This is a genomic window from Bacillus manliponensis (genome assembly GCF_000712595.1).
Lineage (GTDB): Bacteria > Bacillota > Bacilli > Bacillales > Bacillaceae_G > Bacillus_A > Bacillus_A manliponensis.
Genome location: NZ_JOTN01000025.1, coordinates 1 through 50,043, shown reverse-complemented (window position 1 = coordinate 50,043; position 50,043 = coordinate 1). Strand labels below are relative to the sequence as shown.

Below are 50,043 nucleotides of genomic sequence, written 5' to 3'. Positions count from 1 at the left end.
GTTGTTTGTTTCGTTCAGTTTTCAAAGAACTCATTCGCCGCCGAAGCGACTTTATCAATATAACATTTCGTTATATTTTCGTCAACAACTTTTTTATTTAAAAGTTGTTTTCATTTCTTTCGTCCGCTGCCTCTTGCGGCAACGAATATAAATATACCAGTTCACTTATTAAAATGCAATAGCTTTTTTAAAAAAACTTTACTACCTATAAAACATTAGAAAAACACCTTCATTATCCCTTTTATTCCTTCACATAAACATTACACTACAATAATAATATCTAACCAGAATTAAAAAAGCTTTGGAGAAATCTCCAAAGCTTAGTCTTGCTTATGTCGCATTGCAGGGAATAATAACACATCACGAATAGACGGCGCATTCGTTAATAACATAACAAGACGATCAATACCAATTCCAAGTCCACCTGTAGGAGGCATACCGTACTCAAGAGCTTCAATATAATCGTCATCCATCATATGTGCTTCGTCATTACCTTGCTCACGTTCTTTCAATTGCGCTTCAAAACGCTCTTTTTGATCAATTGGATCATTTAACTCTGTAAATGCATTCGCATGTTCACGAGCAACAATGAATAATTCGAAACGATCTGTAAAACGTGGGTCTTCTTCATTCTTTTTCGCAAGAGGAGAGATTTCCACTGGGTGACCGTAAATGAATGTAGGCTGAATTAAATGTTCTTCTACTTTTTGTTCAAAGAATTCATTAATGATATGACCAACTTCCATTGTATCCTTCACTTCTACACCGTGCTCTTTCGCTAATGCACGAGCTTCTTCAACACTCATTGGGCTCCAGAAGTCTGCTCCTGAATATTGTTTAATTGCATCCACCATATGAAGTCTTGTCCACTTCGGAGCTAAGTTAATTTCATGTTCACCATATTGGATTGTTGTTGCACCTAATACTTCCTGTGCAATATGAGCGATCATATTTTCTGTTAGTTCCATAATATCATTATAATCTGCGTACGCTTCGTATAACTCAATCATCGTAAACTCTGGGTTATGACGAGTTGATACACCTTCATTACGGAATACACGGCCAATTTCATACACTTTCTCTAGTCCACCAACAATAAGGCGCTTTAAGTGTAATTCAATCGCGATACGCATATATAATTCCATATCTAATGCATTGTGATGCGTAATGAACGGGCGAGCAGATGCTCCACCTGCAATTGCATGCATCATTGGTGTTTCAACTTCAAGATAGCCATTGTTATCTAAGTATCTTCTCATTTCACGAATTACTTTACTACGAGCGACGAACGTTTCACGACTTTCCATACTCGTAATTAAATCTAAGTAACGTTGGCGATAACGTTGTTCTACATCTTTTAATCCGTGATATTTATCAGGAAGTGGACGAAGAGATTTCGTTAATAATGTAAAGCTTGTCGCTTTAATAGAAAGCTCGCCTACTTTTGTTTTAAAAATTGTTCCTTCAATCCCAATTAAGTCACCTAAGTCTGCTGTTGTGAATAATTCATATTGCTCATCACCAACAGCGTCTTTACGTACATAAATTTGAATTTGCCCATGTAAATCTTGAATATGTGCAAATCCCGCTTTTCCTTTACCGCGCTTTGTCATCATACGACCAGCAAATGAAACAGCAATTTCTTTTCCTTCTAGCTCTTCTTTAGAAAGCTCGCTATATAAATCTGTTAATTCTTTCGTTGAGTGTGTACGCTCAAAACGTTTACCGAACGGGTCAATTCCTTGTTCACGTAAGTTATGTAGCTTCTCGCGACGAACGAGCAATTGGTCATTTAATTCTTCATGGTTCATGTTCTCCATGGTAACAGTATCACTCCAGCTCTATTAAAATTTACAATATATACAGTATAACATTTTCTATGCAACTAGAAAAACTGCCAGCAATGCACTGGCAGTTCTTATTCTTAGACGTAATTATAGGTAGTCGGAGCATGAATGTCAAACCCCCACTCCTACTCTTAACCAATTTGAATTGACTTTTGTTTCTCTTCAACTTCTTCTACAAACCCATGTAATAAAGAAGCAAAGTCAGCACGTGTGTTACATACATTAATTCCATTACGCACTTTTGCATTACCACGAACACTTTTTAAATACCACGCAGCATGCTTACGCATTTCGCGTACTGCGATATCTTCATTCTTTAAGTCAATTAGACGATCTAGATGAAGCATACATACATCAATCTTCTCACGTACTGATGGTTCTGGCATAAGTTCACCTGTCTCTAAATACTTAACCGTACGATAGATCATCCAAGGGTTACCAAGTGCTGCTCGGCCAATCATAACACCATCAACACCAATTTCATCAAGCATACGCTTTGCATCTTGAGGCGTTTCAACATCACCATTTCCGATAACAGGAATATTAATCGCTTGTTTCACTTGCTTAATAATATCCCAGTCTGCTCTTCCTTCATACATCTGTACACGTGTACGACCATGAACAGCCACCGCTTGCCCACCTGCACGCTCAACTGCCTGTGCATTTTCAATAGCGAAAATATGTTCTTCATCCCAACCAGTACGCATTTTTACTGTAACCGGCTTTTCTACCGCATCAACGACAGATGCTACCATTTCGTACACTTTATTCGGATCTAGCAACCACTTCGCTCCTGCATCACACTTTGTAATTTTCGGAACTGGACAACCCATATTAATATCGATAATATCTGCTGTCGTATTTTTATCTACATACTTCGCCGCTTCAACAAGCGTTTCTTTTTCCCCACCAAAAATTTGTAAGCTTAGCGGTTTTTCTCTTTCATCAATATATAACATATCTAATGTTTTTTGATTGTTAAATAAAATCGCCTTATCACTTACCATTTCTGCACACACTAACCCTGCACCAAACTCTTTTACCGTTAAACGGAATGCGGAGTTACATACTCCAGCCATAGGTGCTAATACAACCGGGTTTTTCATTTCAATGTTTGCAATCTTTAACACACAATTGTCTCCTTTCACGTTACTTCGGCATTAATTCTTCTATCGAAACATTTAATGTTTTAGAAACTTCCACAACAAATTCTTGAGTCGGAATACGATTCCCCCTCTCAACTTCACCTAAAACCGATACAGATACCCCTAATTCTTTTGCAAAACCTTCTTGCGTATAGCCTTTCAACTTCCGAAAAGCACGAATGCGTCTTCCCCATTTCTCTGCTTCCATACCGTTACTCCCTCTCGCCTTTTCATTTCTTCTACTTGTGAACGTGAAATGTTTTGTTTTATCTCTTGATTAATCTCCAACAACGGAACGATAACAAAAGCTCTTTCAAACATCCGCGGATGCGGAACGATAAGATTCTCTGCTTCAATATTTTCATGATTATAGAGAAGGATGTCAAGGTCAATGGTACGCGGCCCCCATCGAACTTCCCTTTTTCTTCCTAATTCATTCTCAGTCTTTTGCGTTACTTTCAGTAATTCTTGCGGTGATAAATTGGTAGAAATTTTTATTACTAAATTTAAAAATTTATCTTGGTCTGTATAACCAACCGGATCTGTTTCATACACAGAGGAAATATCCTCAACGCGAATTTGCGAATGCCCCCCTAACATTTCAATCGCTTCTAATAAATAAGCATAGCGCTCACCTATATTCGACCCAAGCGCAATATAAGCTATATGTTTCATGAACGTTCTCTCACAATTTCTACCGCTACCGCACGGTAATGACCCGGGATTGGAGGGTCTGGTTTTATCACCTTTACAGTACAACGACTAATACAATTGTACTGCGCTAATATATTTGCCGCAATATTCTCCGCGATGCTCTCAACAAGCTTGTACGTTTCTCCTTCAACAACACGCTTACAAAGCTCATACAATTCCCCATAGTTAACAGAGTGCTCTAAGTTGTCACTTTGCCCAGCTTTCTTCAAGTCTAACTCTACAGTTAAATCCACTTTAAAACGTTGTCCTAATTTATTCTCTTCTGGAAATACACCGTGATATCCGTAAAATTCCATATCATGGACGAAGATTTTATCCAACTCCATTCCCTCCTTTGCCAAGCATAGCATCCATCATTTTTGTCATCCGATCCATTTCTTTCACATCGTGCACTCGTACAATTGAGCATCCTTTTTGAATCCCTAGACAAACTGTAGCTCCTGTACCCTCTACTCGCTCGTCTACCGGAAGGTCTAACACATGGCCAATAAACGATTTTCGAGAAGTCCCAAGGAGGATTGGGTAGCCAAGTACATGTAATTGTTCAAGATTACGCATAACTTCCAAATTTTGATCCATTGTTTTTGCAAACCCTAGACCTGGATCCAAAATAATATTCTCATCCCGTACACCAGCATTTTTTGCGATTCTTACGCTTTCATATAAATCAAAAATCATATCTGACATCAAATTGCGGTAGTTCATATTATCTCGGTTATGCATTAAAATAATCGGTACATCATAGTGCGCCGCTACTTCGGCAATTTTTGGCTCAGCCTTCGCTCCCCATACATCATTGATAATATGAGCACCTGCCTCAATTGCTCGCTTCGCTACTTCGGCCTTATACGTATCGATAGAAATTGGTACATTTACCTCATTCGAAACAGCTTCAATAATCGGAACAACACGCTTTAACTCTTCTTCTTCCGATACTTTTGCAAACCCCGGACGGGTGGATTCTCCACCAATATCAATAATATGCGCACCTTCCTTCACCATTTCAACCGCATGACGAATGGCAGCTTCTACTTCGTTATAGCTTCCACCGTCTGAAAAAGAATCTGGTGTTGCATTTAAAATCCCCATAATATATGTCTTCTCATTGAAGTCTAATGTATATCGACCACACTTCACTTTGTAATCGTATTTCATATTCTTCATTCCCTCCTCACAACTCATCCTTGCTCCACAAAATCTCACGATGCTCGCTATATATCGAAAGAATCTCGTTTGTAATCACTCCTTGTTTCCCAGGAAAACGAACCTCCCCGATGTTAACAATCGGCACAATTTCTTGAATAGAGTTCGTTACAAATACCTCATCTGCTGCAAGAAGTTCCTCCTGTAAAAAGAAATCTTCCTTCACTTTTAAATTTAATCTTTCGGCGATTTTAAGGATAAACATACGTGTAATACCATTTAAAATCCCCGTCTGCAAAGCAGGTGTATATAAAATATGATTTTTTACAAAAAAGAGATTCGAAACAATCCCTTCAGCAACATATCCTTCTTTCGTAAGAAAAATACCTTCCTTTGTATTCGTATTCCCTAGCTCACGTTTCCCTAAAATATTATTCAAATAATGATGTGACTTTAAACGAACTTTGCCCTCTGGCGTATTACGAGTCTGTCGTAAAATTACACCTTCTTTTTCGACAATTTCACCCGGTGCATGTAAAGGCTTTACAAATACGATAAGAGAAGGTTCTTCATACTCATCTGTCTGCAATCCAATCTCACCAATACCCGCTGATACATTCAAACGAATATAGGCATGCTGCAACTCATTTTTCACAAGAAGATTCTCTATAATCCCTCTAATATCCGCTTTTGTCATATTCCAGCGAATATGTAAAGAGGAAAGAGCGGTCATAAGCCGCTCGTAGTGATCATCAAATAAAAAAGGATGTCCATTATAAATACGAAACGTCTCAAATACACCAAGACCATATAAATAACCATGGTCATATGGAGAGATCTTCGCCTCACTTGCATCTACAAATGAACCATTCACATAAATTAACATAACGCCTCTCTCCGGCTATAATGACGAATAAAGTTTTGAAGTAACTCTTTTCCATGAGAAGTCATAATAGATTCTGGATGAAACTGTACACCTTCAATCGGTAACGTTTTATGACGAAGCGCCATAATTTCTCCTTCCTCTGTCCAAGACGTAACTTCTAAACAATCTGGTAATGTTTCTTTCTTTACGATAAGTGAATGATAGCGTGTTGCTGTAAAGGGATTTGGAATATCAGCGAAAATCGTTTCTCCATTATGATGCATTGGAGACGTCTTCCCGTGCATTAAACGTTCTGCACGAACTACATCACCACCAAAGACTTGCGCAATCGATTGATGTCCTAAACACACACCAAAAATCGGGATTTTCCCAGCAAAATGACGAATCACATCCATACTAATACCCGCTTCATCTGGACTACAAGGTCCCGGTGAAATCATTAAGAAATCCGGCTTCATTCCCTCAATTTCTTCAATTGTAATCTCATCATTTCGTTTTACAACTAACGTTTGTCCAAGCTCTCCAAGAAACTGCACTAAATTAAACGTAAAGGAATCATAGTTATCAATCATTAATATCATTTTTCTCACCTAACCGTTTCTTCGCTACTTTCTTTTGCACGCCATAAAGCAATTGCTTTCTTTAACGATTCTTTATATTCATTGTGCGGGTTTGAATCAATAACAATTCCAGCCCCAGCTTGTACATAAGCTTGTCCATCTTTTGCAAGGAGCGTACGAATTACAATGTTTAATTCCATATCTCCTGAATAACCAATCCACCCAATCGAACCGGTGTAAATACCACGACGAACGGGTTCAAGTTCTTCAATAATTTCCATCGTACGAATTTTAGGCGCTCCTGTAATTGTTCCACCTGGAAAAACAGCCTTCGTCACATCAAATGCATCTTTTCCTTTCTGAAGTTCACCACGAACATTTGAAACAATGTGCATGACATGAGAGTACTTTTCAATCACCATAAACTCATCTACTTCCACTGTTCCGTACTCACACACTCGCCCTAAATCATTTCGTTCTAAATCAACAAGCATGACATGCTCAGCACACTCTTTTTCATTTTCAATGAGTTCTTTTGCAAGCTGTTCATCTTCTTTCTCATCTCTTCCACGCGAACGTGTACCTGCAATCGGGCGTGTGCTTACTTCGTCTCCTTGCTTCTTAATTAACAATTCGGGAGAACCACTTACAATTTGAAAATCTCCAAGCTCTAAATATCCCATATATGGCGATGGATTGATTTCACGTAACTTTGTATAAATTTCAAGCGGATGCGTTTGCAAGGTCTTTTCTTGACGCGTTGATAAATTCACCTGAAAGACATCACCAGCTCCTATATATTCTTGAATACGCTGCACTGCTCCCACGAATGTTTCTTCTGTAAATGATACATCCTCTTTATAACTTGCTAGAGGAGCAAAAGGAATTGTCACATTAGGAGCTTCTGACATCCATGTTTCTTTTAATATATTTAAACGATTTTCCGCTTCTTGTGCATCATCTGTATAATGCGTCGTAATCCATAAGACTTTTTCTTTATGATCGTAAATAAACACATCATCAAATAGTAAGAAAAAGACATCTGGTATATTGATATCTTCTTTTGCTAAAGCAGGAATCTTTTCAATATATCTAATGCAGTCATAACTAAAATAACCGATCGCCCCACCTTGAAACGGTGGATAATCTGGATTGTATTCCGTATGCCACTTCTCCATATATTGCTGCATGAGCTGTAATGGATTCCCTTCTTCTATTGTTTCCTTCTCATTTTCGAATATATGTAAAGCATTATCTTTCCCTTGAATAATTGCTACCGGATCAAGGCCAACAATACTATAACGCCCACCACGGCCGCTCTCTAAAATAATATGGTGCTTCTTCTTTTGCGAAAGAAATTTATACTGCTTAAAAAAATCTAGTTCATATGGAAATGAAATTGCTAAAGATTGTCTTCGTTGCATTTGAACACCTCTTCTTCTTTTCTTCCCCCATTAAAAACGAGGAATGTATTCCAGTAGTCTTCGTACCTTTACTACTAAAAAAATTCTCTTCATCCCGCCTTAACGAGTTATAAGCCCCACCTCAAAACTCAGAGGATTCAGAGAAGTTCAGATGGGAGTTGGGCAGCCCATAAAAGCTCGATTGGTTCAACTGACAATCAGTTAGAGATGAAACCACCCACTAATTGAAGTTTCACTTTATCGCTATTATTTATTTTACATGAAGTTTATTAGTCGTTCACTCTTTTCCTATTTTCAAACGAAAAAAGAAAAAGCATCCCGTATCCGGAACGCTTTTTCCATATAATTATGATTCAAATTGATATAATGGTGTACTTAAGTAACGTTCACCATTACTCGGAATAATAACAAGTACTTTTTTCCCTTTACCAAGCTGCTTTGCTACTTGGATGGCTGCATAAATTGCTGCACCAGAAGAAATACCAACTAAAATCCCTTCTTCCCCAGCTACTCTTCGTGCATATTCAAATGCTTGTTCTGTCTTCACTTGAACGATTTCATCATATACTTCTATGTTTAAAATGTTAGGAACAAAGCCTGCACCGATACCTTGAATTTTATGCGGACCTGGTTTTCCACCAGATAAAACAGGTGAATCCGCAGGCTCAACTGCATAAATTTTAATATCTTTATAATGCTCTTTCAATACTTCACCAGCACCTGTAATTGTTCCACCTGTACCAATCCCCGATACGAAAGCATCTAATTGATCTCCCATTTGCTGGACAATTTCTGGTCCTGTTGTAAGGCGATGAATCTCAGGATTAGATTCATTTTGAAACTGCTGTGGCATAAAATACCCATGTTCTTTTGCAAGTTCCGTTGCTTGACGAATTGCACCTCCCATTCCTTCTGGTCCAGGTGTTAATACCAATTCCGCCCCATAAGCACGTAATAAATTACGACGTTCCACACTCATTGTTTCTGGCATTACTAATATCGTCTTATATCCTTTTGCCGCTGCTACCATCGCCAACCCAATACCAGTGTTCCCACTTGTTGGCTCAATAATTGTATCGCCTTCTTGTAATAATCCTTTCTTCTCAGCGTCCTCAACCATCGCTAATGCGATACGGTCTTTTACGCTGCTTCCAGGATTCATAAATTCTAATTTCAAATAAACGTCTGCGCTACCATCTTCTACGATGCGGTTCAATTTAACAATTGGGGTTTTTCCAATTAAATCTGAAACTGATTGTGCCACTCGCATGATCGCCACTCCTAACACCAAGTATTTTTATTGGTTTTATAAACATTTTGCCAAACAAAAGGTTATTTGTCAATCTATTTAGATGATTCTAAAAAGACAAATAACCTTCTTGTAATTATAGGTTTTCAATTAAAGTCGTAATATCTTCTTTGGAGAAATTATACGTTTCATTACAGAAATGACAATGTACTTCCATTTTTTCTTCCTCATCACGTATTTGCGCTAATTCTGTTTTACCTAAACTAATTAACACACCTTCAATACGATCACGGGAACAAGTACAATTAAATTGCACATCAGTCGTTTCTAAGATTTTTATATTTTCTTTTCCTAACACTTCATACAATAACTCTTCTGGAGTAAGTCCTTCTCCAATTAAAGTGGATACTGGCTTCATCTTTTGTAAGCATTCTTCAATATAAGAAATCGTTTCTTCTTGTGCACCAGGCATAATTTGTACAATAAATCCACCAGCGGCTAAAATACTATCGTCACCATTTACAAGAACGCCAACGCCTACAGAAGATGGCGTTTGCTCAGAAACAGCAAAATAATACGTGAAGTCTTCTCCTAGTTCACCTGAAACAAGAGGTACTTGACCGTTAAACGGCTCACGCATACCGATATCCTTAATAACTGTTAAATAACCTTCTGTTCCAACAGCTTCATATACACGTAATTTCCCTTGCTCTGTCGCCTCGAAATCAACATGTGGGTTCGTTACATATCCACGTACATCCCCATTTGCATGTGCATCTACTAAAACTGGACCTAGTGGACCATTACCTTCAATTTTAATTGTCAGCTTTTGCTCCCCTTTTAACATACCTCCCATCATTGCACCAGCTGTTAAAGAACGACCTAATGCTGCTGAAGCAGTTCTCCATGTACCATGGCGTCTTTGTGCCTCACTTACTATATTTGTTGTACGCACACCGTAGGCGCGCACTTCTCCATCAAACGCTAAAGCTTTTACTAAATAATCTTTCATACTTACTTATTCACCTTTCTCAAGTTGTAAATTTGCATTACGCTCATATAACATATATAGTCCCTTTAATGTTAAGAACGAATCTACTGTATCAATCACATTAGATTCCTCTGCAATTAACTTTGCTAATCCACCTGTTGCAATAACGGTTGGTTCTTGTTTAGCTTCCGCTTTCATACGCCTTACAATACCTTCTACTTGCCCAACATAACCATATAAAATACCAGACTGCATCGCACTTACTGTATTTTTGCCAATTACGCTGCTTGGTCTTGTAATCTCGATACGAGGAAGTTTAGCTGCTCTATTATAGAGAGCCTCAGCTGAAATCATAATACCAGGTGTAATCACACCACCCATATAATTTTTATTTTCATCAATATAACAATATGTAGTTGCTGTACCAAAATCCACAATAATAAGCGGACTTCCATACAATTGAATACCAGCTACTGCATTTACAATACGATCCGCCCCTACTTCACGAGGATTTTCATATTTAATATTGAGACCTGTTTTAATTCCAGGACCTACTACGAGTGGTTTAATACCGAAATACTTTTCACACATGCGTTCTAAAGCAAACATAATAGGCGGTACGACTGACGAAATAATAATTCCTTTTATATCATGAAACGTAAGCCCTTCATGTTCAAGTAATTGTTTCACTAACATCCCATACTCGTCTTCTGTCTTATGACGATCCGTTTCCATACGCCAATGTTGGCAAAGCTCACCATCTTTAAATACACCAAGCACTGCATTTGTATTTCCTACATCCAACACGAAAATCATATTCTCACCACTTATCCTCTTTAATCTATGTTATCATATTGCCCTAAGTTCACGATGCCACCATCCATAAGAAGTGACACAATCATTACTATGTATAAGACTCATACAAACATCATATCATATTTACTCATTTGTTCTGCCATTTCTAATCTTTCTATTTTATAAAAAGGGCCTTTACCTTCCCCATTCCTACTACAAGAAAAAGGAGTGACTATTGTCACTCCTTTGGCTCTTCTTTATCTTCTACTTGCTCATTTTCTTTTTTAGATGTAATTGTTACTTTTACATCATCTTCAGAAACGAACTCGTTAGATGTTTTACGCTCTGGTAACTTTCCATCTTCGTATAAGCCTTTAATTTGTTCTGCATCTAACGTCTCTATTTCAAGTAGTGTTTTTGCAATTAAATCAAGCTTATCACGTTTTTCAGTCAGAATTTGTTTTGCTCTTGCATAACAATCTTTCATGATTGTTTGCATTTCGACATCAATCTCATGTGCAATTGCATCACTATAGTTCTGTTCTGAATGGAAGTCTCTTCCTAGGAAGACTTGACCACCTTGTGAGCTACCAAATTGCATTGGACCAAGTTTGTCACTCATTCCGAACTCTGTTACCATGCGTCTTGCAATACCAGTCGCACGTTGGAAGTCGTTATGAGCACCTGTACTAACTTCTCCAAACACGATTTCCTCTGCTACACGTCCACCAAGTAAACCTGTAATTTTATCAAGTAACTCTGGTTTTGTCATGAAGTAACGATCTTCTTTCGGAAGCATTACCGCATACCCACCAGCTTGACCACGTGGGACAATTGTTACTTTATGAACCATATCCGCTTCATCAAGCACCATACCGATTACAGTATGACCTGCTTCATGGAATGCAACAATATTACGTTCTTTTTCAGAAACAACACGGCTCTTTTTAGCCGGACCGGCAATAACACGATCTGTCGCTTCATCAATATCAGTCATATCAATCTTTTTCTTATCTTGGCGAGCTGCAACTAATGCCGCTTCGTTTAATAAGTTTTCAAGATCAGCACCAGAGAAACCTGGTGTACGAGCTGCAATAGCACGTAGGTTAATGTCCTCAGCAAGAGGTTTATTACGAGCGTGTACTTTTAATACCGCTTCGCGACCATTTACATCTGGACGATCAACTGTAATTTGACGGTCAAAACGACCTGGACGTAATAAGGCTGGATCTAGAATGTCAGGACGGTTTGTTGCAGCAACGATGATGATACCTTCGTTTGCACCGAATCCATCCATTTCAACTAGCAATTGGTTTAATGTTTGCTCACGCTCATCATGACCACCACCAAGACCTGCGCCACGTTGACGACCTACTGCATCAATCTCATCAATGAAGATGATACAAGGTGCGTTTTTCTTTGCATTTTCAAATAAATCACGAACACGAGAAGCACCGACACCGACGAACATTTCTACGAAGTCAGAACCACTGATAGAGAAGAACGGAACACCCGCCTCACCAGCAACAGCACGTGCAAGTAATGTTTTACCTGTACCTGGAGGTCCAACTAATAAAACACCCTTTGGAATACGAGCACCTAGCTCAGCAAACTTTCGAGGGTCTTTTAAGAATTCTACTACCTCAACAAGTTCTTGCTTCTCTTCATCCGCTCCAGCTACATCGCGGAAGCGAACTTTTTTCTTATCATCATTATATAACTTCGCCTTACTCTTACCAAAGTTCATCACACGACTTCCGCCGCCCTGTGCTTGGTTAAGTAAGAAGAAGAATAAAATAAAGATAATCACAAACGGAATGATTGAAGTAAAGAATGTCACCCAAGCGCTTGTTTCTTCTGCCGGTTGATATTTTACTTCTGTCTCTCCTACTTTTTCATTAATCTTACTTTGTAACACTTCTGTATTAGGAGCATATGTTACAAATTGTTGTTCTTGAGAGTCCGTACTAAACTGCCCTTTTACCTCAAATACACCATTTTTTGGTTGCAGCTGAACATTACGAACCTCACCTTTTTCAAGTTTAGCAATGAATTTATCGTAGCTAATTGGCGTTGTTTTTTGTGTAGAACCATTAAAGTAACTTACAATCCCAATTACTACTAAAAATATCAATAAATAAAAGATGGTATTACGGAAGATACGATTCATTCCTAACCTCCTCTCACAGCATAGACACTACAGTAAATAGTAACATAGAAAATCTTTCCTATTCAATTGTAAAAGCTGTATATAATTAATTTGAGTACACGCTTGGTTTTAATACTCCCACATAAGGAAGGTTACGGTATTGCTCTTTATAATCTAAACCGTACCCAACAACAAACTCATGAGGAACAGTAAATCCAACATAATCTGCTTTCAGATCAACTTTACGGCCAGTTGGCTTATCAAGTAATGTAACGATCTTTACAGATTTTGCTTTGCGGTATTTAAATAAGTCAACTAAGTAACTTAATGTTAGACCACTATCAATGATATCCTCAACGATTAAAATATCGCGACCTTCAACAGATGTATCTAAATCTTTTAGGATTTTCACTTCACCTGTTGAAACTGTAGAGTGACCATAACTAGAAACAGCCATGAAGTCCATTTCTAAGTATGCATCTGTGCGCTTTAATAAATCAGCCATAAACGGCATAGCGCCTTTTAGTACACCAATTGTAAGCGGCACAGTATGTTTATAATCTTCTGCAATAATTGCACCTAACTCACGTACTTTTTCCTGTATTTGCTCTTCGGAAATTAATACCTTTTCAATATCTTGATTCATCATTTCATTATCCTCCTGGAAGACTCCTTGCTATTATAGTGAATAATAATATATGTATCCTTATTCGCTGTTCCTTTCGAAATAGCAAATGCGGACCTTTTTAAAGATGGAATCCATATGATATGCCCGCTGGCGTCACAAACGATCGGCCATTCTTCTCTTTTTTCTCTTGGTACTTTTGCTTCGATAAAAATAGCCTTTATCTTTTTTGTACCATCCATACCTTGTATCGACATTCGATCGCCATTGTCCCTCGTTCGAACAGAAAGTGGATACGACATTTCATTATACTTCGCAACAAACATCGTTTCATTCACTTGTTGCGGAAACTCGTTACTCACTTTCACTACCAACTCATCGCCATTTTTAAGCACAACTTTTCCAGGTACTTGTAAATCATAAGAGAATGAGCAAACGGATTCTTTTTTAAATCGAAAACTACACTCTTCATATGTACGAACAATTTCTAATCCATTAGGGAAATCGAGCGAACCAGAAGGATGTGTCCGCTTTAAAAACACGATAATATTGTCAATATGTATAGAAGAAAGCGAAGACGGAATCTTATATTCATAAAGATAGTTTAATATTAGTTGAATCCCTCTTCTTTGTAAAGCCATAGGCATAGATTCAAATGCAGGAATTGATAAGATGACCTCTTCTTTTGTCTTTTTTGTAACTACTTTATTCATCTTTTCAGATGCTAATTCCTGCAAATACGCTTCATCCTCTTGCATAAATGTGCTAAAAAGTTGAAAACGCTCATGAACATTTCTATTTTCCATTTTCAAATGAGGGAGGACATGCTTGCGGATTCGATTTCTCATATATGTTTCTTTTTCATTGCTTGGGTCAATGCGAAACGTAATCTCATTCCTTTGACAATAAGAAAGAATTTCCTCTTTTGTTACGGCTAATAAAGGACGAATTACGTAACCTTCTCCAAAAGAACGCTTCGCTTGAATCCCCGCGTAACCTTTTGGCGTACTCCCTCTTACAAGACGCATTAAAATCGTCTCTACTTGATCATCCCCATGATGTCCAAGAGCTAAATACTTCGCATTGTACTTCTTCATTATTCTTTCCAAAAATGCGTACCGACATTCCCTAGCCGCAATTTGAGCACCCAACCTTCTTTCTTGTTGGTACTGCTCTACATTTGTTTGAGTTACTTCACAAATAACTCCTATTTGCTCACACAAATTCTTCACAAATTGTAAGTCTTGTTCAGACTCTTTCCCTCTAAACATGTGATCCATGTGCCCCACTACAATTTGCAACTGTTTCTCCTTTTGTTTTTCTAACAAATAAAATAACAATGCTATAGAATCAGGACCACCTGAAACGCCTACAACAACCGTCGAATGCGCTTCTAGTAAGTCATATCTCTTTACAAAACCATCTACTTTTCCAACAAATTCATCTTTCAATGTTGCAATCACCTTTCATTATTAAACAAAAACGATAGCATACCTTATATACAATGGTACAACTTTTATAATCTTTGTGCAAAATAAGATATATAACATCTCTCATTTCATCTTACTTTCGATATTCTTCATACAATCAGTGAAGTCATTTTATCTGTAAAAGATTTCAACTAAAAAAGATCCGAGATATACTCTCAGACCTTTTTATCCCGCATTAACTAGCTGACAATTAGTAGGAGATAAAAATCCCCTCTCCTCGCTAGGTTGACCTTATTACGCCTGTTTACTAACAATCGGAATTGTTGCCCACTTTGGCATATTCTTTCTCACTTTTGCCACAACGATTGTCATATCATCATTAATATAATTATCACTTGAACGAATAACATCCTCCATAATAATATCAGCAATCTCTTGTGGATCTTCTGTTTCTAGTTCCTTAATTTTACGTTTCATCCACAATTCATGATTTTCTACATGGCGCGGTCCTTCAAAAATCCCATCGCTCATCATAATTAAAATATCGCCTTCTTTTAGCTGTTCTCCAACCACATCTACATCAAAATCTTCAATAATACCCATAGGTAAATTACTTGCTTCTATTTTGATAACATTATTTCCACGCTTTACAAAACTTGGTATCGCGCCGATTTTTAAGAATTTCGCACTCGCATCGCGTAAATCTACCATCGCTAAATCTAGCGTTGTGAACATTTCTTCCGTCGTTCTTAGTGATAAAATCGAGTTAATAGACTTTATTGCAATTTCTTCATCAATTCCTGATTGTAATATTTTTTGTAATAACTTCACTGTCTCCTTACTTTCAATATGAGCTCGTCCACCATTACCCATGCCATCACTAATTGCAAGCGCATGTTTTCCAACACTTAATTCCATCAAGGAGTGGGAATCACCACAAACAAACCCGCCACCTTTTGCTGCGTGCGCAAGACCTGTATCCAGCGAAAACGCCTTCGTAGAGCCAAATGAAATCGTACTGTATCCATTTGGATACGCAGATTTCTCCTCATGCTTAACAACAATTGTTTCTTGTAAAATGTCAGAAAGCATCGGGGCAAGAAGCTTATCTCCTTCTCCATGTTGATTACAAGAAACTGGGAGTATAAGCTCGATATCTATATTTCCTCTATCTAAACAATGAATTTCAACATCATCAAGTTCTATACCAAAATCATGGAAAGACTTTAAAATTTTCTCTTCCTGCACTTGATGATTTTCTCTTTCACGCTGAATTTCTTTCGCAAAATCTTCCATAACTTTTGAAACACCTTTTAGCTGTTCTGCAACAATTTTACGATTATCTCGCATTTGTCTCCTTATTTTTTGTGCCTCATAAAAATGACCAAGCTCACCTTCGACTAAATCTGTCACTTTCTCCCCACGAACGCAGTACTTTCCGAAATCTCGCGTCAATTTACGATTCTGTGCCAACGTGCCAGCTTCTACTTCATTCATAATTTCTCTCATATAATCATACGTTTTATCAAAATTCACAACCCAGCATTGATCCTTTTTAAAGCAAGTTTGACACGTTTTAGCTGTAATTGTGCTTAAGAATAAATCCGCCTCTTCTTCTTCATTTTCATTTTCTATATATCCATAAGTAGAAAAACTTTTTGATAACGCTTCAAATACTGTTGCAAATTGATTAATTTTATTTGCTGTTACATCACGCATTCTTCTTAAATATTGCTGTTGATCATTAGAATGCTCTTGTGTACCAGGCATGAATTTTGCTAACCGATCAATTAACACTTTTGGTGTTAATAAGAAAATCACAATTGCTGCTCCTGATTCTATTAACGTTGTAACGAGATTTGCTTGCTTATCAACATATAGTGTAATCAAGCTTGTCCCAATCAATAATCCTAAACTAACACCTATTCGTTTCCCTTCTTTTAATAAACCTCCAAGAAGTCCAGAAAAAGCTAATAAACTAAGCTGTGATAAACTCGCTACGTTTGCCAAGCTCAAAATTAAACCCGTAACAACACCAACGGTTGATCCAGTAGCTGCACCTGCCACAAAAGCAAACAGTAATACTAAATATCTTGTAAAGACATGTTGAACAGATACATCATATACGAACCAATCTGTCGTTCCTGTTAATACAGAAGCTAGCAAAATAATTAAACAAACGATTTCCTCTGTTTCTAATGCTTGTTGTTTTCCTTTTCTTTCTGTTAAAAGAGGGATACTCTGTAAAAAAATCATTGTAAGCACAAAACTAAGACCTGCTTCAATTGTACTTACAAACATATCGTACATTCCAATTGTTTGTTGAGCCATATATACGACAGCTAGATGGGAGGTCAGTGAGGAAAGAAAGACTTGAAACGGTACGAGTCCAATTGTTTCACGTGTAAAACGCCTAAAAAAGATATTGTATACAAAAAATGTAAAGATAGATGCGAAACCAAAAAGTAAATTATCTAACGAAACAGTAAATGCACCTGCCATAAGAGCTAAAAAAGCCAATGCCATTTTGTCACGCTTCATCACATATACAGCTGCAAAAAATGGTAAAGCAAATGGTAAAATATCAGTTAAAATATATGCTCTTCCTAAAAGAAAACCAACTAACGCAATAACAAATCCCCAACGAAAGAAAATTGTTCCTAATTTCATTTTCAACTTGCTTGTCCACTTCGCATCACCTAATTGTCTATGACCTATAACAAGCGTACTAGAATTTGTATTCATTGTATTCCTTCCTGCTCTTGGCATATTTTCAACACCACCTGCATATTTTATTACTTTTAATTATAAAAGATGGCAATAGGAAATTTTGTCAAAATAACTGTTTCCAATAGAATAATTGTTCGACTTTTTATACGAAATAACCCTATATATATACAGAGTTAAATGTTCAAACAGGAAAAAGAGGGGCGCAAAGGAGAAAATAATCGTTATTTTTGTAGAAGCATCGAATTCATTTATAAAACTTTAACATAACAAAAAAGGTCATGCGATAATCGCATGACCTTTTTTATAAAGATGACCCATACGGGATTCGAACCCGTGTTACCGCCGTGAAAGGGCGGTGTCTTAACCACTTGACCAATGGGCCATTAAATTATAGCGGCGGAGGGAATCGAACCCCCGACCTCACGGGTATGAACCGTACGCTCTAGCCAGCTGAGCTACACCGCCATGTCGTTTTATCTAACGGACAATTAGTATATTACTCTAATATCAATTCAAAGTCAACACAATTTGAAAAGTTTTTTTAAAAATAGTTATTCCCATAAAAAAGCACTCTGAGTATTCACTCTGAGTGCTTTTTATATTTAAGAAATTAAACAGCAAGTTATCCGCGACGTGCGCCACGGCCACCACGTTTTGACTCTGTGTTACGCTTTAAAGAAGCTAGACGATCTTCACTGTCTTTCAAGAAACGCGCCATCTTTTGCTCAAAGTTTTCCTTCGGTTGGCGGAAACTATCGCGGTCACGATTATCTCTGTTAAAAGAACGATTGCGCTGAGGGCGTCCAGAGCGTTGTTGTTGTTGTTGCTCTCCCTCTGCCTTCGGGCGTTCTTTTGCTTTTTTAATAGATAGACCGATTTTGCCATCTTTCTCAACATTAATAACTTTTACTTCTACTTGATCTCCTACTTTTAAGTGATCATTGATATCTTTTACATAATTATCAGCAACTTCACTAATATGAACAAGACCAGTTAATCCTTCTGGCAGCTCAACAAAAGCCCCAAAATTTGTAATACCTGTTACTTTACCCTGTAACTTGCTGCCTACCTCGATTGACATAAAAAAAATGCTCCTCCTTAGTGGTTAAAAAGTCAAATTTTATTTCATTATATATAATCCTAAAATATAGTGTCAATAACACATACACTACTTAGAAATGGGAAAAATTACCTCTCCTTCTCCAGAGAAGAAATAATCTCTTCTAGCAATCTGTAAAACATGCTCTTCATCATTTAATTTTTTCACTTCTTCTTTAAGCTTTTTGTCCTGAGAATTTAACGTTTTTAACTCTTCGCTTAACTCTTGCACTTGCTTCTCTTTGGCATTGATCGAGCTATGCTGTTGGTAAAATGTTACACCGATGCTTATAATAATTGCAAAAGCAAACACAAAAAAAACTGCTAATCGGCGATACAGACGCTTTTTGTTCTCACTCGGTTGTATTATATGCTCTTTAACAGAATTTGGACTCTGTTCCACTCTCATTCTTTGCTTTAGTTCCCTCATTTCCGAGGTCCCCCTAACTTCTTTTTTATACGTTCCCAAATTGAAAACATATACTTTTTCAATTTCTTTATATGCGCGAAAAAACCTGCATACCTTATTATAAAAATTTTAACACGCTTAGGGAGAAGTTTCCATATAAGCAAAGAAAGAAATCGTACCGGCACGAAAAAAAGTTTCCCTACAAAAAGTAATATGGCAAAGAAAACGTTCCATAATCCCTTTCCGATCGATAACAGCATACGAAATATGAGAAAAATAAAAGCAATAACCATTTGTATAATGAGTATAATCGGCTTCACAATAAGCAACTGAAATAAACGAACAAAAAACTGAATCGTTTGTACACAAATATAAATGATAAACTCTAATATCCGCTTGTACAGAACTTTCAACAAACTTTGATATGCCGCGAATCCGCAAAGAAGCGCCAAAAATACATATATACGTAACTCAGCTTCATTTACACGTAATAACACATAAAACACAAGCAAAGCTTGGACCACCCAAAATAAAATATCATGAATAAATACAAGCCATCGCTTTCTCTCAGCTCGCTTCAAAAAGCGATGGTATGTATCTAAAGCAGCTCCAAGCCAAGCCCCCATTCCAATCATCGCAAGCATTGTATACAGCTGCAGCGTTAAACTCATTTAAACAACTTGCTAAAGAATCCTTTAGCCTTCTCCCCTTGATGCTCGTCAATATAATCCATTGCATGTATCTTACCTTTAATAGATACAATCCCTTTTTCCACATCAAGGTTTTTCATTTGTAAATTTTCACCGCGAATCGTTAAAAAGCCCATTACAGTTTCTAATAAAAACTCTTCACTATCAAAACTTTCTACTTGCTTTACTCCTGTAATATCAAGAACACGTCGCCCTCGCATCGTTATGTCATGATCGACTGAAGCGTTTTGATTATTAGAAGTCAACATTACATAGCTATTATTCACGTCCATCCCTCCATAGCATTGTCCTATCTAGTACAATGTATGAACGGGAAAAATAGTTTAGAACAAGCCTTCTTCTGCTTTCACCTTTTCTTCGCGAACAACAGTATACATATTTCCAGCATCTTCTTTTCTCGTCGTTTCTTTTAATTCATTAATACTTACAGTTACAATTTTTTGACCAAAGCGAATTGTTAGTTCATCGCCTACTTTTACAGTTGAACTCGCTTTTGCTGCTTGACCGTTAACTTCAATTCTCCCTTGATCAGCTACTTCTTTTGCTAATGTTCTTCTTTTAATTAAACGAGACACTTTTAAAAATTTATCTAGACGCATGTAAAATCCCCCTTATTCTCTCTCTACTTTCTTTGCCTCTTCCCATAAAACATCTAATTGCTCTAATGTTAGTTCATTCATTTCTTTCCCTAATTCAGCAACTTTTGCTTCCATGTATAAAAAGCGATTCATAAACTTTTCGTTTGTTGCATGTAGTGCTTCTTCTGGGTTTATTTTATAGTAACGAGCAATATTCACAAATGCGAATAATAAATCTCCAAATTCAACTAACATCTTATGATTATCCATCGCTGTTACTTCATTTTGAAACTCTGTCCACTCTTCATTTACTTTTTCCATCATCGGCGCAACATCATTCCAATCAAATCCAACTTTCCCGGCTTTTCTTTGAATTTCATACGCCCTCATAAGTTGCGGATAACTTTTTGGAATTCCTGACAAATGTGATTCTTTCACATTATCTTTTTCTTGTTTTTTTATCTCTTCCCAATTCATCACTACTTCTTCTGCATTATTTGCAGTTCCTTCTCCAAATACATGTGGATGACGGCGAACCATTTTCTCTGACAAAGTACGGATAATATCATCAATTGAGAACCAACCTTCATCTTCTCCAATTTGAGCGTGAAGCATTACTTGTAGTAACACATCACCAAGCTCTTCAATAAGATGATCATCACCCTCTTCGTCAATTGCCTCTAACACTTCGTATGCCTCTTCAATTAAATATTTCTTTAAAGATTGATGCGTTTGCTTTTTATCCCAAGGACACCCATTTGGCCCACGAAGTTCTGCAATAATGTTGCGAAGTACATCAAATTGTTGATATAACGTTTCTTGTTCTGTAACAGGTGGTACGTATACACTCGTTAAATTATTTAATTCCGCCTCGTGGTCCAATAAATAAAGCGGCACTCTTTTTACCTCTTCAAATGATGTTCCAGCAGCAGTTACGATATATACTTCATATTCATCAGGAAGCATTTCCATTAACGTTAATTTCACTTCTGAAGCGATAAATGAATCATACACCTGACAGAAGATTACATGTTGACGTAATTCTAATTGACCACGTTCGAATGAAGTTGCATCAATTAACTGAAAACCTTCGATTGGATCAATTTTCAAACTTGAAAACATTGGATCCAAGAAGCTTTGTCCACCTTCAATGCGAACTTCAATGTCATTTTGTGCACCTTTATACAATAAAAGCTGCACAGTTCGCTCAGCTACAAGGGGATGACCCGGTACCGCGTAAAGAATATCCGATTCTTTCGCTTTTTCTATTAATGTATTTGCAATCGTTTCATATACTTCTTCAAATGTGTCAAATGCCTCATATATATGATCGAAAGCTGTATAACGAATACCCTCTTGCTCTAATTCACGTAACACAGGGTGCTCCTTTGTCCTAACATACATATGATCTGCTTCTTTAATCTTTCGGTATACACCCATCGTGAGTTGCTCTAATTCTCCGGCTCCTAATCCTAGAATTGTAATTGTTTTTTTCACAATTCATCACCTCTATCCAATCTTCTTTCGAGAAACTTTTGTTTGTTCTTTTTTCATAACAGCTTCAAATTCTAACTTCGTAAATACATGTAATTTCATAATAAGGAATATGTATAGTGCTCCTCCAATCATAACACCCATTAAAGCTTCTAGTGTTGCCCTTCCTCTATGCTCCTCATTTATTTTCATACCAAATTCACCGCATATATGAAGGAGCCCCGTAAGTACAGCTACCATACCTACCCCTCCAATAACAACTCCAAGCATCGCACGCTTCTCAATTAACGGTTCATGCAAAACATGAATGAGCCATGCACTGTTACAAATCGCAATACATAATAATGCAATCACCGTCGCAAATGCAGCTCCTTTTATTCCAAACTGCGGCATTAACATGTAGTTTAATAATAACTTCACCAATCCCCCCAGTATTACAAAAAAGGCTGGCTTTGCACTTTCTCCTAAACCTTGCAAAATTGATGCCGTCGTAATCGATATGGAACTGAATAAAATAGAAATTGCTAAAATTGCCAATACATCCGATCCGTCATTGTTTTTAAATAACATAATATTTGTCGGACTAATAATGCTAGCCAACCCTAATGAAGCTGCCAGTCCAATTGCAAACGTGATTTTCATCGCTAGCTGTACTTTTTCTCGAATGAACTGATAATCTCCTCTTTCTTTCGCTGCTGTAATCACTGGTATAAGTGACAAAGAAAAAGAGGTGGTAATAACCGTCCCGAGCTGCATTAGCGGAATACTCCGGTCATATACACCTTTTAAAGTTTTCGCAAATTCAGGATGTTCTCCGCCCTGTATCAGTAAACTATATAATGAAACAGCATCAGCCATTTGTATAAAAATTAATACTAAATTACTAATACAAATTGCAATCCCTTGCCAAAATAACGTCCGAATAATTGTCCTTTTATTTGAAATGGCACTCCATCCTCGTAAAAAGATCGTTTGAAAATCATTCCGTAAATAAAAGAGTAATACGAGTATACCAATAAGACTCCCCACAACAGAGCCTAACATCGCTCCAGCTCCGACTGTGTATAGGTCAAACCCTTCTGCGACAAGGAATAATGATAACAATACAATAATGGACACACGAACGATTTGTTCCATGACTTGTGAGACTGCAGTCGGCATCATATTCCCGAATCCTTGGAAATAACCACGTGTAACAGAAAGAAATGGCATTAATAAAAACGATACAGAAATAACGCGAATAAGCTTATATAATTCATGATCACCCATCATCTCTGCAATCGAACGTGCTCCAAAAAACAACGTAATAAAGCCAAGCGTTCCAACTACGAGCAAAAACCAAAACGAAATACTAATAACCGCTTCTGCCTCTTCTTTTTCCCCCTTTTCTACACGCTGTGCAACCATCCTAGAAACAATAATCGGGAATCCATATGTAGCTAAAATCAAACAAAATCCATAAATCGGATAAATTTGTTGATAAATATAAAACCCTATGTCCCCCGCTATATTTTGATAAGGAATGCGATAAAAAGCACTCAAAACTTTTGTAATAAAAGTAGCAATTGTTAATATGATAGCTCCACTTACAAAAGCATTATATTTCTTCAATTTCATACGAAAAAGCTCCTTTTACTTACACTCATCTTACGTATTATATCATACAGAAAAAAGCCTCTTTTCCATATAAAAAGAGGCTGCCCGAAAAGTAACTCCTTTCTGATAGCCTCTTTATATTATACAAACGTTCTTTCGAGAATAAAAAATGGTAATAAGAGCTCACATATTCCCTATATTGATTGCAAAACATCTATAAAGTGCATAAAAATATGTGACTAATTTTCAAACCATGTGATTGCAATCCACCTATTATTGTTCCATCTGCTTCGCTAAAAAGCTTGCAGCTGTATCGACAGCTTTATGTTCGACATCACCAATAATATTTTCTTTAGAAAAGATGATTACAGCTCCAATTGGATCGCCATTTGCAACAATCGGACCAATTGTATAAGACATCACCTTTTCTTCTACACCATCAATAATGGAGATTTCACTTTCATCTGTCATAACAACAGATTTACGCTCTTCCATTATTTTTTCAACGACGTCACCAACGCTCTTATTTAAGTACTCTTTTTTAGAGACACCCGCTAAAGCGATGATGGAATCACGATCGCAAACAAGTACATTATGCCCTAAACTATCGTATAAAGCATCGGCATACTCTTTTGCAAAATCGCTTAATTCACTAATAGGAGAATATTTTTTCAAAATAACTTCCCCGTCTCGATCAACAAAGATCTCTAATGGATCTCCTTCTCGAATACGAAGAGTTCTACGAATTTCCTTCGGTATAACAACCCTACCTAAATCATCAATGCGACGTACAATTCCAGTTGCTTTCATTCTAATGCTGCCTCACTTTCTACTGATGATGAAAGTGGTGATTTTCCCTATCTATGTAAAAATCACCAACTGTTACACATAGTATTTTTACACAGCAGTTCTTCTATACACGCCGAATTGTATTTTTTATCTCATTTAGGCATTTATTACTTCCTTTTTTACATCATATAGCCCTTTTAATAAGTTTTCTGCAGTAGTTAACCACTTCGCTGGTTCTATTCCTTTAATATTCATCACAATCTTTAGACGCGATCCTTCCATGCCAAGGCCCATCATACGACCAAATTGATTCCCAAGCATAAATAGTTTACCACCATCAATATTTTGACTTGCTTGTTCAGAGAATAAGAATGTAACTTCTTGTTTCACTTGTTTAATCAGTTCAATTTTCTCTTGTATCGCTAATACTTTAATATTTGCAATTTGCAGTAAATAACCTACTTCTTGCGGGTAATCTCCAAAACGATCAATCATCTCTTCTTGCAGTTCCTCAATATCTTCAATTGAGGATACACCTCTAAATTGTTTATACATCATAATCTTTTGCTTACTATCAGAAATATAGACATCCGGTAAGTATGCATCTACTTCTAAATCGATTTCCACATCAATTGCTGGTTCTTCACCAGTTGTACCTTTTCGCTGCTCAATTGCTTCTTTTAACATTTGAGAATATAAGTCAAATCCAACAGAATCAATAAACCCATGTTGCTCTGCACCTAATAGATTACCAGCACCACGAATGGACAAGTCACGCATCGCAATTTTGAATCCAGATCCGAGTTCTGTAAACTCTTTAATCGCCTGCAGACGCTTTTCAGCAACTTCTGAAAGAACTTTATCGCGCTTATATGTAAAATACGCATAAGCAACGCGATTTGAACGCCCAACACGGCCACGTAACTGATAAAGTTGAGATAATCCCATGCGATCCGCATCAAAGACAATAAGTGTATTTACATTTGGAATGTCCACACCTGTCTCAATAATAGTTGTGCTTACAAGTACATCTTGCTGTCCTTCTAAAAATGAAAGCATAACAGATTCTAATTCACTTTCATTCATTTTCCCATGTGCATACGTTACTCTTGCATCTGGTACCAGCATCGAAATTTCTTCTGCTTTTCTTTCAATATCTTCCACTCTGTTGTATAAGAAGTATATTTGCCCACCTCTTGCTAACTCTCGTTCAATCGCCTCACGAATTAATGCAGGATTGTATTCGACTACATATGTTTGAACAGGAAAGCGATTTTCTGGTGGCGTTTCGATAACAGACAAATCACGAACACCAAGCATGGACATATGAAGCGTACGTGGAATTGGCGTCGCTGTTAACGTCAGCACATCAATGTTTGCTTTCAATTGTTTAATTTTTTCTTTATGTGTCACACCAAAACGTTGTTCTTCATCAATAATAAGCAAACCTAAATCTTTATATATTACATCTTTTGATAAAAGACGGTGTGTTCCAATCACAATATCAACAGTACCATCTTTTAATCCTTTAATTGTCTCATTTTGTTGTTTTCTCGTTCTAAAACGGCTTAACAAACCAATGTTAATTGGATAATCTTGAAAACGCTCTCTAATTGTTTCATAATGTTGCTGCGCTAAAATCGTTGTCGGCACAAGAATTGCAACCTGTTTTTCATCCATAATCGCTTTAAAAGCCGCGCGAATGGCAACCTCCGTTTTACCATATCCTACATCACCGCAAAGAAGACGATCCATCGGACGCTCTCTTTCCATGTCCTTTTTAATCTCTGTAATAGAGCGCAATTGATCCTCAGTCTCTTGATATGGAAAAGAAGACTCAAAATCCTGTTGTTCAGATGTATCGGGTGTAAACCCATACCCTTTTGACGCTTCACGCTCTGCGTACAACTTAATAAGATCATCTGCAATATCTTGTACAGATTTCTCAACCTTTGTTTTTACCTTTTTCCATTCACTTCCGCCAAGTTTATAAACTTTTGGGTCTTTTCCTTCTGAACCAACATACTTCTGCACTTGATCGATTTGTTCAATCGGTACATATAACTTATCATTTCCTTGATATTTAATGTGCAAGTAATCTTTGTGAACACCATTAATCTCTAACGTTTCAATACCTAAAAACTTACCGATACCGTGATTTACGTGAACAACGTAATCGCCTACTTTTAGCTCAGAGTAACTTTTAATACGCTCCGCATTTGAAAGTTTTTGTTTCCGTTGCGATTTTTTCACTTTTTTATTAAATAGCTCTTTTTCCGTAATAACAACGAGCTTTTGCATCGGCATTTCAAATCCTGCATGTAAATCCCCAATTGCAACTTGAACACGACCTGGAAGCAATACATCAACACTTTCAATAATATCTGCCTCAATGTCGTAATCATTTAAAATATGTTGTAACTTTTTAATCCTTTCTTCATTTGTACCTAATACAACAGTTGCAAAACCACTTTTTTGCCATCTCTCTACTTCTGTCTTTAATAAATGAATTTGTCCGTGAAAATCTTGCATTGTTTTACACGTTACATTCACAATATTTTGCGGATGTGTGTGCGCAATGTGACGTAAGAACAATGTTAAATATAAGAATTTCCGTTGCTTCTTTTGTAAAAACTGCGCAAAACCATGGGAAAATGACAAATCTTGAATGATAGAACCTTCTCCAAGAAGTGATACATACCACTCCGCCTCTTCACCTTCTAAATGGTCCGCCGTCTCTTGTATACGCGAAATTTCATCTAAGATTACAATGCCATCTTCAGGTAAATAATCTATGAGACTAGCAGGTTCTTTGTAAAAAATGGATAAGTATTTAAACATTTGCTCAATAACTTTCCCACTTTTCAAAAGTTCCAATTCGTAACTAATATTTTCTAATACTAACGTTTTCAATTTTTCATCCGTTAGTTTCTTCATTGTATTTGTTAAACCGGATTCTAACTGTTTTATTCCGTCCTCTAATTCTTTATCTGAAAATAGAAACTCTGTTGCAGGTCCAAATACAATACGCTCTTTTTTCTCTTGTGAACGTTGTTCTTCGACAGTAAAAGAACGAATCGAGTCTACTTCTGTATCAAAAAATTCCACACGAATTGGTAATTCTTCCGTTAATGGATATATATCCAAAATTCCACCACGTACACTAAAGTCTCCAGGAGCTTCAACCATAGATTTACGCTCATATCCCATATTCATCAATGTACGAATTAAGCTCTCTAGATCAATATCTTGCCCGATATATAATTCCACTTGTTTTTGTTGCCACATCTCTTTTTTAGGTAAGAAACGTCTTAATCCCGCAATAGGGGCAATAATAATACCATTTTCTCCAGCAGCTAAACGGTTTAACACTTCAATACGTTGTGCTTTTAATTCTGGACTTGCAACTCCAACCTCTGAAGCAATTAATTCATTTACTGGATATAACCAAACATCTTTCTCACCAATAAGTGATACTAAATCCTCATATATTTTTTGAGCTTGATACAGATTATGTGTAACAACAAGCTGGGATTGCTTTGTTTTTTTATATAAAGCAGCCATCAATAAAGAACGGGAAGACGTCGCCATACCCGATACAAGTTGTTCTTTTAATCCTTCCTCAAACCCATTTATAATCGATTCCATTTCTTTATTTTTATAAAATTGCTCTAGTAAACCTATCATCCTCAAAACTCCTCTCAACATAAAAGAGCAAGCTATCATATTTTATGCAAATATTTCGGAAAAAGAAAACAGAAAAATGCTTTGGACAAGCCAAAGCGACACACTTTATTGCAGAAACATTTCATACTTATAGTATTCAGGATAAGATGCAAGCGCTTCTTGACATAACTCACAAATGGTTCTTATATATATGTTTCCATTCTCGTCAAAGTGCGTCATCTCTTGACGCTCTTGCTCTGTCAATTGACTTAATACAACAGCATATACTCTTTCTGCTGTAATAGAACCTAATTTACAGCTACAATGTCTGCAGTAATAATGTCCGTTCATGCTTTCCTCCTAATAGTACAGTTACTATTAGTATGGATATAAATATGAAAAAATATTCCCTTCTACAACATTAATTATTAAAAGTGTTCATAATCTGTAAAAATGGCTTCTTTAACCACTCTTCACATGCATCTGCACTTTTTTGAATTGCTCTTTCTACTTCTGGTATTTCCTCTGCAGTAAAACGACCTAATACATAATCAGGTACCTTCATCCCGTTTTTTGGACGATCAATACCCATACGAATACGCTGGAACTCTTGCGTCCCAAGGTGAGCAATTGTTGACTTCACACCGTTATGTCCACCCGCACTCCCTTTCATACGAAGACGCAGTTTTCCAACAGGAATATCTAAATCATCATAGAGCACAACAAAGTCTTCTACATCAATCTTATAATAATCCATTAGCGGGTGAATGCTTTCTCCAGATAAATTCATGTATGTAAGCGGTTTTAGTAATACAACCTTTTCTCCATTTACAAACCCCGAACCAAACATACCTTTGAATTTCTGCTCATTCAACGGAATATTCCATCGCTTTGCTAATTCATCGATTACCATAAAGCCAATATTATGTCTTGTTAATTCATATTCTCTACCCGGATTGCCAAGTCCTACAATTAATTTCATTTCTTCCACCACTTTCTTCTCTTTTGAGGAATAAACCTATATCGAATTATATAGGAGTTTACCATTCCCTTGAAATCATCATGTCATCATGATTTTTCACAGAAGTAAATTATTTTATGATACGAAAAGACGTAACCATACTCGGTTACGTCTTTTCTATCCAATTAATTGAATAGTACACTTACAGATTCTTCTTCATAAACGCGAATGATTGCTTCTCCAATTAATGGAGCGACAGAAAGTTCACGTACTTTATCAATTTTCTTCTCTTCTGGTAATACAATAGAGTTTGTTACAACTAACTCTTTAATATTTGAATTTTGAATACGTTCAATTGCTGGACCAGATAAAACTGGGTGTGTACAGCAAGCATATACCGCAGAAGCTCCATTCTCTACAAGAGCGTTTGCTGCTAATGTAATTGTACCAGCTGTATCAATGATGTCATCAATTAAAATTGCTGTTTTACCTTCAATATTTCCGACGATGTTCATTACCTCTGCTACGTTTGGACGTGGACGACGCTTATCAATAATTGCAATTGGCGCTTTTAGACGATCCGCCATTTTACGTGCACGTGTTACACCACCGTGGTCAGGAGATACGATTACGATATCTTCTAATCCCTTTTCCTCAAAGTAGTTAGAAAGAATCGGTACACCCATTAAATGATCAATTGGAATATCAAAGAATCCTTGAATTTGTGGAGCGTGTAAGTCTAAAGTGATTACACGAGTTGCACCTGCTGTTTCAAGCAAGTTAGCGAATAATTTCGCTGTAATTGGCTCACGAGAACGTGCCTTACGATCTTGTCGTGCATAACCATAATAAGGAATAACAATGTTAATTGTTTTCGCAGATGCACGTTTTAACGCATCAATCATAATAAGAAGTTCCATGATATGTTCATTTACAGGGAAACTTGTTGATTGAATGATAAATACATCACAACCACGAATACTTTCTTCGATGTTAATTTGAATTTCTCCATCACTGAAACGGTCAACAGAACATTTTCCTAGTTCAACACCGATATGCTTTGCGATTTGCTCAGCCAGCCCCTTGTTAGAGTTTAAAGAGAATACTTTCAAATTAGAATTTAGATATTGATTCGACATCTAGATTAACCCTCCACGTTATGAATTTTTCTTGTTCAGCAATTGATCTACATATTCTTCTTTGTTTGTTTGTCGTGCGCGTGCAATGGATAATGCTTTTGCTGGCACATCTTCTGTAATAGTAGAACCAGCAGCGACATATGCACCATCACCAACTGTTACAGGAGCGACAAGATTTGAATTACATCCAACAAACGCACCATCTCCGATAACAGTTTTGAATTTATTCTTGCCATCATAGTTCACCGTAATTGAACCACAGCCAAGATTCACGCCTTCTCCTACCTCAGCATCCCCAATATAACTTAAGTGAGAAGCTTTGCTTCCTTTACCAAAAACAGTCTTCTTAATTTCAACGAAGTTTCCAACACGTACTTCATCATGAATAACAGAATCTGGACGAATATGTGCAAATGGTCCAACTGCTACTTCATGACCAATCTTACTATCATGGACAGTAGATTGACGAATTGTCGTATTATCCCCAATTTCGCTATCACGTACTACTGTGTGAGGTCCAATTTCACAATCAGAACCAATTACAGTGTTACCTTCTATTACTGTTCCTGGATATAGAACTGTATCATGACCGATTTTTGCATCAGCAGAAATATATGTGTTACTTGGATCAATAATTGTAACACCATTTACCATGTGCTTATGATTAATACGTTTCTTCATAATAACTTCCGCTTGCGATAGAGCGACTCTGTCATTCACACCTAATGTTTCATCAAAATGCTCCGTTTGATATGCTGATACAATATGACCTTCATTTTTTAAGATTTCAATGACATCCGGAAGGTAGTACTCACCTTGCACGTTTTCATTTGAAACTTTAGAAAGGGAAGCGAATAATGCTTTATTATCAAAACAATACGTACCTGTATTAATTTCTTTAATGCTTCGCTCTTGCTCACTTGCATCTTTATGTTCAACGATTTTTTCAACATGACCGTTCTCATTGCGTACAATGCGACCATATCCAGCAGGCTCTTCTATGTATGCTGTTAGCACAGTAGCTTTTGCCCCTACTTCTTCATGATGCTTTAACAATGCTTCCATCGTCTCAGCTGTAATAAGAGGTGTATCACCACAAATTACTAAAGTTGTTCCTTCTTCATTAGCAAGTACGTCCGCCGCTTGCATAACAGCGTGCGCTGTTCCAAGTTGCTCTGCTTGTACTGCAAATTCACTTACATTCCCTAATTTCTCTTGTACCTGTTCGGCACCATGCCCAACAACTGTTACTAGTTTTCCAAGCCCAAGTTCAGAAACTTGGTCGACTACATGTTGCACCATCGGCTTTCCGCATACAGGATGAAGTACTTTGTAAAGCTTGGACTTCATACGTGTACCTTTTCCTGCAGCTAAAATCACTGCAAATCTGTTCGACATATAGACCCTCCATCGCAACCTATTTATCCATTAAAGATATTATCCTAAATAATTATATATTTCAAGAAACAAGGCATAACTATTAAATTTTACCATAGTTTTTTATATGTTGTTTCGATATTTATTATCTTTTTTTATTAAATAAGCTATACTATATAATTTCCTTTGGAAACGACCAAAAAATCTTTCTTTCAGAGTTCCGGGGGCAGATAGCCTTAAGTTTGCTTAGTCCATCAGTCGGGCTTGTACATACTGCCCGTTTCAGATAAAGACCTGATAGAGAATACAAAAAAAGCGCAAGTTGATTTTTCTCTTTACTAAAGAAACGCATCATTCCAATAATTCATCATCACAAAAACAAACTCCTGTAAGTGTTTACAGGAGTTTGTACTAAAATTATAATGCCCTAATGTGAGAGCGCTTTTATTCGAATTTTACGAAGCTCCAGCTTCTTCAAACTCAACTTCTTCTAACTCGCCTAAACGGTGATACTCAGTTAAAACCGCATCTTGAATTTTAGAACGAGTACCTGAATTAATTGGATGTGCAATGTCACGGAACTCTCCATCCGGAGTACGTTTGCTTGGCATTGCTACAAATAATCCATTATTACCATCAATAACACGAATATCATGAACAACAAACTCATGATCCAATGTGATAGAGGCAATCGCTCTCATGCGGCCGTCTGTGTTTACGCGGCGTAATCTTACGTCAGTCACTTCCATCTTGTGTTCACCCCACCCTTTTCTAAATAAGCGATATATTTGTATAAATTCTACAAATTTTCTATTTTCCCTCTAATTTTTAAAATATTTTTAAAATATTTTTTACTTTAATTTAATATAGAGATCCAAAAGTTATATCGCTTTTAAAAAAGGTTATTTCACAAGAGCAATAACTTCGATTTCAACCGCTACATCTTTTGGTAATTTCGCAACTTGTACACAAGAACGCGCTGGTTTATGCTCTGCGAAATATGTACCGTATACTGCGTTTACTGCATCAAAATCATTTAAGTCTTTTAAAAACACTGTCGCTTTTACTACAGTGTCAAATGAAGCTCCAGCTTCTTCTAATACCGCTTTCAAATTTTGGAATACTTGTTCCGTTTGTTCTGTTACATCTCCTGTTACTAGCTCACCGCTTGGAGTTAATGGGATTTGTCCAGAACTGTAAAACATATTATTTACGATAATCCCTTGTGAATATGGTCCAATTGCTTGTGGTGCTGCATTTGTTTGTACTACTTTCATATTTCTCACCCTTTTATCTTTTTTATCCCTTCTAACGGGCGGTAAATCTTCTTTCTTTTTGTAGAAGACTTACCGTCCGTTAGAATCTTTCTTCCTCTATCTTTTTCAAACAAGATAAAATGAAACGATGTTATCCATAGCTATTTCTCTAAAAAGAGATCTGTTGTATATCCATTTTACTCTACAAAAAAAGATAAAGCATCTGCTTTATCTTTTTCATTCTACTTCTGCAATACTTTGATCAAATGGAATCAATGAGTAATTTCCTCGTTCTACTCCAATTTTTTTCTCTTTTACATTCACTTCTGATAAGCGAATTAAAGAAACAAACTGATCAACCAGTCTTTCCTCAATATCATTTGACTCAACAAGAACACCGATGCCAACAACATTTGCATTAAACTCTTCTAGCATGCTAATCATACCTTGAACCGTTCCACCAGCTTTCATGAAGTCATCGATAATTAATACATTCGCTCCCTCTGGTAAACTTCGCTTTGCTAACGTCATTGTTTGGATACGTTTTGAAGAACCTGATACGTAGTTGATACTAACTGTTGGACCTTCTGTTACCTTATTGTCTTTTCTTGCAATTACAACTGGAACGTCTAAATAATTGGCTACTGCATAAGCTAGCGGAATTCCCTTTGTTGCTACAGTCATTACCGCATCAACAGGCTGCCTTGCAAATACAGAAGCAAATAAACGACCCGCACTGTTAATATAACGGGGATTACTTAACAAATCCGTCATATATAAATAACCACCTGGAAGAATGCGATCTGGACTTTCAAATAAGCTACATAGCTCACGAATAATTCCATCTGCTTCTTCTTCGCTTATATATGGGATATATTTCACTCCTCCTGCTGCACCTGGTACCGTCTGTAATGTGCCGACCCCTTGTTGTTCAAACGTTTGTTTAATAATAACTAAATCTTCACTAATAGAGGATTTAGCAGATTGATACCGTTCAGCAAAAAAAGTGAGAGAAACTAATTGACGAGGATTTTGTAATAAATAATATGTCATATCGACTAATCTTGTACTTCGTCTAATTTTCACGTACTCACCTCAAATCACGAATATTCTAAACAAATCATAACGTATCATACGCCTTTATTCAAGACCCTCTCGTTCTCCTAATAAACGAACTGCATATACTTGCTCACAAAAACCTTTTAATCCATTATAAATGCGCTGCATACGTGAATCATGACGAACAATCCCAAATACAGTTGGACCACTTCCACTCATTAGTACTGCATCTGCTCCAAATCGTTTCATTTGTCCTTTAATGCGGGCTACCTCTGGATGCATAGCAAATGTTACTTCTTCTAATACATTACCAACTGCATTACAAATACCTTCATAACTGCCTTCGCGAATCGCCTGAACCATACGCTCAACATCAGGGTGTGTAACATTTTTCACCTTTAAATTCCCATATACGTCTGCCGTCGAAACGCCTATATGTGGCTTCGCTAAAATAATCCAGCACGGCGGTGGAGTAGGAATATGTTCAATCAGTTCTCCTCTTCCCGTTGCAATAGCCGTTCCGCCATACACACAAAATGATACATCTGATCCAATCTCTGCACCTAACTTTGCAAGCTCATCTATTGTTAAACCAAGATTCCAAAGTTTATTTAAACCGCGCAATGTTGCAGCTGCGTCACTACTTCCACCCGCCAAACCTGCTGCAACTGGTATCGTTTTTTCAATTGCAATAGAGACACCTTTCTTCACTTGGAAACGATCTTTTAACAATTTCGCTGCTTGATAAGCTAAATTCCTTTGGTCGTCTGGAACGTACCGATTATGGGATACAATTTCAATCCGGTCTTCTGATAACTCTGTCAGTTCTAAGCGATCTGCTAGGTCAATTGTTGTCATAATCATTTTCACTTCATGATAACCGTCTGTCCTTTTCCCTAGTACATCTAACGACAGATTTATTTTTGCTGGTGCTTTCACTAGTAGCTTCACTCTATTCACCTACTCTATGTACTCAATCTTTTATCGTTTATTTTACCATAAAATCATAGTAGAACGACGTCACTTCCCTAATTATAACGAAAAGCATCAAGAATGAAACTACTTATACAAAATGAAGAATTTTTTTGGTGCACAAAAAGCCGAGGAAATGTCCCTCGGCTACCGCAGCATAGAAGTATCTTACTATTACTGGTTTTGCTTCATCAATTGTTGCTGTGCAATTTCGATGGCACGTTTCACCATATTCCCCGCATCTTTCGCACGAATTCCGCCCCATCCTTCTTTTTGTACAACATCATAAAATCCAAGCTCTTTTGCAAGCTCTTCTTTAAAGCGATTCGACATGACACCTCTTCGTCTACTCAAAGCAAGCCCTCCTTACGATAAGCTGCGGTATATTTAGTATGTAGCAAAATACCTCTCTTCACTTCTAGAAATATTATGTAATCACGTCTTTTAAACGGATTGTTCTCCTAACATTAAATCATCGCCTGGTTCATCATAAAATGTAAGCTCTACTGTTTCTGTTAATACATCTGCATAACTATAGGATACACGTTGTTCAATATCTTCTTGTTGATCAAGCTGTACAACAAAAACAGATCGATATGTTTCCGCTAAAACACCTGATCGCTCAATTGTCTTTCTTCTTCCACTATTCGCTTTTAACATTAATCTTCTTCCAAGATAATGATCCAGCTCACTTTTAATTTCATCTAAACGTTTTGACATATTGTGCTACACCTCGCTGTAATTGAGATTGAAAGCATACAATATAAAGCGTTATGAAAAACATGTATTGTACGCAATAAGTAAACTTTAGCTAAACATTATATTGATAAAAGTTTCACTATATATTCTGTACGTTCTTCTATTTTTTTATCCAATCTCTTCTAAGCTCACGTAAAAAAGCAAGGTAACCGTACCGGCTACCTTGCTTATTCTTCATGATCTTGAAAAGGCAATCCTGTTCGTAAAAGACCTTTCGTTTCCACTCCACCAAGCCCTTTTTCACCTGTAATCGTATTTCTTACAACATCCCACACATTTACTCTTTCCATAAAAGATGTGAAACTAACTTTTCCAACAACATATACAGGATCAAGGGCATGAATATTAATACGTGATGGAGAACTAGCAAAATTAGCTCCTGCTCGAATTAAAGCTTCAAAGTGGGACTGGCATGCTCCTGCAAAAATAACAAGTTGATCTAAAGAAGGATATTTCTTTCGCACCTCACGCACAGCCTGTACAAAATGCTTAGAATGGCGATAAGCCGTCAAATCTCCTATTGTCCCTTTTGATTTTGTATAAGCATCATGCCCTGTAATCACTAAAATATCCGGACGATATTGGTCAACAAAATACAACACCTTTTCATGCATTTCTGTTTCTTTACAGTGAACACCTTGCACGGGTATACCTATCTTTTCATATAAATCTAAGCATTTTCTTAAGTAAAGTGGGTCCCCATCTAAATGCAGCACTTTTCCAGGCATTTGAAAGTAGTTCACTTCACTTGTATATCCACTTGTTGAATTATATTCATGGCGTTGTTTCATTAATACATAGTCTTGTTGAAATAAACGATATGTCCTTTCTATTGTTGCTTTTTCATCTTTTACTCTTCTTTTATACTCTCTTTGGTCAATGACTACTAAATCTTCGATCGGTGCATCTGCAATTAGACGAACTTCTTCCCCAAACAAAATCGCCTCTTCTCCCCTTATCTCTGTTACCCGAAAAAGAAGATCGCGTCCATATGATTTTCGCTCCACTAAATCTCCAACGTGTACGGCCATTCTTATACCTCCAAACTCCTATCGATCATCTAAACTGACTATGTTCTGTTTCAGCCTATGAATGGACAGGAAAAAAGGTGACAAAAAAGGTAGCTCAAGATGAGCTACCTTTTTATATTTTATGAACAAATAAAGCATTACTTAACTTTGCAAATTCTTCAATTGATAACGTTTCACCGCGGCGCTTCGGATCAATTTCCACCTCTTCTAATACACGCTCTAACAATGCTTTATTCTTTGGAAACCCGTTTAGATTGTTAGATAAATTATTCATTAATGTTTTTCGGCGCTGCGCAAAACTCGCTCTAACAACTTCAAAGAAGAACGCCTCATCTTGTACTTCTACAAGTGGTTTTGGACGCTTCATTAAACGAATAACTGCTGAATCCACATTTGGCTGCGGTACAAATACCGTACGTGGCACCGTCATTGCCATTTCTGGTTCTGTATAGTACTGGATTGCAATTGATAGGGAACCATAATCTTTCGTTCCAGGTTTCGCAGCTAAACGCTCTGCTACTTCTTTTTGCATCATCACAACAAAACCACGTACTGGTAATTTTTCTTCTAACAGTTTAAATAAAATTGGTGTTGTTATATAATACGGCAAGTTCGCAACTACCATGACATCTTGATTTTCTTCAAATTGCTCCTGAAACACTCCATGCACATCTGCTTTTAAAATATCTTTATTAATAATCGTTACGTTATCATAATCTGCTAATGTTTCATCTAAAATGGGTAAAAGACGTTGATCAATTTCAAACGCCACTACTTTCTTAGCACGTTTTGCTAGTTGCTCCGTTAATGCACCAATCCCTGGCCCAATTTCAATTGCTCCGCTCTTTTCATCAATTTCTGCATGGTCTACAATTCTGTTTAACACATTCGTATCAATTAAGAAGTTTTGACCAAAACTTTTTTTAAAAAAGAATCCATACTTCTCTACGATGTCTTTCGTTCGATTTGGCGTTGCGATATCTTTCATTTTTCTTCCTCCTGTAACACTTGCTTAAATGCTTCAGCAAAAGTTTCCTTTGATATTTGAAACATGTGCAAACGTTTATGTAATTGCTTTGCGTTTGTATATCCGATCTTTAATAGCTTACCCATTCGTTCTCTGCGACTCTTTGCTTTTTCTCCGCCAACAAGACCTGCATCCACTAAATCTGCCCAAGTAATTTCACTCGTATATGCCTCCATCTCTTCGTGAAGTTCTGCTAAAGCACGTCGAATGGATTCATTTGATGCATGTTCAATCCCTATCCCTTTATTATGCTTTCCTAACGCTTCTTCTTTAGGTAAAAAAGCATGTTTACATCCTGGAACTTTTTCAGAAATAATCTTCCGAATACGCTCACCTGGATAATCTGGATCTGTAAAAATAATTACGCCTCTTGTTTTCTGTGCTAACTTTACTTGTTCAATGACATGGTCGCCAATTGCCGAACCATTTGTCTCAATTGTGTCAGCATCTAACGCACGTTTTATTGCAACGGTATCATCTTTACCTTCTACTACGATTATCTCTTTAATTTTCATCGTTGCCTCCACACTCAATTCATCTCTACTTAGTAAAACAAAAAAATGATTACTTTTCCATTATTATTTTCCTTTACAGACAATTTAAAAAGCAGAGGAGAAAAAATCCTCTGCTTAAAATATTATTGTAACACTTGAATTTTTACACGTTTTCTTCCCCAAGCATACGCTTGCTTCTCTGAAGGCATAAGAACATCAATACGATTCCCTTTAATTGCGCCTCCTGTGTCACCTGCTACCGCGTATCCATAACCTTCTACCCATACTTTCGTACCTAGTGGAATGACCCGTGGATCTACAGCAATGAGTTTCATATTTGGATTTGCCTTATAGTTATAACCACCAGCACTTACTCCTTGGCATCCTCCGCAGTATGGTGAATATGCAGTTGCTTCTACATAGAATTCTCTCGCCACACCTGCACTTCCACTATCTGTAGCAACTTCTGCTTGTTTTGTACCAATTGCAATAACCTGTTCTTTCGGTTGAAGCAGCGTTTCTTCTTTCTGAACCGTTCTAGAAACCTCATTCCCGTTTTCTTTCACAACCTCAAAAGTTGTCTTCTTCTTTCCTTGTACCCCTTCTTGGATCACTTTTTTTGTACCAACAAAAAGTGAAGGATCTTCTTTATTTACACTCGAAAACGAAATAGGTGCTTCAACTACATCGATGACTTTTTCTACTCGAACTACTTTTACTACCGTATCTTTTTGTATTTCTTCATGTAAAGCTGGTTCTACTCGATCAAGTTCTCCTATTACAACTTGACGTTCTTTCAAAAAGTCAGCGACAGTAGTCGAAATTGACCACGCTTGCTCTTCTTGCCCGCCGACATGTAACATAACAGGAAACGCTCTTTGAATGACAATATCTTGCTCTTCTTGTAACTGCGCATGTAAGCTTGGATACACTTTATCATGCTCTCCTACTTCAATTCCTTCTTCTGTTAATAAATCCTGTACTGTTTTTACTGTAGATTGTACCGCTCGTTCTTCTCCATCAATAGTAATTGTAAACGGCTTTGCCTTTTCAACAACTATTTTCATTTCACCTTTAACTTTTGTAGAAAGATTAGGGGCTACAACATCTTCTTCCCCTATTTTTATGTTCTCACTTTGCAATAACTCTTTAACATTACCTGCATATGTATAAACTTCTTGTTTCTTTCCGTCAATTTCTAAGATGACCTTATCCGTTGTTGCCGCGTAAGCTGCTGTTCCGATTGACCCTGAAATGATTAACACACTCGTAACTTGTAAGGCTAGTTTTTTACTTACTTTCATCTTTGATAACAAGTCTTTCGCATTTACAATCACAATAAAATGCCCCCTTATTTTTCATCTCTATGTCCTCCTACCGGTTCTAGTAGCGTGAATCATCTAAGATAAAGATTAGGAGAAAGGAAAAGGGTGTTACCCCTTCTCCTTATTGAATACCAAATAATTTCTTTGCATTTTCTGTTGTTTTTGTAGCGACTTCTTCATATGAAAGCTCTTTTAAATTTGCAATTTCTTCGGCTACAAGTTTGACGTAGCTTGGTTCATTACGCTTTCCGCGAAACGGGTGTGGTGTTAAGTATGGACAGTCCGTTTCAATTAGTAATTTCTCCATCGGAATTTCCATTGCTACTTCTTTCGGTTTTTTCGCATTTTTAAATGTTACTGGCCCACCGAGTGAAATGAGAAAGTTCATCTCAATGCATTGTTTTGCGACTTCCACACTACCGCTAAAGCAGTGCATAATGCCGCCTACTTCTGCTGCATTTTCTTCTTCTAAAATTGTGACGATATCTTGCGTTGCATCACGGTTATGTATAATGATTGGTAACTTTACTTTCTTCGCTAACTGAATTTGCTTACGAAATACTTCTTGTTGTACTTCTTTCGGTGACTTATCCCAGTAATAATCTAATCCCATTTCACCAAGTGCAACAACTTTCGGATGAGCTGCTAATTCTTCCAACCATTTTAAATGGTCTTCTGTCATATCGATTGCATCAACAGGATGCCAACCAACAGCTGCATAAATGAAATCATACGTTTCAGCTAACTCCATCGCCCTCTTAATCGTTATCTCATCAAAACCAACAACAACCGTGTAAGAAACGCCAGCTTCTTTCATTCTTGCAATTACTTCTTGTAAATCTTCTGCAAATTGGTCTGCATTTAAATGCGAGTGTGTATCAAATAACATAACAGTATCACCTTTTCTTTGAATTAAAGTCTATCATAGGAAAAAATTACTTTCCTAACAGCGGAATAACAACAATATTACAATTTTGATACAAAAAAGGGAATTTTAGAAAGATTTTCGACAAGAAAAAAGATGTTCCACGAATGTTACACGTGAAACATCTCCCATTTTGTCATAATTACTTAATTTTTGTACCGTTTGGTAAGTTTTGGTCGACTGTAGCTAGCGATAATTTTCCATTCTCTTCACCTGCTAAAATCATACCTTGTGATAATTCACCGCGTAATTTCACTGGTTTTAAGTTTGTAACGCAAATTACTTTTTTTCCTTTTAGCTCTTCTGGAGAATAGAACTTCGCAATCCCAGAAACAACTTGACGCTTTTCTGTTCCTAAGTCTAGCTGAATCTTTAACAGCTTATCTGCTTTTTTTACAGGCTCTGCTGCTAACACTTCAGCTACACGTAATTCAACTTTAAAGAAATCATCAATTGTAATTTCTTCTGCTTGTGGCTCGTCTTTCTTTTCTTCCTTCTTTTCTTCTACCTTTGGCGCAGAACCTTTCATTTGTTCTTTAATATACTCCACTTCTACTTCTACTTCTAAACGAGGGAATAGCGGTTGCCCTTTAGAAACTTTTGTTTCTGCTGGAATACATCCAATTGTAGAAAGGCTCTCCCATGTTTTACATTTTTCAGAAGTAACACCTAATTGTTCAAACATTTTACTTGGTGTTTCTGTTAAGAATGGTTGTAACATAACTGCTGCTTGGCGAAGCATTTCTGCAAGGTGAGCCATAACAGATGCTAACTTTTCACGATCGCTCTCATCTTTTGCTAACACCCATGGTTGCGTTTCATCAACATATTTATTTGTACGGCTGATTAACTGCCAAATTGTACTTAATGCAACTGAAAACTCCATATTTTCCATTGCTTCTTCTACTTTTTGCATTGTTTCTTTTGCAAATGCTACTAACGTCTCATCAAACTCCGTTACATTTCCTTTATAAGCTGGAATTTCTCCATCGAAGTATTTATTAATCATTGCAACTGTACGGTTTAATAAGTTCCCTAAGTCGTTTGCAAGATCAAAGTTAATACGTTCTACAAAGCCTTCTGGTGTGAAGACACCATCTGAACCAAATGGTACTTCACGAAGTAAATAATAACGAAGTGCATCTAAGCCATAACGATCAATTAATGTAACAGGATCCACAACGTTTCCTTTTGATTTACTCATCTTGCCGTCTTTCATTAAAATCCAGCCGTGTGCAAATACTTTTTTCGGAAGTGGTAAATCAAGAGCCATTAACATAATTGGCCAATAAATTGTATGGAAACGAACAATTTCTTTTCCTACTAAATGAACATTTGCTGGCCAATATTTTTTATACTTCTCTTCATTAGCTGTTCCATATCCTAATGCTGTAATATAGTTAGATAAAGCATCAATCCATACATAAATAACATGCTTTGGATTACCTGGAACACGAACTCCCCAGTCAAAAGAAGTACGAGAAACTGCTAAATCTTCTAACCCTGGTTTAATGAAATTATTAATCATTTCATTTTTACGAGACTCTGGCTGAATGAAATGTGGGTTTTCTTCATAGAACTGTAGTAAACGATCTACGTATTTCCCCATTCTAAAGAAATATGATTCTTCACGAACAAGTTCTACAGTATGACCACTATCTGGGCTCTTTCCGCCAACTACTTTTCCATTTTCCATAATTGGGTCAACAAGTTGATGCTCTGTATAGAATGTTTCATCTTGTACAGAGTACCATCCTTCATACTCATCTAAATAAATATCGCCTTGCTCAAGAAGCTGCTGGAAAATCTTTTCTACTACATCTTTATGACGATCTTCCGTTGTACGAATAAAGTCATCATATGAAATATCCATCTTGTCCCATAGCTCTTTAATTCCTGAAACGATATTGTCTACATAAGCTTGTGGTGTAACATTTAATTCTTCTGCCTTCTTTTGGATCTTCTGTCCATGTTCATCAGTACCTGTTAAATAGTGAACATCGTATCCTTGCATACGTTTGTAGCGCGCCATCGCGTCACCCGCTACTGTCGTATATGCATGTCCGATATGAAGCTTTCCGCTTGGGTAATAAATTGGTGTTGTAATATAAAAGGTTTTATTTTCCTCTGTCATTGTTTTGAACCTCCCGAATGACCTCACATGTATTTATAAACAGTATATCAAAAACTCATACATAAAAACGAGTCAATGCTATATATCTTTCGTATCTATGCAATGTATTTTAATTAAATACCAATATATACCTCTTATTTTACAAATTTTTTAAATTTAATAAAAAATTGTTTAAATTTGTCGTTTTTTAGTATATATAATTAAATAAGAAAATCTATAAAAATTATAATTTAAGAATTGACGGAAATGTAAATGATTGGTACTATATATCCATAGGGTATTTTGTCGAAAAATGACGAATTAAGATAGACTCGTAAACTTGCAGAATATGAGGAGGAGAAACGACTATGAAATCTACTGGTATCGTTCGTAAAGTTGATGAATTAGGTCGCGTAGTAATTCCAATTGAATTACGTCGTACATTAGGTATTGCAGAAAAGGATGCTCTTGAAATTTATGTGGATGATGAAAAGATCATCTTGAAAAAATATAAGCCAAACATGACTTGCCAAGTAACTGGTGAAGTATCTGACCATAACCTAGCTTTAGCTGAAGGTAAAATCATCTTAAGCAAAGAAGGCGCAGAGCAAATCATGAACGAGCTTCAACAATATATCGAGGCAGCAAAATAAGCTTCTCTATTCAGAGAAGCTTATTTTTTATCCTGCATTAACATCATATAAAAGCCCATAATCAACGAAGATGCCTTCTCCGCTGATTATGGGCTTTTATTTTATCCCGCTATTTGCGGGCTGTAAGGCTCCCACTGAGTGAAGTTTCACTTTATTCCACGTGGTATGCTTGATACACATCACGTTTCGACATATTACGCTCTTTTGCAACAATTTTAATCGCATCTTTCGAAGACATCTTTTTCTCATTTATGTAATGTTCAACATGCTCTTCTACAGTAAGAGTTTCCCACCAAGCTGCCTCTGTTTCAGGCTCTTCATCTGAGCCTTCTACTAAAATACAAAATTCACCACGAATTTCATTTTCCTTAGCCCATTGTATAGCTTCTTCTACTGAACCACGAATAAACTCTTCAAATTTCTTTGTTAATTCTCTCGATAATACAACTTGTCTATTACCTAGTACTTCTAACATCGATGATAAAGTATCGCTTAGTCGATGTGGTGCCTCATAAAACATTATCGTACTTGGTACATAACGCAATGTCTCCAATTCTGCTTTTCGCTCTTTTTTATTACGTTGTAAAAAACCATAAAAATAAAAATTCTTTGTCTCAAGTCCCGATGCAATTAAAGCCGTTAAAGCCGCGTTTGCTCCAGGAAGAGGAATAACATGATACTGCTCCGCTAATGCTTCAATCACAATATCGTAGCCAGGATCTGAAATACAAGGCATACCAGCATCACTTACTAGCGCAACTGTTTTACCTTCTTCTAACAAATCTAAAATTTTCCGTCCACTCACTTCTTTATTGTGCTCATGGTAACTCATAACAGGCGTTTCAATCTCAAAGTAATTACAAAGCTTTTTTGTTTGTCTTGTATCTTCCGCCGCAATAATATCCGCTTCTTTTAACATACGGATTGCACGGAATGTCATATCTTCTAGGTTTCCAATGGGTGTTGGAATTAAGTATAAAGCCCCTCTTTCATTCATCTGAAAGCTTTTTTGCTGCCACATAATAGTCTCCTTTTTGTATGTACTCTTCTTTTTGCTTACGCTTTAACTGCTTAAATTTATATTCTGCTTGCATAGCTATTCTTTTATCTTCATACATTTCAACGTACTTTAATATAACAGGGCGCCTCGCTCTTGTATAACGCGCCCCTTTTCCTTTATTATGTGTTTCAATACGCTTCTCTAAGTTGTTTGTATATCCCGCATAATAGCTACCATCAGTACATTCGACAACGTAAAAATAATGATTATTCTTCTCCATATAATAGCTTATGCATTTCCTTTGTATACTCATTATTTTCTTTATAAACAAAGAGAGGAGATAGGATCTTCAGCCCTGCATTTCCATCTTTAATCCCTTCAATTAAAAGGGTATTTGCTTCCTTACCAGCTTTCGGATATACAAGTTGCATACGCTTTGGCTCAATTTTATACTTTCTCATAAGCGTCACAATATCAAGTAGTCGCTCTGGACGGTGAACATACGCTACCTTTCCACCTTGCTTTACTAACTGACTGCTGACACGCACAACATCTTCTAACGTACACATAATTTCATGACGAGCAATCGCTAAATGTTCATTTAAATTTTGTTCTGATGGTTTTGGTGTTTTAAAATACGGCGGATTACATGTCACAACATCAAATTGATGACGACCAATCTTCTCAGGCATCTCCTTTAAATCGCCATGAATCAATTGAATTCTCTCTTCTAATTGATTATATTTCACACTTCTTGTTCCCATATTATAAATACGCTCTTGTATTTCTACCCCTGTAATATTCCCCTTCGTACGTGTACTTAACAGTAAAGGGATTACTGCATTTCCTGTACATAAATCAAGTATGTTACCCTTTTGAATTGGTACCCATGCAAATTTTGCAAGTAGTACTGCATCTAGTGAAAAATTAAATACTGAAGGACTTTGAATAATCTTCATCTTCTCTTCTGCTAATAAGTAATCTAAACGCTCATCTCCATATAAATGCATATCTTTTTTCCTTTCTCAAACTCATAAAAATCTTACTCTTATTGTAATCCCATGTACAAAAAATTACCTTCCCAATATTTTGGAAAGGTAATCTCATTTTTTATTTAAAAACGATAGGCAGAATAAGCAGTCGCCTTCTTTTCGTACGCTTCCATAATGTAAGTTACAAATATGGAACCCTTCTTGATATAAGCGTGCTAAATTATCATACCCTTCGCCAATATCTGTTTTCTGCTTTGCCTCTTTTCTCTTCTGAGACCTTTGCTTTTGCTTATTCTGTGCTTCTTCAAAACGACGTCGCAAATTTTCATTTTCCATTTTAATATGTTGGTTTTCTTCAAGTAATTCCGCGAGATGCTGCTTTAACTCTCCCAACTGTTTATATAGATGTCCAATTTGCTCTTCCATACTGGAAACTGCTGCAAAAATATCTCTTTTCTCCACAAGCACCCACCTCATTAATCTGTGGTTTGACTCGAAACGACCCCTTCACTAATCAATTCATCTAACGTATATTCCACTATCCGTTCCTTGTCTATTAGTTCCACTTGAATTAATCTTTCTAAAATATTTAATCCGATTACACGTCCAAGACCTTGTGGTGTTTGAATTCGCTCCTCTAAGTCAGGAAGCTGTTCTTTTGCCGCTTCATACTCATCATTTTCATATTTCAAACAGCACATTAATCTGCCGCATAAACCAGAGATTTTCGCCGGATTTAACGATAAGTTTTGATCCTTCGCCATCTTAATAGATACGGGTTCAAAATCTCCTAAAAAAGTCGAACAACAAAGCATTCTACCACATGGTCCAATACCACCAAGCATTTTTGCTTCATCGCGAACTCCAATTTGTCTTAATTCAATCCTTGTCCTAAAAATTGCGGCTAAATCTTTAACAAGCTCGCGAAAATCAATGCGTCCATCCGCTGTAAAATAAAAAATAATTTTATTTCGGTCAAATGTATATTCAACGTCTACAAGCTTCATATCAAGATTATGCTCAATCACTTTTTGCTGACATACTTGATATGCTTCTCTTGCCGCCTGCTTATTTTCTTCAACAATAGTCCGATCATTTTCATTTGCGATACGAATGACTTTTTTTAGCGGTAATACAACATCATTTTCGTCCACTTGTTTCTTTGTAATGACTACTTTTCCGTATTCGATACCTCGCACTGTCTCTACGATTGCAAATTCATTCTCAGAGATATCAAATTGATTTGGATCAAAGTAATATACTTTTCCGGCCTTCTTAAATCGAACACCTACTACATCATACAAACGGTCATCCCTCCTGCAACCGCAACACTAACTGCTCGAACACAAGCTGCGCATTTACATTAGCGTTGATTCTGTTTTTTGCTTCTAATATATTGAAAAGAGCTGATACAATGCGCTTTTGAGAATAAGAGAAAGATTCGAATGATTCCTTTTGATCTTGAAAAACAAGACGATTGTCTTCTCCTAATTGAACATATAATAAATCCTTATAGATAAGGAGTAACATATCTAAACCTAGCTGTAATTGTTCTTTCTCTCCAAAATGTTTCATCCATTTTTCTTGTACAAAAAAAATAGAGGATGTATCTTTTTCTAGTGCCTCACACAATTTTATCACTAAAGTTCGTGCTTGTGCAAACCATTCATCATTGCAGAAAGATAATGCTTCATCAAAGCTATTCGTAAGCTGAGCTGCAAGGGTTGATAAAGAGATGGAAATTCCTTCATTCTTCAATCGGTTAATGAGAGCATCTTTAGGAAGTGAACGAAAAGTAATGATCTGACATCTTGATAATATTGTATTTATAATTTGATGACTTTGTTCTGTTAGTAAAATAGCGGTTGTATCACTACTCGGTTCTTCTAAAAATTTTAATAAAGTATTTGCAGCATTTACAGTCATACGATCAGCGTGCTCAATAATATATATTTTCTTACTTGCTTCCAAACCTGTTTTTGCAAATTCTTCTTGTAAATCTTGAACCTGTTGTTTTTTTATTGATAGACCATCCGGTTTTACAACATGTACGTTTGGGTGATTCCCTGACTCAACACGTCTACAGTTAATACAAGTATGGCATGGTTCAACACCTGCTCTATCTAAGCAAAGAAAACTTTTTGCCATCTGCATTGCTGTTTCAAATTTCCCCGTTCCTTTTGGTCCTTCTAACAAATAAGCATGGGATATACGCTCTTTTGCAATACTATTGATTAACATCTTTACAACAATGGGCTGTATAGCAGAAAGTTGCTCCCACGTCCTCGTCATAATACATACCTCACTTATTTTTACTTTCTTTCTATTGTAACAATTTTTGTTCAATCAACTGAATAACTTCCTGCGCAACTACATCCATTGGTTGATCTGCATTTACAACAACAATACGATCTTTAAAACGATCTACAAGCTGTAAATACCCATTGCGAACAGCATGATGGAATTCAATACTTTCTAAATCTAAACGATTCACTTCTCGATTATCATCTTGTGTAATACGTGCTAAGCCAGCCTCCGGTTTAATATCTAAATAAATTGTTAGTGATGGCATACAATCTTCTGTGGCAAAGCGATTAATTTCAAAAACTTTATCTACTCCTAAACCTCTTGCATAACCTTGATAAGCAAGAGAACTATCAATAAAACGATCACATAAAACAAGATAGTCCTTCTCTAAAGCAGGCATTACCTTCTCTACTAAATGTTGTCTTCTTGCTGCAGCATATAATAGTGCTTCTGTACGAGCTTCCATCATTGTATGCTCTTTTTTATGTAAAATGGTGCGAATTTCCTCTGAAATTTGAATACCACCAGGCTCGCGTGTTGCCATTACACGTTGCCCCTTTACCTCAAAGTATGGCAATAACTTTGTAATTAATGTAGACTTTCCTGAGCCTTCTGGTCCCTCAATTGTGACAAATAATCCTTTCATCATAAAACCTTCTTTCTATATATCATATACGCAAATATTTTTTTCTTGTATGTGTATACTTCCTTGGAAACGTGCTCCTGTCTTTTGCAGTTCATATATGCGCTGAACATGTTCGCTTGTAACTTTTTCTCCATACATAAGTAACGGAATTCCTGGTGGATATGGAATAACCATATCCGCGCAAACTCGTCCAACCGCTTTCTCTAATGAAATAATGCTTTTTTTACATCTATCTAGTTGTTTATATGTAAATGGCACAGGTGAAAAGTCCCTTTTGTAAGTATAACGAATGACAGGCTTCCTGTCTTTCACTTCGTAATTTTGCAAAGCCTTTTTCATCTTATCTACTGCGGTCATATATTTTTGATTTGGTTTAAGAGGCATAACAAGTAAGACATTATATGGATCAGCCATCTCCGCATATAACCCCTGCTCTTCTAAAACATGCTGCAATTCATATCCTGATAACTCACAGCGCGTTTGAATTGTAACTTTTAGTAAATCTTGAACTTTATATTGTAACACTTTAATTTGAGGAATACGATGAAGCTCATTACGAAAATCATTAAGGAATTTTACTATGTCCTTGCAGCCATTCTCCTTAATCTCTACAAGTGCAAAACGTGCTAAATCTAATGAAGCCATAATTGGATAAGATGGACTACTAGATTGAAACATACTTAAATACATCTCAATTTTATGAGAGCTAATGAATTGACTATTAATATGTAAATATGAGCCCATCGTCATTGCAGGTAATGTTTTATGAGCAGAATGAACCACCACATCAGCACCATAAGAAAGTGCCGATAATGGGAACGGATCCCCTAGACAAAAATGAGCCCCATGCGCTTCATCAACTAAAACAGGAATATTATGTTTGTGTGAAAATGCTATTATCTCCTTTAAATCTCCCCCCATACCGTAGTAATTGGGGTGCGTTAATATAAGTGCTTTCGTATTTGGATGAGCTTTGATTGCCTCTTTTATATCTTCAAGTGGAACCCCAACAGGTACACCAAACTCTTCATCAATCCAAGGCTCTAAAAACACAGGCTGTGCTCCTGTTAATATAAGGCCATTCATAATCGACTTATGACAGTTTCTTTGTACAAGAACGATGTCCCCTTCTTTACAACATGTAAAAATCATCGCTAAGTTTCCGACGGTTGAACCATTAACTAAAAAATAGCTCTTCTGAGCCCCATATAAATTTGAAAGCAATTCCTGTGCCTCTGCTATACATTCAGACGGATCATGTAGATCATCGAGACCTGTAAGCTCTGTAACATCTATTGATAATATATCACGAAAGTATTCTTTTCCACGTTCCGGAAAATACATACCATTTTTATGTCCGGGTACATGAAAAGATAATGGTTTATTATTAGCAAACTTCATAAGTGTCTCATATACTGGCATTTTTTTTTGATTCATTATCATCTTCCTAACTTTTCATTCTCTATTCATTATACAGATATTAGTCCAAAAAAAATAATAGGCTACTCGCCTATTGTAATAAATGCTGTTTAATTTTTCGTAATTGCTGCAAATAAAATGTATATTTTGGATCTTCTGTATCTGTTTTCACCATATCACGCTCACACTCTTCACATATAAAGCTCCTATAAAGGTAAATCCCATTCTTTTGTTCACACTCACAAATAATACATATCTCTTCTTGTACTTTTGTATATCCGCTCATATGTGTCTGTTTATTATAATCTATCTGACCATTATTATATAAATATAGATAAACCACAATAAACATTTCCTCCCTCCTATATAACTAAAGTATATTTTTTCTAGAATACTACTTTTATTAGGGTTTACAAATCTAAAAAAATATATACATTCAATATACCTTAACTATATGAAGGTTCTTTAGGCTTTGTGTTTGTCATATATGTATAAAATAAAAAGACGAGTCATACTGACTCGTCTTAATTTGCTTGGCGACGTCCTACTCTCACAGGGAC

51 protein-coding genes and 2 tRNA genes are annotated in these 50,043 nt (G+C 36.6%); 1 reads left to right on the top strand and 52 read right to left on the bottom strand.

Annotation, left to right across the window (positions count from 1 at the left end; genetic code table 11):
* Positions 1-320: 320 nt before the first annotated feature.
* The 43 genes from lysS to metG form a co-directional block, all read right to left on the bottom strand.
* Positions 321-1,820 (bottom strand): lysine--tRNA ligase, encoded by a 1,500-nt coding sequence (lysS, locus tag BAMA_RS20405; protein ID WP_034642971.1) that lies wholly within the window; start codon positions 1,818-1,820, stop codon positions 321-323.
* 158 nt (positions 1,821-1,978) lie between these two features.
* On the bottom strand, positions 1,979-2,977 hold the full coding sequence (gene dusB / locus BAMA_RS20400; RefSeq protein WP_034642969.1) for a tRNA dihydrouridine synthase DusB: 999 nt from the start codon (positions 2,975-2,977) through the stop codon (positions 1,979-1,981).
* 19 nt (positions 2,978-2,996) lie between these two features.
* On the bottom strand, positions 2,997-3,200 hold the full coding sequence (locus BAMA_RS20395; RefSeq protein ID WP_034642966.1) for a helix-turn-helix domain-containing protein: 204 nt from the start codon (positions 3,198-3,200) through the stop codon (positions 2,997-2,999).
* On the bottom strand, positions 3,152-3,667 hold the full coding sequence (folK, locus tag BAMA_RS20390; protein WP_034642963.1) for a 2-amino-4-hydroxy-6-hydroxymethyldihydropteridine diphosphokinase: 516 nt from the start codon (positions 3,665-3,667) through the stop codon (positions 3,152-3,154). Before folK ends, BAMA_RS20395 begins: the two co-directional genes overlap by 49 nt.
* Complete coding sequence (gene folB, locus BAMA_RS20385; RefSeq protein ID WP_034642960.1) at positions 3,664-4,026, bottom strand: dihydroneopterin aldolase; 363 nt, start codon at positions 4,024-4,026, stop codon at positions 3,664-3,666. The genes folK and folB overlap by 4 nt, the downstream gene beginning before the upstream one ends.
* Entirely contained in the window at positions 4,019-4,888 is an 870-nt protein-coding gene (gene folP, locus BAMA_RS20380) for a dihydropteroate synthase (protein WP_084158075.1), read from the bottom strand. The genes folB and folP overlap by 8 nt, the downstream gene beginning before the upstream one ends.
* The gene (pabC, locus tag BAMA_RS20375; RefSeq protein ID WP_034642953.1) at positions 4,878-5,735 is read right to left on the bottom strand and encodes an aminodeoxychorismate lyase; all 858 of its coding nucleotides are present in this window, start codon (positions 5,733-5,735) and stop codon (positions 4,878-4,880) included. The genes folP and pabC overlap by 11 nt, the downstream gene beginning before the upstream one ends.
* A complete protein-coding gene (gene pabA / locus BAMA_RS20370; RefSeq protein ID WP_034642950.1) occupies positions 5,729-6,316 on the bottom strand; it encodes an aminodeoxychorismate/anthranilate synthase component II in 588 nt (195 codons plus the stop codon). The genes pabC and pabA overlap by 7 nt, the downstream gene beginning before the upstream one ends.
* A 5-nt stretch (positions 6,317-6,321) precedes the next feature.
* A complete protein-coding gene (trpE, locus tag BAMA_RS20365; RefSeq protein ID WP_034642946.1) occupies positions 6,322-7,719 on the bottom strand; it encodes an anthranilate synthase component I in 1,398 nt (465 codons plus the stop codon).
* A gap of 346 nt (positions 7,720-8,065) precedes the next feature.
* Positions 8,066-8,992: a cysteine synthase A gene (gene cysK / locus BAMA_RS20360; RefSeq protein WP_275451152.1), complete on the bottom strand. Its 927-nt coding sequence runs from the start codon at positions 8,990-8,992 to the stop codon at positions 8,066-8,068.
* Between the two features lie 112 nt (positions 8,993-9,104).
* Complete coding sequence (gene hslO, locus BAMA_RS20355) at positions 9,105-9,980, bottom strand: Hsp33 family molecular chaperone HslO (RefSeq protein WP_034642940.1); 876 nt, start codon at positions 9,978-9,980, stop codon at positions 9,105-9,107.
* A 6-nt stretch (positions 9,981-9,986) separates the two neighbouring features.
* Positions 9,987-10,775, bottom strand: a complete 789-nt coding sequence (locus BAMA_RS20350) for a type III pantothenate kinase (RefSeq protein WP_034642939.1) — start codon at positions 10,773-10,775, stop codon at positions 9,987-9,989.
* Positions 10,776-10,992: 217 nt separating this feature from the next.
* Positions 10,993-12,924 carry an ATP-dependent zinc metalloprotease FtsH gene (gene ftsH, locus BAMA_RS20345; protein WP_034642937.1) on the bottom strand — a complete coding sequence of 644 codons (1,932 nt, stop codon included), beginning with the start codon at positions 12,922-12,924 and terminating at the stop codon, positions 10,993-10,995.
* Positions 12,925-13,009: 85 nt separating this feature from the next.
* Positions 13,010-13,552, bottom strand: coding sequence for a hypoxanthine phosphoribosyltransferase (gene hpt / locus BAMA_RS20340; protein ID WP_034642935.1), 543 nt, complete (start codon positions 13,550-13,552; stop codon positions 13,010-13,012).
* The gene (gene tilS / locus BAMA_RS20335) at positions 13,549-14,979 is read right to left on the bottom strand and encodes a tRNA lysidine(34) synthetase TilS (protein ID WP_034642932.1); all 1,431 of its coding nucleotides are present in this window, start codon (positions 14,977-14,979) and stop codon (positions 13,549-13,551) included. Before tilS ends, hpt begins: the two co-directional genes overlap by 4 nt.
* Before the next feature lie 273 nt (positions 14,980-15,252).
* Positions 15,253-17,727 carry a stage II sporulation protein E gene (spoIIE, locus tag BAMA_RS20330; RefSeq protein ID WP_034642929.1) on the bottom strand — a complete coding sequence of 825 codons (2,475 nt, stop codon included), beginning with the start codon at positions 17,725-17,727 and terminating at the stop codon, positions 15,253-15,255.
* Positions 17,728-17,998: 271 nt separating this feature from the next.
* A tRNA-Glu gene (locus tag BAMA_RS20325) sits at positions 17,999-18,070 on the bottom strand.
* A gap of 9 nt (positions 18,071-18,079) precedes the next feature.
* Positions 18,080-18,153: transfer RNA gene (locus BAMA_RS20320), tRNA-Met, on the bottom strand.
* 157 nt (positions 18,154-18,310) lie between these two features.
* Positions 18,311-18,769, bottom strand: a complete 459-nt coding sequence (locus BAMA_RS20315; RefSeq protein ID WP_034642926.1) for a S1 domain-containing RNA-binding protein — start codon at positions 18,767-18,769, stop codon at positions 18,311-18,313.
* Positions 18,770-18,856: 87 nt separating this feature from the next.
* A complete protein-coding gene (locus BAMA_RS20310; protein ID WP_034642923.1) occupies positions 18,857-19,216 on the bottom strand; it encodes a septum formation initiator family protein in 360 nt (119 codons plus the stop codon).
* Positions 19,213-19,866 carry a spore cortex biosynthesis protein YabQ gene (gene yabQ, locus BAMA_RS20305; protein ID WP_034642921.1) on the bottom strand — a complete coding sequence of 218 codons (654 nt, stop codon included), beginning with the start codon at positions 19,864-19,866 and terminating at the stop codon, positions 19,213-19,215. The genes BAMA_RS20310 and yabQ overlap by 4 nt, the downstream gene beginning before the upstream one ends.
* Positions 19,863-20,153 carry a sporulation protein YabP gene (yabP, locus tag BAMA_RS20300; protein WP_200874705.1) on the bottom strand — a complete coding sequence of 97 codons (291 nt, stop codon included), beginning with the start codon at positions 20,151-20,153 and terminating at the stop codon, positions 19,863-19,865. Before yabP ends, yabQ begins: the two co-directional genes overlap by 4 nt.
* A gap of 75 nt (positions 20,154-20,228) precedes the next feature.
* A complete protein-coding gene (locus BAMA_RS20295; RefSeq protein WP_034642915.1) occupies positions 20,229-20,504 on the bottom strand; it encodes an RNA-binding S4 domain-containing protein in 276 nt (91 codons plus the stop codon).
* Positions 20,505-20,516: 12 nt separating this feature from the next.
* A complete protein-coding gene (gene yabN, locus BAMA_RS20290; protein WP_034642913.1) occupies positions 20,517-21,980 on the bottom strand; it encodes a bifunctional methyltransferase/pyrophosphohydrolase YabN in 1,464 nt (487 codons plus the stop codon).
* Positions 21,981-21,992: 12 nt separating this feature from the next.
* Positions 21,993-23,594 carry a putative polysaccharide biosynthesis protein gene (locus BAMA_RS20285; RefSeq protein WP_034642911.1) on the bottom strand — a complete coding sequence of 534 codons (1,602 nt, stop codon included), beginning with the start codon at positions 23,592-23,594 and terminating at the stop codon, positions 21,993-21,995.
* Between the two features lie 252 nt (positions 23,595-23,846).
* The gene (gene spoVT, locus BAMA_RS20280; RefSeq protein ID WP_034642909.1) at positions 23,847-24,383 is read right to left on the bottom strand and encodes a stage V sporulation protein T; all 537 of its coding nucleotides are present in this window, start codon (positions 24,381-24,383) and stop codon (positions 23,847-23,849) included.
* Positions 24,384-24,518: 135 nt separating this feature from the next.
* On the bottom strand, positions 24,519-28,049 hold the full coding sequence (gene mfd / locus BAMA_RS20275; RefSeq protein ID WP_034642907.1) for a transcription-repair coupling factor: 3,531 nt from the start codon (positions 28,047-28,049) through the stop codon (positions 24,519-24,521).
* 105 nt (positions 28,050-28,154) lie between these two features.
* Positions 28,155-28,379, bottom strand: coding sequence for an anti-sigma-F factor Fin (locus BAMA_RS20270; RefSeq protein WP_034642904.1), 225 nt, complete (start codon positions 28,377-28,379; stop codon positions 28,155-28,157).
* Positions 28,380-28,449: 70 nt separating this feature from the next.
* Positions 28,450-29,010: an aminoacyl-tRNA hydrolase gene (gene pth / locus BAMA_RS20265; RefSeq protein ID WP_034642977.1), complete on the bottom strand. Its 561-nt coding sequence runs from the start codon at positions 29,008-29,010 to the stop codon at positions 28,450-28,452.
* A 164-nt stretch (positions 29,011-29,174) separates the two neighbouring features.
* A complete protein-coding gene (locus BAMA_RS20260) occupies positions 29,175-30,128 on the bottom strand; it encodes a ribose-phosphate diphosphokinase (protein ID WP_034642901.1) in 954 nt (317 codons plus the stop codon).
* A gap of 18 nt (positions 30,129-30,146) precedes the next feature.
* Positions 30,147-31,526: a bifunctional UDP-N-acetylglucosamine diphosphorylase/glucosamine-1-phosphate N-acetyltransferase GlmU gene (gene glmU, locus BAMA_RS20255; protein WP_034642899.1), complete on the bottom strand. Its 1,380-nt coding sequence runs from the start codon at positions 31,524-31,526 to the stop codon at positions 30,147-30,149.
* Positions 31,527-31,960: 434 nt separating this feature from the next.
* Positions 31,961-32,254, bottom strand: a complete 294-nt coding sequence (spoVG, locus tag BAMA_RS20250) for a septation regulator SpoVG (protein ID WP_034642896.1) — start codon at positions 32,252-32,254, stop codon at positions 31,961-31,963.
* Positions 32,255-32,407: 153 nt separating this feature from the next.
* On the bottom strand, positions 32,408-32,782 hold the full coding sequence (locus BAMA_RS20245) for a RidA family protein (RefSeq protein WP_034642894.1): 375 nt from the start codon (positions 32,780-32,782) through the stop codon (positions 32,408-32,410).
* A 216-nt stretch (positions 32,783-32,998) separates the two neighbouring features.
* On the bottom strand, positions 32,999-33,847 hold the full coding sequence (gene purR / locus BAMA_RS20240; RefSeq protein ID WP_034642891.1) for a pur operon repressor: 849 nt from the start codon (positions 33,845-33,847) through the stop codon (positions 32,999-33,001).
* Positions 33,848-33,901: 54 nt separating this feature from the next.
* Positions 33,902-34,771: a 4-(cytidine 5'-diphospho)-2-C-methyl-D-erythritol kinase gene (gene ispE / locus BAMA_RS20235; RefSeq protein ID WP_034642888.1), complete on the bottom strand. Its 870-nt coding sequence runs from the start codon at positions 34,769-34,771 to the stop codon at positions 33,902-33,904.
* A 195-nt stretch (positions 34,772-34,966) separates the two neighbouring features.
* Positions 34,967-35,146, bottom strand: coding sequence for an acid-soluble spore protein SspF (gene sspF, locus BAMA_RS20230; protein ID WP_415782953.1), 180 nt, complete (start codon positions 35,144-35,146; stop codon positions 34,967-34,969).
* Positions 35,147-35,236: 90 nt separating this feature from the next.
* Entirely contained in the window at positions 35,237-35,512 is a 276-nt protein-coding gene (veg, locus tag BAMA_RS20225) for a biofilm formation stimulator Veg (protein WP_034642883.1), read from the bottom strand.
* 206 nt (positions 35,513-35,718) lie between these two features.
* On the bottom strand, positions 35,719-36,582 hold the full coding sequence (gene yabG, locus BAMA_RS20220) for a sporulation peptidase YabG (RefSeq protein ID WP_034642880.1): 864 nt from the start codon (positions 36,580-36,582) through the stop codon (positions 35,719-35,721).
* A gap of 112 nt (positions 36,583-36,694) precedes the next feature.
* Positions 36,695-37,570, bottom strand: coding sequence for a 16S rRNA (adenine(1518)-N(6)/adenine(1519)-N(6))-dimethyltransferase RsmA (rsmA, locus tag BAMA_RS20215; protein WP_034642878.1), 876 nt, complete (start codon positions 37,568-37,570; stop codon positions 36,695-36,697).
* Positions 37,567-38,124: a ribonuclease M5 gene (gene rnmV, locus BAMA_RS20210; RefSeq protein WP_034642875.1), complete on the bottom strand. Its 558-nt coding sequence runs from the start codon at positions 38,122-38,124 to the stop codon at positions 37,567-37,569. The genes rsmA and rnmV overlap by 4 nt, the downstream gene beginning before the upstream one ends.
* 122 nt (positions 38,125-38,246) lie before the next feature.
* Positions 38,247-39,440, bottom strand: coding sequence for a G5 and 3D domain-containing protein (locus tag BAMA_RS20205; protein WP_051759039.1), 1,194 nt, complete (start codon positions 39,438-39,440; stop codon positions 38,247-38,249).
* A 109-nt stretch (positions 39,441-39,549) separates the two neighbouring features.
* The gene (locus tag BAMA_RS20200; protein ID WP_034642873.1) at positions 39,550-40,317 is read right to left on the bottom strand and encodes a TatD family hydrolase; all 768 of its coding nucleotides are present in this window, start codon (positions 40,315-40,317) and stop codon (positions 39,550-39,552) included.
* A 178-nt stretch (positions 40,318-40,495) separates the two neighbouring features.
* On the bottom strand, positions 40,496-42,514 hold the full coding sequence (gene metG, locus BAMA_RS20195) for a methionine--tRNA ligase (protein WP_265182757.1): 2,019 nt from the start codon (positions 42,512-42,514) through the stop codon (positions 40,496-40,498).
* A 320-nt stretch (positions 42,515-42,834) separates the two neighbouring features.
* Between metG and BAMA_RS20190 the strand changes: the two genes are divergently transcribed.
* On the top strand, positions 42,835-43,119 hold the full coding sequence (locus BAMA_RS20190) for an AbrB/MazE/SpoVT family DNA-binding domain-containing protein (protein ID WP_034642869.1): 285 nt from the start codon (positions 42,835-42,837) through the stop codon (positions 43,117-43,119).
* Positions 43,120-43,270: 151 nt separating this feature from the next.
* On the opposite strand, the gene rsmI is transcribed toward BAMA_RS20190, so the two are convergent.
* The 9 genes from rsmI to BAMA_RS20145 form a co-directional block, all read right to left on the bottom strand.
* Entirely contained in the window at positions 43,271-44,140 is an 870-nt protein-coding gene (gene rsmI, locus BAMA_RS20185; protein ID WP_034642868.1) for a 16S rRNA (cytidine(1402)-2'-O)-methyltransferase, read from the bottom strand.
* On the bottom strand, positions 44,109-44,399 hold the full coding sequence (locus BAMA_RS20180; RefSeq protein ID WP_034642867.1) for a GIY-YIG nuclease family protein: 291 nt from the start codon (positions 44,397-44,399) through the stop codon (positions 44,109-44,111). Before BAMA_RS20180 ends, rsmI begins: the two co-directional genes overlap by 32 nt.
* The gene (locus tag BAMA_RS20175; RefSeq protein ID WP_034642863.1) at positions 44,386-45,129 is read right to left on the bottom strand and encodes a tRNA1(Val) (adenine(37)-N6)-methyltransferase; all 744 of its coding nucleotides are present in this window, start codon (positions 45,127-45,129) and stop codon (positions 44,386-44,388) included. Before BAMA_RS20175 ends, BAMA_RS20180 begins: the two co-directional genes overlap by 14 nt.
* 93 nt (positions 45,130-45,222) lie before the next feature.
* Positions 45,223-45,573: a DNA replication initiation control protein YabA gene (yabA, locus tag BAMA_RS20170; RefSeq protein ID WP_034642860.1), complete on the bottom strand. Its 351-nt coding sequence runs from the start codon at positions 45,571-45,573 to the stop codon at positions 45,223-45,225.
* A 14-nt stretch (positions 45,574-45,587) separates the two neighbouring features.
* Positions 45,588-46,415 (bottom strand): PSP1 domain-containing protein, encoded by an 828-nt coding sequence (locus BAMA_RS20165; RefSeq protein ID WP_034642857.1) that lies wholly within the window; start codon positions 46,413-46,415, stop codon positions 45,588-45,590.
* 4 nt (positions 46,416-46,419) lie between these two features.
* Positions 46,420-47,403, bottom strand: coding sequence for a DNA polymerase III subunit delta' (gene holB, locus BAMA_RS20160; protein WP_034642854.1), 984 nt, complete (start codon positions 47,401-47,403; stop codon positions 46,420-46,422).
* A gap of 31 nt (positions 47,404-47,434) precedes the next feature.
* Complete coding sequence (tmk, locus tag BAMA_RS20155) at positions 47,435-48,064, bottom strand: dTMP kinase (RefSeq protein ID WP_034642852.1); 630 nt, start codon at positions 48,062-48,064, stop codon at positions 47,435-47,437.
* 15 nt (positions 48,065-48,079) lie between these two features.
* Positions 48,080-49,501, bottom strand: a complete 1,422-nt coding sequence (locus BAMA_RS20150) for an aminotransferase class I/II-fold pyridoxal phosphate-dependent enzyme (protein WP_034642849.1) — start codon at positions 49,499-49,501, stop codon at positions 48,080-48,082.
* A 73-nt stretch (positions 49,502-49,574) separates the two neighbouring features.
* Complete coding sequence (locus BAMA_RS20145) at positions 49,575-49,835, bottom strand: sigma factor G inhibitor Gin (RefSeq protein WP_415782952.1); 261 nt, start codon at positions 49,833-49,835, stop codon at positions 49,575-49,577.
* Positions 49,836-50,043 lie beyond the last annotated feature (208 nt).

What these genes read in the sequence shown, in the direction of transcription:
- folK (WP_034642963.1), bottom strand. Translation starts at nt 3,667, where the DNA reads ATGAAACATATAGCTTATATTGCGCTTGGGTCGAATATAGGTGAGCGC.
- yabP (WP_200874705.1), bottom strand. Translation starts at nt 20,153, where the DNA reads ATGTTGACTTCTAATAATCAAAACGCTTCAGTCGATCATGACATAACG.
- trpE (WP_034642946.1), bottom strand. Translation starts at nt 7,719, where the DNA reads ATGCAACGAAGACAATCTTTAGCAATTTCATTTCCATATGAACTAGAT.
- BAMA_RS20395 (WP_034642966.1), bottom strand. Translation starts at nt 3,200, where the DNA reads ATGGAAGCAGAGAAATGGGGAAGACGCATTCGTGCTTTTCGGAAGTTG.
- folP (WP_084158075.1), bottom strand. Translation starts at nt 4,888, where the DNA reads ATGAGTTGTGAGGAGGGAATGAAGAATATGAAATACGATTACAAAGTG.
- pabC (WP_034642953.1), bottom strand. Translation starts at nt 5,735, where the DNA reads ATGTTAATTTATGTGAATGGTTCATTTGTAGATGCAAGTGAGGCGAAG.
- spoVG (WP_034642896.1), bottom strand. Translation starts at nt 32,254, where the DNA reads ATGGAAGTGACTGACGTAAGATTACGCCGCGTAAACACAGACGGCCGC.
- BAMA_RS20350 (WP_034642939.1), bottom strand. Translation starts at nt 10,775, where the DNA reads ATGATTTTCGTGTTGGATGTAGGAAATACAAATGCAGTGCTTGGTGTA.
- BAMA_RS20145 (WP_415782952.1), bottom strand. Translation starts at nt 49,835, where the DNA reads ATGTTTATTGTGGTTTATCTATATTTATATAATAATGGTCAGATAGAT.
- BAMA_RS20150 (WP_034642849.1), bottom strand. Translation starts at nt 49,501, where the DNA reads ATGAATCAAAAAAAAATGCCAGTATATGAGACACTTATGAAGTTTGCT.
- veg (WP_034642883.1), bottom strand. Translation starts at nt 35,512, where the DNA reads ATGTCAAAACGTTTAGATGAAATTAAAAGTGAGCTGGATCATTATCTT.
- yabG (WP_034642880.1), bottom strand. Translation starts at nt 36,582, where the DNA reads ATGGCCGTACACGTTGGAGATTTAGTGGAGCGAAAATCATATGGACGC.
- hpt (WP_034642935.1), bottom strand. Translation starts at nt 13,552, where the DNA reads ATGATGAATCAAGATATTGAAAAGGTATTAATTTCCGAAGAGCAAATA.
- lysS (WP_034642971.1), bottom strand. Translation starts at nt 1,820, where the DNA reads ATGGAGAACATGAACCATGAAGAATTAAATGACCAATTGCTCGTTCGT.
- BAMA_RS20310 (WP_034642923.1), bottom strand. Translation starts at nt 19,216, where the DNA reads ATGAGGGAACTAAAGCAAAGAATGAGAGTGGAACAGAGTCCAAATTCT.
- BAMA_RS20315 (WP_034642926.1), bottom strand. Translation starts at nt 18,769, where the DNA reads ATGTCAATCGAGGTAGGCAGCAAGTTACAGGGTAAAGTAACAGGTATT.
- rnmV (WP_034642875.1), bottom strand. Translation starts at nt 38,124, where the DNA reads ATGAAAATTAAAGAGATAATCGTAGTAGAAGGTAAAGATGATACCGTT.
- BAMA_RS20175 (WP_034642863.1), bottom strand. Translation starts at nt 45,129, where the DNA reads ATGCATTTATATGGAGATGAGCGTTTAGATTACTTATTAGCAGAAGAG.
- pabA (WP_034642950.1), bottom strand. Translation starts at nt 6,316, where the DNA reads ATGATATTAATGATTGATAACTATGATTCCTTTACGTTTAATTTAGTG.
- holB (WP_034642854.1), bottom strand. Translation starts at nt 47,403, where the DNA reads ATGACGAGGACGTGGGAGCAACTTTCTGCTATACAGCCCATTGTTGTA.
- hslO (WP_034642940.1), bottom strand. Translation starts at nt 9,980, where the DNA reads ATGAAAGATTATTTAGTAAAAGCTTTAGCGTTTGATGGAGAAGTGCGC.
- ftsH (WP_034642937.1), bottom strand. Translation starts at nt 12,924, where the DNA reads ATGAATCGTATCTTCCGTAATACCATCTTTTATTTATTGATATTTTTA.
- BAMA_RS20245 (WP_034642894.1), bottom strand. Translation starts at nt 32,782, where the DNA reads ATGAAAGTAGTACAAACAAATGCAGCACCACAAGCAATTGGACCATAT.
- BAMA_RS20260 (WP_034642901.1), bottom strand. Translation starts at nt 30,128, where the DNA reads ATGTCGAATCAATATCTAAATTCTAATTTGAAAGTATTCTCTTTAAAC.
- rsmI (WP_034642868.1), bottom strand. Translation starts at nt 44,140, where the DNA reads ATGTGGCAGCAAAAAAGCTTTCAGATGAATGAAAGAGGGGCTTTATAC.
- BAMA_RS20270 (WP_034642904.1), bottom strand. Translation starts at nt 28,379, where the DNA reads ATGAACGGACATTATTACTGCAGACATTGTAGCTGTAAATTAGGTTCT.
- BAMA_RS20295 (WP_034642915.1), bottom strand. Translation starts at nt 20,504, where the DNA reads ATGCGTCTAGATAAATTTTTAAAAGTGTCTCGTTTAATTAAAAGAAGA.
- tmk (WP_034642852.1), bottom strand. Translation starts at nt 48,064, where the DNA reads ATGAAAGGATTATTTGTCACAATTGAGGGACCAGAAGGCTCAGGAAAG.
- pth (WP_034642977.1), bottom strand. Translation starts at nt 29,010, where the DNA reads ATGAAATTAATTGTAGGACTTGGCAATCCGGGTAGAGAATATGAATTA.
- BAMA_RS20200 (WP_034642873.1), bottom strand. Translation starts at nt 40,317, where the DNA reads ATGTTATTTGATACACACTCGCATTTAAATGCAGACCAATTTGCAGAA.
- spoIIE (WP_034642929.1), bottom strand. Translation starts at nt 17,727, where the DNA reads ATGCCAAGAGCAGGAAGGAATACAATGAATACAAATTCTAGTACGCTT.
- BAMA_RS20190 (WP_034642869.1), top strand. Translation starts at nt 42,835, where the DNA reads ATGAAATCTACTGGTATCGTTCGTAAAGTTGATGAATTAGGTCGCGTA.
- yabQ (WP_034642921.1), bottom strand. Translation starts at nt 19,866, where the DNA reads ATGAGTTTAACGCTGCAGCTGTATACAATGCTTGCGATGATTGGAATG.
- BAMA_RS20180 (WP_034642867.1), bottom strand. Translation starts at nt 44,399, where the DNA reads ATGGAGAAGAATAATCATTATTTTTACGTTGTCGAATGTACTGATGGT.
- rsmA (WP_034642878.1), bottom strand. Translation starts at nt 37,570, where the DNA reads ATGAAAGATATCGCAACGCCAAATCGAACGAAAGACATCGTAGAGAAG.
- mfd (WP_034642907.1), bottom strand. Translation starts at nt 28,049, where the DNA reads ATGATAGGTTTACTAGAGCAATTTTATAAAAATAAAGAAATGGAATCG.
- glmU (WP_034642899.1), bottom strand. Translation starts at nt 31,526, where the DNA reads ATGTCGAACAGATTTGCAGTGATTTTAGCTGCAGGAAAAGGTACACGT.
- spoVT (WP_034642909.1), bottom strand. Translation starts at nt 24,383, where the DNA reads ATGAAAGCAACTGGAATTGTACGTCGCATTGATGATTTAGGTAGGGTT.
- BAMA_RS20285 (WP_034642911.1), bottom strand. Translation starts at nt 23,594, where the DNA reads ATGAAATTGAAGAAATATAATGCTTTTGTAAGTGGAGCTATCATATTA.